A 47,746-nucleotide genomic window follows, 5' to 3' on the forward strand; every position below is an offset into this window, starting at 1 on the left:
TCGGCGCACCATAAAAAAGCACCATCCAAAGGATAGTGCTTTAAAATGATTTTAGTTTTTTGAGACGAAGCTATTTGGCTTTAGTTCAAGAAAGAGGCGCGGAGCATACGAATGTATGTGAGCACCTCTGACACAGAAACTAAGCCAAAGATCGAAGTATCAAAGAGACTAAACGTCTAGGTTTGCTACTTTCAGTGCATTCTCTTCGATGAAGTTACGACGAGGTTCAACTTGGTCACCCATTAGCGTCGTAAACAACAAATCAGCACCAACAGCGTCTTCAATTGTTACTTGCATCATACGGCGAGTTTCAGGATCCATTGTGGTTTCCCAAAGTTGATCCGGGTTCATCTCGCCTAGACCTTTGTATCGCTGTAGGCTTAGACCACGACGAGACTCTTTCACTAACCAGTTCAGAGCATCAACGAAGCTAGAAACTTCTTGAGTACGCTCACCACGCTTAATGTAAGCGCCTTCTTCAATCAAGCCATCAAGAGCTTCAGAAAGATCCGCTAGCTTACCAAACTCTTTAGAGTTAATAAGATCGATGCTTAGTAGGTGTTCATGAGTCACACCATGAGTACGAACCACAATCTTAGGAACGCTTAAGCCTAGCTCTTCGTGTTTTTCAACTTCAAGGCTGTATTGGCTTGCACCTACTTCTTTCGCGTTTAGCTGTTCAACAAGCTGCTTACCCCAAGCTTCAACTGCCGCGTCATCATGACACTGCTCGGCCGTTAGACGAGGAACGTAAATCAGTTCGTGAACCAATGCGCGTGGGTAACGGCGGCTCATACGATCAACAAGCTTGATGCCTGCATTGTATTGCTGAACAAGCTTCTCTAAACCTTCACCTGCAAATGCTGGCGCTTCAGGGTTTACGTGCAGTTCTGCGTTGTCTAAAGCCAAAGATACTTGATACTGGTTCATCGCATCTTCATCTTTAATGTACTGCTCTTGCTTACCTTTCTTCACTTTGTAAAGTGGCGGTTGAGCAATGTAGATGTAGCCACGTTCAATCAGCTCTGGCATTTGACGGTAGAAGAACGTCAGTAGCAGGGTACGGATGTGAGAACCATCGACATCGGCATCGGTCATGATGATGATGTTGTGGTAACGCAGTTTATCTGGGTTGTATTCGTCACGACCAATACCACAACCAAGAGCGGTGATTAGCGTTGCTACTTCTTGAGAAGACAGCATTTTATCGAAACGTGCTTTCTCTACGTTAAGGATTTTACCTTTCAGCGGTAGGATTGCTTGGTTCTTACGGTTACGCCCCTGCTTAGCTGAACCGCCAGCAGAGTCTCCTTCCACAATATATAGTTCAGACAGTGCAGGATCTTTTTCCTGACAGTCAGCAAGCTTACCAGGAAGACCCGCTAAATCTAATGCGCCTTTACGACGAGTCATTTCACGAGCTTTACGCGCTGCATCACGAGCACGTGCTGCATCAATAATTTTAGAACAAACTGTTTTCGCTTCACCTGGGTTCTCAATAAGGAACTCAGACAACTTCTCACCCATTGTAGATTCAACGGCAGACTTCACTTCTGAAGAAACCAGCTTATCTTTAGTTTGGCTTGAGAACTTAGGATCAGGCACTTTAACAGAAACAATCGCCGTCAGACCTTCACGAGCATCATCACCAGAGGTCGCAGTCTTCGCTTTCTTAGAGAAGCCTTCCTTGTCCATGAAGCTGTTCAGAGTACGCGTTAGCGCCGCACGGAAACCTGCTAAGTGAGCACCACCATCGCGTTGAGGGATGTTGTTGGTGAAACAGTAGATGTTTTCTTGGTAGCCGTCATTCCACTGCATCGCAACTTCAACGGTAATACCGTCTTCGCGCTCAGAGTTAAAGTGGAAGATTTTTTGGATGATTGGCGTTTTGTTAGTATTAAGGTGTTCAACAAACGCTTGGATACCGCCTTCGTATTCGAAGTGATCCATTTTGTCTTCTTCGCGCTCGTCAATTAGCTTAATTGATACACCTGAGTTCAAGAATGATAGCTCACGTAGACGCTTAGCTAAAATGTCGTAATGGAACTCGATGTTAGTGAAGGTTTCTTCACTCGGCCAGAAACGAATCTCTGTACCTGTTTTATCCGTGTCACCGATAACTGCTAGTGGCGCTTGAGGCTCACCGTGGCTGTAGGTTTGAGTGTGGATTTTGCCACCGCGGTGGATAGTAAGAGTAACTTGCTTAGAAAGTGCGTTAACTACTGAAACACCAACACCGTGCAGACCACCAGATACCTTGTACGAGTTATCATCGAACTTACCACCAGCGTGAAGAACCGTCATGATTACTTCTGCTGCTGATACGTTTTCTTCTGGGTGCAATTCTGTTGGAATACCACGGCCGTCATCGCTCACAGACACAGAACTATCTTCATGGATAGTTACAATGATGTCATTACAGTGACCAGCTAGCGCTTCATCAATAGAGTTATCTACCACCTCAAAAACCATGTGGTGCAGACCGGTACCATCATCCGTGTCGCCAATGTACATTCCAGGACGCTTACGTACCGCATCCAGACCCTTCAGTACTTTAATACTCGATGAATCGTAATTATCTGACATAGTTACTCTCTGACTAATTATCCTTGCTCTATTTTGCCATGTTCCACATGAAACATCCTGCTATTTTCGTCATGCATATCTGCAATCTGATCAGCGGTAATAGAGCTTACAAAAACTTGAGCCTGGGTCGCCTTTAAACACTCAGCAAGACGTGCTCGGCGTTGGCTATCTAATTCGGAAGCGAAGTCATCTATCAAATAGATGCACTGCTTACCTGTCATTTGAGTGAGGTGTTGCCCTTGTGCTACTCGTAGCGCGCACACCATCAACTTCAATTGACCTCGTGACAAGACATCTTCCACTGGAGTGCCGTTCACTTTTATCTTCAGATCCGCTTTGTTTGGCCCACTAAAGGTGTAACCAAGCTGCTGATCCCTTTCAAAATTCTTTTCTAATATATCGGCGTACGGGGTGTCTTTGTCCCAGCCACGATAGTAGTTAATCTTTATCTCAAACTCAGGAAGGAAGGTCGCACAGATTTCTTCGGCGACTTCTTTGAGCTGATCAACGTAGGTGGCACGCCACTGACTGATGCTTTCTGCTAAACGGGCCAATTCTTGGTCCCAATAGCTCAGCTCTCGATAGTGCGTTGCCGTTTTCAATAAGGCGTTTCGCTGCTTATTGAGGCGCTTTACCCTGCCCCACGCATCATAAAAGCCCGACTCACTGTGGAAGACTCCCCAATCAATGAATGCTCGGCGATGCTTAGGTCCATCGGTTAGTAAATCAAACCCTTCAGGGTGAATCAACTGCAAAGGTAAGACTTGAGCTAACTGAGCCAACTTTTGCCCAGTTTGACCGCTTATTTTAACCTCTGTCGTGCCATCGCGCTGCTTATTAATGCCAATTGGCAGCTCAAATTGATCCGAGGTCATAAAACGGCCATGTACAAACAGCTCACTACACTCGTTTTGTATGATACGACCGGTAAGTGAACTCTTGAATGAGCGACCATGTCCGAGCAGATACACAGCTTCAAGGACACTGGTTTTGCCGCTTCCGTTAGCCCCTATAAGAAAGTTAAAGCCTGATGACGGTTGAATGTCACAGGCTTCAATATTTCTAAACTGCTTAACGATTAAGCGCGATAAAGGCATAACGTCTTCATATTAATCTTCAATCACGACTCGGTAGGTCAACATAGGGCTGCTTATAAGCGAATTGGCATAACAACGTACATCGCGCTGTCATCTTGTGCGTTCTCGATAAGAGCACTCGCATTGGCGTCTGACATTGAGATGCGAACCTGTTCACAACGCAGTGTGTTCAGAACATCCAATACGTAGCTTACGTTGAAGCCAATCTCTAGCGCGTCACCGTCGAAGTTAACATCGAGTACTTCTTCTGCTTCTTCTTGCTCTGGGTTGTTCGCGGTAATGCGCATCTCGCTATCCGCAAGGTTAACGCGAACACCACGGAATTTTTCATTCGATAGAATCGCAGCACGAGAAAATGCTGAACGTAATTCATCACAGCCAGCTTCAAGTGTCTTGGTGGTATTTTGCGGCATTACGCGGCGATAATCAGGGAAACGACCATCAACCAGCTTAGAAGTGAAGACATAGTTGTTCACTTCAGCTCGCACGTTAGAGTTACCAATTTGCAGTGTTACTGGCTGTTCAGGTGCATCCAATAGCTTCACTAGCTCTTGAACACCTTTACGAGGAACAATGATCTGCTTCTGAGCAAAATCCGCACCCAGTTGTGCTTGAGATACTGCCATACGGTGACCATCGGTCGCCACGCTGCGCAGGATAGAGCCTTCAATCTCAAACAACATACCGTTGAGGTAGTAACGAACATCTTGGTTCGCCATTGAGAATTGTGTTTTCTCGATAAGACCGCGAAGTTCAGCTTGTGTCACTGACACTTCAACTTCACTGCTCCAGTCTTCAATATTTGGAAAATCTGCCGCAGGTAATGTTGCTAAAGAGAAGCGGCTACGACCAGAGCGAACCTGAATACGGTCACCATCCAATACCACCGTGATCACTGAGTTATCTGGCAATCCACGGCAGATATCTAGGAATTTACGTGAAGGTACGGTAATGCTACCCGCTTCGAAATCACCTTCAAGCGTTACACGGCTGATCAGTTCAACTTCTAGATCCGTCGCTGTCATCGACAACACGTTATCTTCTACTTTAATCAGTAGGTTTCCTAGAATTGGAAGCGTTGGCCTGCCACCGAGTGCGCCAGATACTTGTTGTAATGGCTTAATCAGGTGACTACGTTCAATGGTAAATTTCATATCTTGCTCTTACGGTCTAAATGGCACTGCGTAATAGTACGTGGCCAAGATTCTGCTTATTAAGGTTAAGAATACTGTGTATTAAGAAGAAAGGGTACGAATCAAGTTCGAATAATCTTCTTTAATGTCGTGGCTCTCTTCACGCAGCTGAGCAATCTTACGACAAGCATGCAGTACCGTCGTGTGGTCACGACCACCGAATGCATCGCCAATCTCAGGCAAGCTGTGGTTTGTTAGCTCTTTCGCCAGTGCCATCGCCAATTGACGTGGACGAGCAACAGAACGAGAACGACGCTTAGACAATAGATCAGCGACTTTGATTTTGTAGTACTCGGCTACTGTCTTTTGAATGTTATCAATAGTGACCAGTTTTTCTTGCAGTGCAAGTAAGTCACGCAGTGCTTCACGCACGAAGTCGATCGTGATCGGGCGGCCAGTGAAGTTTGCATTCGCAATAACACGGTTCAATGCGCCTTCCAGTTCACGAACGTTAGAGCGTAGACGCTTGGCAATAAAGAACGCCACTTCATCCGCAAGGTGAATTTGGTGGTCTTCGGCTTTCTTCATCAAGATCGCAACACGTGTCTCAAGCTCTGGTGGCTCAATCGCTACCGTCAAACCCCAGCCGAAACGAGATTTAAGACGATCTTCTACCCCGTTGATCTCTTTTGGATAACGGTCAGACGTTAGGATGATCTGTTGATTGCCTTCAAGCAGCGCGTTAAAGGTATGGAAGAACTCTTCTTGAGAACGCTCTTTATTAGCAAAGAATTGGATGTCATCGATAAGCAATGCATCAACACTACGGTAGTAGCGCTTAAATTCTTCGATCGCGTTGTTTTGCAGAGCCTTTACCATATCCTGAACAAAACGCTCTGAGTGCATGTAAACCACTTTCGCATTCGGCTTATTATCAACAATGGCGTTACCCACCGCATGCAACAAGTGCGTTTTACCTAAACCAGTGCCGCCGTATAGGAACAACGGGTTGTAGGCTGTACCTGGGTTATCAGAAACCTGACGTGCCGCAGCCAAACCGAGTTGGTTCGACTTACCTTCAACAAAGTTATTGAACTTATGTTTTGGGTTCACGTTTGAGCGGTGATTCAAGTCAACCGCGACAGGCTCTTCATCACGCCAGATATTATGGACAGGTTTGCGAGCTTGTAATTGCGCAGGTGCTGATGACTCAGCGGCCACATCAGCTGCAGTGCGAGTCTGAGTTGGTGTCGGTGTCGCAGGCTTTGGTGCAATCACACGCTTGCTTCCCACTTCAAAATGAAGATGTGGGATATCGTTACCGCAATATTCTTGCAGCAGACGGTTAATGCTATTTAGATACTTATCACGAACCCAATCGAGTACGAAACGGTTCGGTGCAAATAGAGTTAGAGTATTGTCATTGAGTTCCGCTTGTAACGGACGAACCCACATACTGAATTCTGTAGCTGGTAACTCTTCTTGAAGCTGTTGCAAACACTGCAACCAAAGCGAAGATGACACGGTGCCCTCACTCTATTTAAAGTAATATGAAATGACCGCTAATTTTACCTGTTGATAAGTCAGATCACCAGCAATTGATCACAGATCCAGTGAATAAGATCCAAGTTATTCACAATAAATTTGTAATTTATCGGTGGATCCACACATCTTGCCCCTAATTTACTCACACAATGATCCACTTATGCCCGGATCCTTGCTAGTTATCCCCAAATCGGGAATTCAATCTGGTTATGGTTAATAACATCTGGTTATTTATTCTAGTGAGCATTTTCCCAGTAACATCCAAACCCATAAATATAAGGAGTTACCAAATGAATAACTGGATTAAGGCTGCAATTGCGGCTATCGCACTCTCTGCTGCTACTGTTCAAGCTGCGACTGAAGTTAAAGTCGGCATGTCTGGTCGCTATTTCCCGTTTACGTTCGTTAAACAAGACCAGCTACAGGGTTTTGAAGTGGATTTATGGGATGAGATCGGTAAGCGTAACGATTACAAGGTTGAATACGTAACGGCAAACTTCTCTGGTCTGTTTGGTCTTCTTGAAACGGGTCGCATCGATACCATTTCAAACCAAATTACAATGACGGATGCACGTAAAGCGAAATACCTATTCGCAGACCCATACGTAGTAGACGGCGCACAAATTACCGTTCGTAAAGGTAATGACAGCATTAAAGGCATCGAAGACCTTGATGGTAAGACGGTTGCGGTAAACCTAGGCTCAAACTTTGAACAACTGCTTCGCAGCTACGACAAAGATGGCAAGATCAATGTAAAAACCTACGATACAGGTATTGAACATGACGTGGCACTGGGTCGTGCCGATGCATTCGTAATGGATCGCCTATCAGCACTAGAGCTTATCAAGAAGACTGGTCTACCATTACAACTAGCAGGTCAGCCATTCGAAACAATTGAAAACGCTTGGCCTTTCGTCGACAACGATAACGGCAAAAAACTGCAAGCAGAAGTAAATGAAGCATTAGCAGCAATGCGCGCAGATGGTACGCTAGAAAGTATCTCTCAGAAATGGTTTGGTGCGGACATTACTCAGAAGTAATTACTCACTTTCTCCATTCAAGGCCCACTGCTTTATACAGCGGTGGGCTTTTTGCTTTTGTGCACTGATTAAAAAACCTGATACAACAGTACTTACATATAGAACAACACTGCCAATAAAAATACGAGATAGATTATGGGATTTGACTTTAATTACATGCTAGAGCTGTTGCCAATACTACTGAAGTATTTAGGCACCACGATGGAGATGGCGACCTGGGGCTTGTTCTTTGCTCTGATCCTGTCTCTGATACTGGCGAATATTCGTGTATTCAAAATCCCAGTGCTCGACCAACTGAGCCAGCTGTACATTAGCTTCTTCCGAGGCACACCACTGTTGGTGCAGCTGTTCCTCCTTTATTACGGCTTACCACAAGTCTTCCCGTGGATGGTTGGGTTGGATGCCTTCAGCGCCGCTGTGATTGGCTTAACCCTGCACTTTGCCGCGTATATGGCAGAAAGTATTCGTGCCGCGATTATCGGTATTGATCGCAGCCAGATGGAAGCCAGCCTTTCGGTCGGTATGACAACCAGCCAAGCGATGCGCCGAGTGATCTTACCGCAAGCAACTCGCGTGGCACTGCCGTCGTTGATGAACTACTTCATCGATATGATCAAGTCGACTTCACTTGCCTTCACCCTAGGTGTCGCCGAAATCATGGCTAAAGCTCAGATGGAGGCTTCTTCAAGTTTCCGCTTCTTCGAGGCTTTCTTAGCAGTCGCACTGATTTACTGGGGCGTGGTGGTTATCCTCACTCGTATTCAAATTTGGGCCGAAGTGAAACTGAATAAGGCGTATGTACGATGATCAAATTACAAAGTATCCACAAGCAGTTTGGTGACACCGAAGTTTTGAAAGGGATCGACCTAGAAATCAAACAAGGTGAGATAATTGTCATCATAGGTTCAAGTGGTACGGGTAAATCTACCCTACTGCGTTGTGTGAATTTTCTAGAGCAAGCCGATCAAGGCACGATTTCGATTGATGATATCAAGGTTGATACTCAGAAACACACTAAGGCAGAGGTGCTTGCACTGCGTCGTAAGACCGGTTTTGTGTTCCAAAACTATGCACTGTTCGCTCACCAAACCGCGAGACAGAATATTGCTGAAGGTTTAATTACCGTTCGTGGTTGGAAAAAACAGCAAGCCCATGAAAAAGCACAACAAATACTTGATGATATTGGCTTAGGTGACAAAGGTGATAGCTACCCAGCCGCGCTCTCTGGTGGCCAGCAACAACGGGTGGGTATTGGCCGTGCAATGGCACTACAACCCGAGCTTTTACTGTTTGATGAGCCGACTTCAGCGCTCGATCCTGAGTGGGTTGGCGAAGTGCTTAACCTAATGAAAAAACTGGCAAATCAGCATCAAACCATGCTGGTGGTTACCCATGAAATGCAGTTCGCGAGAGAGGTCGCAGACCGAGTGATCTTCATGGCTGACGGTCATATTATCGAGCAGGGATCTCCACAGGATATTTTTGGTAATCCACAGGATCCTAAATTAAAAAAATTCTTAAATAAGGTTGGGATCGACTAAGGATCCTTGTGATTTTAGTTATTCTACGTATAATCCCCCGACCGGAATTTTAGTTAACCCAATCATTGACACTTTTTGTGACAGTGATTACAATTCCGCCTCTTTGTTGAGAGGCGTCGGTTTTCCTTTCTTATATAAAGAAGAGAAAAAATGCCCACGCCGGGTTTAACAAAAACCTAAAACTACTGATCAGTAAGGTAATTACAATGAAACGCACTTTTCAACCTACAGTTCTAAAGCGTAAGCGCACTCACGGTTTCCGTGCTCGCATGGCTACTAAGAACGGTCGCGCAACAATCAATGCACGTCGTGCAAAAGGCCGTAAGCGTCTTTCTAAGTAATCTTTGATTATTTTGAATAAGCTAGCCTTCGGTCGGGAGTTACGCTTGTTAACTCCCGAACATTATCAAAATGTCTTCAAGCAAGCTCATCGAGCTGGCTCCCCTCATTTCACCATCATTGCCCGAAATAACTCTCTTTCAAATCCTCGTCTTGGATTAGCCGTTCCGAAAAAGCAGATTAAAACCGCCGTGGGTCGTAACCGATTCAAGCGTCTTACTCGTGAAAGCTTTCGTAACACTCAACACAAACTTCCTAACAAAGATTTTGTTGTAATCGCTAAGAAGAGCGCGCAAGATTTAAGCAATGAAGAAATGTTCAAGCTACTCGACAAATTATGGCTTCGCCTGTCTCGCCCTTCGCGTGGATAGCGCTAATACCCATCTATTTTTATAGATGGTTTATTAGTCCACTCATCGGCCCACGCTGCCGATTTACTCCAACCTGCTCTTTATATGCGATAGAAGCGTTGAAAGCTCACGGTTTTGTAAAAGGGTGTTGGTTATCAGGCAAACGTCTATTAAAATGCCATCCTTTGAACGAAGGGGGCTTTGACCCCGTTCCACCAGTCCAAAAACAAGACAGAGATAAATAACGATGGATTCTCAACGTAATATCCTGTTAATCGCATTGGCTTTGGTTTCTTTCCTACTGTTCCAACAATGGAACGTAGCTCAGAATCCAGCACCACAAGCGGTTGAGCAGGCACAATCTGGCAGCACCCTACCAGCGCCATCTTATGCAGATGATCTAGACCCGGCTCCTGGTCAAGTTGCTTCTTCTGCTAAAACTATCACAGTAACAACTGATGTACTGACTCTGTCAATTGATACGGTTGGTGGTGATGTCGTTAAAGCAAACCTAAACGATTACTCTGCTGAGTTCGATTCTGAAGATACGTTTGTTCTTCTTAAAAACGAACCCGGTCACCAATTTATCGCACAAAGCGGTCTAGTGGGTCCTCAAGGTATCGATTTAAGCAGCACAAACCGCCCAAGCTACACAGTTTCAGCAGACAGCTTCACGCTTGCTGATGGTCAGGATGAACTACGCATCCCGATGACTTACCAAGCGAACGGCCTTGATTACACGAAAACATTCATCCTTAAGCGTGGCAGCTACGCAATGGATGTTGAATACGATGTAGTCAACAACTCTGGTAACAACGCGACATTCGGCATGTACGCTCACCTGCGTCAGAACGTAATGGATGACGGCGGTAGCCTAACAATGCCAACTTACCGTGGTGGTGCTTACTCTACGGAAGATACGCGTTACAAAAAATACAGCTTCGACGACATGCAAGATCGCAACCTGTCTCTTAACCTAGCAAACGGTCAAGGTTGGGCAGCGATGATTCAGCACTACTTTGCAAGTGCATGGATCCCACGCGACGAAGCAGGCAGCAACCTTTACACTCGTGTAATTGGTAACCTTGGCGACATCGGTGTTCGCATGCCGAACAAAACCATCGCTACTGGCGACGAAGCAAACTTCAAAGCAACGCTTTGGGTTGGTCCTAAACTTCAAGACCAAATGGCTGCTGTTGCACCTAACCTAGACCTAGTAGTTGACTACGGTTGGTTATGGTTCATTGCTAAACCACTTCATACTCTGCTTTCGTTCATTCAAGGCATCGTTGTGAACTGGGGTCTGGCAATCATCTGTCTAACTTTCATCGTTCGTGGTGCTATGTACCCACTAACGAAAGCTCAGTACACGTCTATGGCGAAAATGCGTATGCTTCAGCCTAAGCTGACTGCAATGCGTGAGCGTATCGGCGACGACCGTCAACGCATGAGCCAAGAAATGATGGAGCTTTACAAGAAAGAGAAAGTAAACCCACTAGGTGGCTGTTTACCTATCCTTCTGCAAATGCCTATCTTCATTTCGCTATACTGGGCACTAATGGAGTCTGTTGAACTGCGTCACTCACCGTTCTTCGGTTGGATTACTGACCTTTCAGCACAAGACCCATACTACATCTTGCCACTTCTGATGGGTGCTTCAATGTTCCTAATCCAGAAGATGAGCCCGACAACTGTAACGGATCCAATGCAGCAGAAGATCATGACCTTTATGCCGGTTATGTTCACATTCTTCTTCCTGTTCTTCCCTTCAGGTCTGGTTCTATACTGGCTAGTATCGAACATCGTAACTCTGATTCAGCAAACGCTTATCTACCGCGCGCTGGAAAAGAAAGGCTTACATTCTAAGTAAGTTCGATAATAGAAAGAGACAAAGAAAGGCGACCAAAAGGTCGCCTTTTTGTTTTTAGCTGATTACAATTCAGCTAATTGATTAATCGTGAGCGCCCCTTTTTGGCTTTCACATGCTAGCAGGCACAACTATGACTACAGATACGATTGTTGCTCAAGCGACTGCACCCGGCCGTGGCGGCGTCGGTATTATTCGCGTTTCAGGCCCACAAGCAGCCCAAGTTGCGCTTGAAGTTACCGGCAAAGTACTGAAACCACGTTACGCTGAGTACACCCCTTTTAAATCTCACGATGGTTTAGAGCTAGACCAAGGCATCGCGCTTTACTTTCCTAACCCGCACTCGTTTACCGGTGAAGACGTATTAGAGCTACAAGGCCACGGTGGCCCTGTGGTAATGGATATGCTCATCAAGCGCATCCTCGCGATTCCAGGGCTACGCGCAGCACGCCCTGGTGAGTTCTCGGAGCGTGCCTTCTTGAACGACAAGATGGATTTAACCCAAGCAGAAGCGATTGCTGACCTCATTGATGCCAGTTCAGAAGAAGCGGCGAAATCAGCTCTGCAATCGTTGCAAGGTGAGTTCTCGAAACGCATTAATACGCTGGTGGACTCTCTGATTCACTTACGCATCTATGTTGAAGCCGCTATCGACTTCCCAGAAGAAGAGATTGATTTCCTTGCTGACGGTAAAGTAAGTGCTGACTTACAAGCTATCATCGACAACCTCGAAGCGGTTCGCCAAGAAGCCAATCAAGGTGCCATCATGCGTGAAGGTATGAAGGTGGTGATTGCAGGTCGTCCTAATGCCGGTAAGTCGAGCTTACTGAATGCATTATCGGGTAAAGACTCCGCGATTGTGACTGATATTGCAGGTACAACCCGTGATGTACTTCGTGAACATATCCATATTGATGGTATGCCACTGCACATTATTGATACCGCAGGCCTGCGTGAAGCCTCGGATGAAGTCGAAAAAATCGGTATTGAACGCGCTTGGGAAGAAATTGCTCAAGCCGATCGCGTTTTATTTATGGTCGATGGCACCACTACCGATGCAACCGACCCGAAAGATATCTGGCCAGATTTCGTTGATCGTCTGCCGAATAACATCGGAATGACCGTGATTCGTAACAAAGCCGATCAAACCGGTGAAGATCTCGGGATTTGCCATGTTAATGATCCAACTCTGATTCGACTATCAGCAAAGACGGGACAAGGCGTTGATGCACTACGTAATCACTTAAAAGATTGCATGGGCTTTGCTGGTGGCAATGAAGGTGGCTTCATGGCACGTCGTCGCCACTTAGATGCCCTAGAACGCGCATCTGAGCATCTAGATATTGGCCAGCAACAGCTCGAAGGCTATATGGCAGGGGAAATCTTGGCAGAAGAACTGCGTATAACGCAGCAACACCTTAACGAGATTACTGGTGAATTCAGTTCCGATGACCTACTCGGCCGTATCTTCACCTCTTTCTGTATTGGTAAATAACCTTTAAAGGCCGGCTCATGCTGGCCTTTTTCTTTAGTAAGGACAGCTTAATGATCCACATTATTACAGGCAGCACCTTAGGTGGTGCAGAGTACGTTGGCGATCACCTTAATGATCTTCTTGAAGAGCAAGGCCACGAGATCACCCTTCATAATCAGCCTGAATTCGATGATATTCCCCAACAAGGCTTTTGGTTGCTGGTGACTTCAACTCATGGTGCGGGTGAATTTCCAGATAATATTAAGCCGTTTATCGACGCATTGACCCAGCAATCTCCAAATTTAAGCCCGGTTCGCTTTGCTGTCGTGGCGCTTGGTGATTCGAGTTACGATACCTTCTGTTTGGCGGGAAAATCAGTCCACAGCCAGATGAAAGAGCTCGGTGCTCAGCCTATTTCTGACTGTTTTACCATCGATGTATTGGAAACTCCGGTACCAGAAGACGCAGCAGAAGCTTGGTTCAACGATCATAGCGACCAGTTTTAACCTCTCTCATCTCTCAAAAAGCGGCTTATGCCGCTTTTTTTGTCTCTGAACATCGTGATTGTGAATAACTTTTTTTCAAAAACATCGAAAATTAGCGATCTATTTTCAATTTCTGCTGTGGATAAGATCATACATATACGGTGATTAACCTATAGTTATCCAAATAACAAGTTTTAGGCTAATTTCCTCCTGTGAATAAGTAGCCATTTTGATCCCAGCTAATCCTCATCCTGATCAAAGTTAGATCACATCATTTGATCCAAAAAAGATCCATGATCTCGTTGATCATTTCCGACTTATCCACAGATACCCTCGATCCTAATAATAGATCTAATAAAAGATCTCCTTAAAGATCTTATCTATATTAATTAAAAACAGCTTTTTCGAAAAATCCCAAAAACGTTTTCTCAGGCTATGAAAACAGGTAGAATATCGCTCCTTTTTATCAATCTAGAAAACGTTTGAATACCTGAGGTCGGTTCATGCTTTATCACGAAAAATTTGACGTCATCGTTGTTGGTGGTGGCCATGCAGGAACGGAAGCCGCACTCGCATCTGCACGTACTGGTCAAAGTACGTTATTACTTACTCATAATATCGATACACTAGGACAAATGTCTTGTAACCCAGCCATTGGCGGGATCGGTAAGGGCCACTTGGTAAAAGAGGTCGATGCAATGGGTGGATTAATGGCGCAAGCTATTGATCATGCAGGTATTCAGTTCAGAACATTGAACGCATCAAAAGGCCCTGCGGTTCGTGCTACTCGTGCACAAGCTGACCGCGCACTGTACAAAGCCTTTGTTCGTAACGTTCTTGAAAACACGCCAAACCTGACTTTGTTCCAACAGTCGGTTGATGACTTGATCGTTGAACAGGATCAAGTGGTAGGTGTGGTAACGCAGATGGGCCTTAAGTTCCGCGCAAGCGCTGTGGTTCTGACTGTGGGCACATTCCTAGGCGGCAAGATCCATATTGGTATGGAAAGTTCTTCAGGTGGCCGTGCTGGTGATCCACCATCGATCGCACTGGCTGACCGTCTTCGTGATCTTCCATTCCGAGTTGATCGCCTGAAAACAGGTACTCCTCCTCGTATCGATGCGCGTAGCGTTGATTTTTCTGAGCTTGAGGTTCAGCACGGTGATAACCCGACGCCTGTTTTCTCGTTCATGGGCAGCCGAGCTCAACAACCTCGTCAAATTCCATGTTACATCACGCATACCAATGAAAATACGCATGACGTAATTCGTGCCAACCTTGATCGCAGCCCTATGTACGCGGGTGTGATTGAAGGCATTGGCCCTCGTTACTGCCCTTCGATTGAAGACAAAGTAATGCGTTTTGCTGACAAGAACAGTCACCAAATTTTTATTGAGCCAGAAGGTCTAACGACTCACGAGCTATACCCGAATGGTATCTCTACCAGTCTGCCGTTTGATGTACAGGTTCAAATTGTTCGTTCGATGAAGGGCTTTGAAAATGCTCATATCGTTCGCCCTGGCTATGCGATTGAGTACGATTTCTTTGATCCTCGCGACCTTAAGCTGACTTACGAAACTAAGTTTATCAAAGGTCTATTCTTTGCGGGTCAAATCAACGGTACCACTGGCTATGAAGAAGCGGCTGCACAAGGCTTGATGGCCGGTCTGAATGCAAGTTTGTTTACTCAAGGCAAAGAAGGCTGGAGTCCACGTCGTGACCAAGCTTACATGGGCGTGCTTATCGACGACCTATCTACCATGGGTACCAAAGAACCTTACCGCATGTTTACGTCTCGCGCGGAATACCGTCTGCTGCTTCGTGAAGACAACGCCGATATCCGCTTGACTGAAAAGTCGCGTGAACTTGGCCTTGTTGATGACGCTCGTTGGGCTCGTTTCAACGAGAAGATGGAAAACATGGAGAAGGAGCGTCAACGTCTGAAAGAGACTTGGATTAATCCAAAATCTGAAGATATTGATCAACTGAACCAAATTCTGAAAACACCAATGTCTCGTGAAGCGAGCGGTGAAGATCTTCTTCGTCGCCCTGAAATGACTTATTCACAGTTAACCGCATTGGATCGTTTTGGTCCTGCACTGGAAGATCAACAAGCGTCTGAGCAAGTTGAGATCCAAGTGAAGTACGATGGTTACATTCAGCGTCAACAAGACGAAATTGAAAAATCACTGCGTCATGAAAACACCAAACTGCCTGCTGATATCGATTACAGCAAGGTAAAAGGACTTTCTAACGAAGTGGTTCTTAAACTAACGACAGCTAAGCCTGACTCAATTGGTATTGCTTCGCGAATTTCAGGTATCACACCTGCAGCAATCTCAATTCTGTTGGTTTACTTGAAAAAACACGGCCTGTTGAAAAAAGGTGAGGAAGCATAATGAGCGCTTTACGCGAAAAACTGGATCACCTTATTGGCCAGACTGAACTTGAAGTATCTGAAAAACAACGTGGCCAGTTGGTTGGCTACGTTGAGTTACTGAACAAGTGGAACAAAGCTTATAACCTAACATCAGTTCGTGACCCACAAGAAATGATGGTGAAACATATCTTAGATAGCATCATTGTTAGCACTCACTTACAAGGTAAGCGCTTTATCGATGTGGGTACGGGACCTGGTCTTCCTGGGATTCCGCTCTCAATCATGAATCCAGACTGCGAGTTTTACTTGCTAGACAGCCTAGGTAAGCGTATTCGTTTTATCAAACAGGTGATTCATGAGCTGGGTATCGACAACGTGGTACCGGTTCAAAGTCGCGTTGAAGAATTTCAACCAGAAGAAAAGTTTGATGCAGTGCTCAGTCGTGCATTTGCGTCAATGACAGACATGGTAGAGTGGTGTCACCATTTACCTAAAGAGCAATCCGGTGTATTTTTGGCTCTTAAGGGACAACATCCTAGAGACGAAATCGACCTGTTACCTGAATGGTGTTCAGTGACAGACATTAAAGCTTTGCAAGTGCCAGAGCTTGATGGAGAGCGTCATCTAGTTACTTTATCGCGTCAGGGATAATCAGCGAGGCCATAGTGGGTAGAATCGTAGCAATTGCCAACCAGAAGGGTGGCGTAGGAAAAACAACAACTTGCATTAATTTAGCAGCATCAATGGCGGCAACAAAACGCAAGATATTGGTTGTTGACCTCGATCCTCAAGGTAATGCCACTATGGCGAGCGGTGTCGACAAGTATCAAGTTGAAGCAACAGCTTACGATTTGTTGGTTGAAGACACCCCATTTGATGAGGTGGTTTGCCGGAGTACATCTGGCAATTATGACCTCATCGCCGCGAACGGTGATGTTACTGCGGCAGAAATCAAGCTGATGGAAGTGTTTGCTCGTGAAGTTCGTTTAAAAAACGCACTCGAACCCATTCGCAGTAACTATGATTTCATCTTTATTGATTGCCCGCCCTCATTAAACCTTCTTACAATCAACGCGATGGCTGCGGCCGACTCCGTATTGGTTCCTATGCAATGTGAATACTTTGCTTTGGAAGGTTTGACTGCATTGATGGATACCATCAGTAAGCTAGCGGCTGTTGTAAACGAGAACCTGAAGATCGAAGGTCTTCTGCGTACTATGTACGATCCTCGCAACCGCTTATCGAACGAAGTATCTGATCAACTCAAAAAACACTTTGGTAGCAAAGTCTACCGAACTGTGATCCCTAGAAATGTGCGTCTGGCAGAAGCCCCGAGTCACGGCAAGCCAGCAATGTACTACGACAAATATTCCGCAGGAGCTAAGGCTTACCTTGCTCTTGCTGGCGAAATGTTGCGTCGTGAAGAAGTCCCAGTATAGGTCCAACCAAAGGAATTCGCTCAATGTCTAAGCGTGGTTTAGGAAAAGGGCTAGATGCATTGCTTGCAACTAGCTCATTGGCTCGTGAAAAACAGCAAGTTGCTTCTCATAGTCAGGCGTTGTCGGCTGATGGTGAGCTTATTGAACTGGCTGTTGGTTGCTTGAAGCCTGGTGTATATCAACCGCGTAAGGATATTGCGCCTGAAGCGCTAGAAGAGCTGGCAGCATCAATTCAATCTCAAGGCATTATCCAACCGATCGTAGTTCGCCCATTGGCGCACGACCAGTTCGAGATTATTGCTGGTGAACGTCGTTGGAGAGCGGCTCGTCAAGCTGGCCTTAAACAAGTGCCATGTTTGGTCAAGAGAGTCGAAGACAAAGCCGCTATCGCGATGGCGTTGATTGAGAATATTCAGCGTGAAGATCTGAATGTTATCGAAGAAGCACAAGCGCTAGAGCGACTACAGAACGAATTTGAGCTGACACACCAACAAGTCGCTGATGTAATCGGTAAATCGAGAGCTACGGTGAGTAACTTATTACGTCTAAATCAGCTCGAAAATGAAGTAAAAGGTTTAGTTTCCAATAAACAACTGGAAATGGGGCATGCTCGAGCACTGCTTGCGCTTGAAGGTGATACCCAGGTTGAAGCAGCAAACACTGCGGCAACCAAAAAAATGACCGTGCGTCAAACTGAGCAACTTGTCAAAAAGTGCTTAAAACCAGACGTTGAAGGTGAATCGAAGCCTGAAGACACAGAAGCTATCGAACTTTCACGAAGACTCACGGAAAAATTGCAAGCAAACGTTTCAGTTACTCGTTCTGTTAGCGGTAAGTCAAAAGTGACAATTACTCTTGATGAGCCTCACAAATTAGAGCAACTTATTGCTAAACTAGAGTACTAAATGAGATAATTGATTTAGGTCAATTATGTAATAAACAAGTGATTTCGTACAAAAGTTGTAGGTTTGTATGCAAAAATGTAAATGATTGCTGCATTGTTATTGCAATCAATTTGGCTGAACGTATAATTTTCGCCAATTTCTCAGCACGCTTTTAAGCGAGTAGTAAAGAAGGCTTAAAAGAGGAACGAATACATGGTAACGGCGTTAGCAAGACCAGGACGAGTGCTTGCAAAGCAAATGTTATTGATCGAGCTTAGCGCGGTTATATTAGTGGCGATAGGGTTAGGTTTAGCTGTTAATCCTGATTGGGGTTTTGCTGCATTAATCGGTGGCGGTATTTTTGTCATCGCAAATGCAGTTTTTTGTGTGTGTGCTTTCCTATTTAGTGGAGCTCGCGCAACTAAGTTAGTTGCGGCGTCGTTCTATGCAGGCGAAGCGCTAAAAATCCTTATCACAGTTCTACTATTCTCTATTGTCTACATGTATATGCAGGTGGAATTAGTTCCCCTCAAACTGACCTATTTACTGGTTCTAGGTATTAATATCTTTGCGCCAGTGCTTTTCATTAACAATAAAAAATAGGATGAGTTATGGCTGCGCCAACAGCATCCGGATACATTGAGCACCACTTACAAAACCTTTCTTTAGCTAAGTTTGGTCTTGTAGAGGAGACAAGTTTCTGGAACGTACATATAGACAGTCTGTTTTTTTCGGTGTTGACAGGGATGTTATTCCTTTGGGTTTTTCGCTCAGTCGCTAAGAAAGCAACAGTAGGTGTACCTGGTAAGCTTCAGTGTTTTGTTGAAATGGTAGTTGAATTCGTTGATGGCAACGTTAAAGACACTTTCCATGGCCGCAACCCTCTGATTGCTCCATTAGCACTGACTATATTCTGCTGGATTATTTTAATGAACTTGATGGACTTAGTGCCTATCGATTTCTTACCATATCCTGCGGAGCATTGGCTAGGTATCCCTTATTTGAAAGTGGTTCCTTCAGCTGATGTTAATATAACCATGTCAATGGCCTTAGGTGTTTTTGCTCTGATGATCTACTACAGCATCAAAGTAAAAGGCTTAGGTGGATTCGCCAAAGAACTTGCTTTACATCCATTTAATCACCCAATCATGATCCCGTTTAACCTACTGATTGAAGTGGTATCGCTACTCGCGAAGCCTCTATCACTTGGTATGCGTCTATTCGGTAACATGTTCGCAGGTGAGGTTGTATTCATTCTTTGTGCGGCAATGCTACCGTGGTATTTACAATGGGTAGGCTCTCTACCTTGGGCTATCTTCCATATCTTGGTTATTTTGATTCAAGCATTTGTTTTCATGATGTTAACAATTGTTTATTTATCAATGGCCCATGAAGATGGCGATCACTAAAAATTTTTAAGTTTTATTCTAACTATTAATGTTAATCGGAGAACGTAAATGGAAACTGTACTAAGTTTTTCAGCAATCGCTGTTGCTATTATTGTTGGTCTTTGTGCCGTAGGTACTGCAATTGGTTTTGCTATTCTTGGTGGTAAATTCCTAGAAGGCGCTGCGCGTCAACCTGAAATGGCTCCAATGCTACAAGTTAAGATGTTCATCATCGCTGGTCTACTGGATGCTGTTCCAATGATCGGTATCGTAATCGCACTACTATTCACGTTTGCTAACCCATTTGTTGGTCAACTAGCAGGCTAATTAACTGTTAATTAGTTAATTAAATTTTTGTAGTTGATTCTTAACGAGGGGTAGCTGTTGTGAATATGAACGCAACTCTGTTAGGTCAAGCAATTGCTTTTTCTATGTTTGTTTGGTTCTGCATGAAATATGTATGGCCACCAATCATGCAAGCAATTGAAGAGCGTCAGAAAAAAATTGCTGACGGTCTTGTAGCCGCTGAACGCGCTGCTAAAAACTTGGATCTAGCACAAGCCAACGCTTCTGACCAATTGAAAGAAGCGAAGCGCACCGCAACTGAGGTTATTGAACAGGCAAATAAACGCAAGGCTCAAATTATTGATGAAGCTCGCGAAGAGGCTCAGGCAGAACGCCAGAAAATCTTAGCGCAAGCGGAAGCCGAAATTGAAGCTGAGCGCACACGTGCCCGTGATGACCTGCGCAAACAAGTCGCAACTCTGGCAATTGCTGGTGCTGAGAAAATCCTTGAGCGTACAATCGATAAAGATGTACACGATGATCTTCTTAACAACATTACTGCAAAACTTTAAAGCAAGGGGCTGTATATGTCTGATTTGACTACAATCGCACGCCCCTATGCTAAAGCAGCGTTTGACTTTGCGGTAGAGAAAGGTGAGCTAGACCAATGGGGTCAGATGCTTACTTTTGCTGCCGAAGTGGCACAAAATGATGATGTTCACAATTTCTTAAGCAGCTCTCAAACTGCTGAAAAATTAGCTGAAGTATTCATTGTAATTTGTGGCGAACAATTTGATGAATTCGGCCAGAACTTGATAAAAGTAATGGCAGAGAATGGCCGCTTAATGGCTTTTCCTGATGTTTGCAAAGAGTTCTTATTGCTCAAACAAGAGCACGAGAAAGAGATCGACGTTGAAGTCACTTCAGCGGTTGAACTTTCTAAAGAACAACGCGCAGAGATCAGCAGCAAATTGGAACAGCGCTTAGCGCGCAAAGTTCAGCTGAATTGCAGTATAGATGAGACTCTACTTAGTGGAGTTATTATTCGAGCCGGAGACCTAGTCATCGATAACTCAGCGCGCAGTCGTTTAGACCGCCTGAGCGATGCATTGCAGTCTTAATGGGGATTGGAGCATGCAACTTAATTCCACTGAAATTAGCGATCTAATTAAACAACGTATTGAATCTTTCGACGTTGTTAGTGAAGCTCGCAATGAAGGTACTATCGTTTCGGTAAGCGATGGCATCCTTAGCATTCACGGCCTAGCGGACGTGATGCAAGGTGAAATGATTGAACTACCGGGTGGCCGTTACGCGCTAGCACTTAACTTGAACCGTGATTCGGTTGGTGCTGTTGTAATGGGCCCATATGCTGACCTACAGGAAGGCATGAAAGTTACAGGTACGGGTCGTATTCTCGAAGTACCAGTAGGTCCTGAAATGCTTGGTCGTGTGGTAAACACGCTAGGTGAGCCAATTGATGGTAAAGGTCCTATTGATGCGAAATTGACTTCGCCTGTAGAAATTATCGCACCAGGTGTAATCGACCGTAAATCGGTAGATCAACCTGTTCAAACTGGTTACAAGTCAGTTGACTCAATGATCCCTATCGGTCGTGGTCAGCGTGAACTTATTATCGGTGACCGTCAGACTGGTAAAACAGCGATGGCGATCGATGCGATTATTAACCAAAAAAATTCTGGTATTTTCTCTATCTACGTTGCAATCGGCCAAAAAGCGTCGACTATCGCTAACGTAGTTCGCAAACTAGAAGAGCACGGCGCACTAGCAAACACTGTTGTTGTTGTTGCATCGGCTTCTGAATCTGCAGCGCTGCAATACCTTGCACCGTATGCTGGTTGTGCGATGGGTGAATACTTCCGTGATCGCGGTGAAGATGCACTGATTGTTTATGATGATCTATCTAAGCAAGCTGTCGCTTACCGTCAGATCTCACTACTGCTTAAGCGTCCACCAGGTCGTGAAGCGTTCCCTGGTGATGTTTTCTACCTTCACTCTCGTCTACTAGAGCGTGCTGCTCGTGTAAGCGAACACTACGTAGAAGAATTCACTAAAGGCGAAGTGAAAGGCAAGACGGGTTCTTTAACTGCTCTTCCTATCATCGAAACGCAAGCTGGTGACGTATCTGCATTCGTACCGACGAACGTAATCTCGATTACCGATGGTCAGATCTTCCTACAAACTGAGCTATTCAACGCGGGCGTACGTCCAGCTGTTGACCCTGGTATCTCAGTTTCTCGTGTAGGTGGTTCGGCGCAGACTAAAATCATCAAGAAGCTATCTGGCGGTATCCGTACTGCTCTAGCTCAATACCGTGAACTTGCAGCATTTGCTCAGTTCTCTTCGGATCTTGATGAAGCGACTAAGAAGCAGCTAGACCATGGTCAAAAAGTTACAGAACTGATGAAGCAGAAGCAATACGCTCCTATGTCTGTATTTGACCAAGCTCTAGTAATCTTCGCTGCAGAGCGTGGATACCTTCAAGACGTTGAACTTTCTAAAGTTCTAGACTTTGAAGCTGCTTTACTGTCGTTTGCTCGTGGTCAATATGCCGATCTAGCAACACAGATCGACACAACGGGTGCTTTCAATAAAGAAATCGAAGCTGAGCTGAAGAAGCTTGTTGACGATTTCAAGGCAACCCAGACCTGGTAATTGGTAGGTGGTCTTAGGGCCACCTCATACCATTAACGGAGAGTAACGATGGCCGGCGCAAAAGAGATACGTAATAAAATCGGTAGTGTTAAAAGCACACAGAAGATTACGAAAGCAATGGAAATGGTAGCAGCTTCAAAAATGCGTCGTTCTCAAGACGCAATGGAAGCTACTCGTCCATATGCAGAAACAATGCGTAAAGTGATCGGTCATTTGGCTAATGGTAGCCTCGAGTATAAGCATCCTTATCTTGAGGAACGTGAAGCCAAACGTGTTGGTTACATCATCGTTTCTACAGACCGTGGTCTTTGTGGTGGTTTGAACATTAACTTGTTCAAAAAAGCCATGAACGACATGAAAGATTGGTCTGAGAAAGGTGCTGACGTTGAACTTGCAATTGTAGGTTCAAAAGCGACAGCATTTTTCAACAACAGCGGCGCGAAAGTAGCAGCTCAAGTTTCTGGTCTGGGCGATCGCCCAAGCCTTGAAGACTTGATTGGCTCTGTAAGCGTTATGCTGAAGAAATATGATGAAGGCGAATTGGATCGCCTGTTCGTAGTGTTCAACAAGTTTGAAAACACTATGGTACAAGAACCAACGATCGATCAATTACTTCCTTTGCCTAAATCAGACAGCGAAGACATGAAACGCGATCATGCTTGGGACTACATTTATGAGCCTGAGCCAAAACCACTACTAGATGCACTACTGGTTCGCTACGTCGAATCTCAAGTATATCAAGGTGTGGTCGAGAACCTTGCTTGTGAGCAAGCGGCTCGAATGATTGCTATGAAATCAGCAACAGATAACGCTGGTGACATTATTGATGACTTAGAACTTGTGTACAACAAAGCGCGTCAAGCGGCAATTACACAAGAACTTTCTGAGATCGTTTCAGGCGCAGCTGCGGTTTAAGCTTAGGTAAAACTAAATAGTTAGAGGATTAACGATGGCTACAGGTAAGATCGTACAGATCATCGGTGCGGTAGTCGACGTAGAGTTCCCACAGGGTGAAGTACCTCGTGTATACGACGCTCTGAATGTTAATGAAGTACAAGAACGTCTAGTTCTTGAAGTTCAGCAACAACTTGGCGGTGGCGTAGTTCGCGCAATCGTAATGGGTAGCTCTGATGGTTTACGTCGTGGTTTGACAGTTGAAAATACTGGCGCTCCAATCTCAGTACCAGTAGGTACTAAGACATTGGGTCGTATCATGAATGTCCTAGGTGACGCGATTGATGAGTGTGGCGAGATTGGTGCTGAAGAGCATTACGCCATTCACCGTGAAGCTCCAAGCTACGAAGAGCAGTCTAACGAGACAGCTCTTCTAGAAACTGGTGTTAAAGTAATCGACTTGATTTGTCCATTCGCTAAGGGTGGTAAAATCGGTCTATTCGGTGGTGCTGGTGTAGGTAAGACCGTTAACATGATGGAACTTATCAACAACATCGCACTTCAACACTCAGGCCTATCTGTATTTGCAGGTGTAGGTGAGCGTACTCGTGAAGGTAACGATTTCTACTTTGAGATGCAGGAAGCAGGTGTTGTAAACATCGAAAAACCTGAAGAATCAAAAGTAGCGATGGTTTACGGTCAGATGAACGAGCCACCAGGTAACCGTCTACGTGTTGCCCTGACTGGCCTAACAATGGCAGAGCGCTTCCGTGACGAAGGTCGTGACGTTCTACTGTTCGTTGATAACATCTACCGTTACACACTAGCAGGTACTGAAGTATCAGCACTTCTAGGTCGTATGCCTTCTGCGGTAGGTTACCAACCTACACTGGCTGAAGAAATGGGTGTTCTACAAGAGCGTATCACGTCAACTAAAGCTGGTTCTATCACGTCTGTACAGGCGGTATACGTACCTGCGGATGACTTGACTGACCCGTCTCCAGCAACAACGTTCGCTCACTTGGATGCAACGGTTGTACTTAACCGTAACATCGCATCTATGGGTCTATACCCTGCGATCGACCCGCTAGATTCTACTTCACGTCAACTGGATCCATTGGTAGTTGGACAAGAGCACTACGACATCGCTCGTGGCGTTCAGTCTACTCTTCAGCGCTATAAAGAGCTGAAAGATATCATTGCTATCCTAGGTATGGACGAGCTATCTGAAGAAGATAAGCAAGTTGTATCTCGTGCTCGTAAGATTGAGAAGTTCCTAACTCAGCCTTACCACGTAGCGGAAGTATTTACAGGTGACCCAGGCATTTACGTACCTCTTAAAGAGACTCTACGTGGCTTCCAAGGTCTTCTATCTGGTGAATACGATGACATTCCAGAGCAAGCGTTCATGTACTGTGGTGCAATTGACGAAGCTATCGAGAATGCTAAGAAGCTATAAGGCTAACTAGGAGGCGATATGGCAGCAATAACCTTTCACCTAGACGTTGTAAGTGCAGAGAAACAAATTTTCTCAGGCCTTGTTGAGACGTTTCAGGTGACCGGTAGTGAGGGTGAACTTGGTATTTTCCATGGTCACTGTCCACTGCTGACCGCTATCAAGCCTGGCATGGTGCGTATTGTTAAGCAGCACGGCCACGAAGAAATCATTTATGTTTCTGGTGGTATGGTAGAAGTTCAGCCTGGTACAGCAACTGTACTGGCTGATACAGCTATCCGTGGTGAAGAGCTAGACGCAGCAAAGGCGGAAGAAGCTAAGCGCAAGGCTGTGGAGAATATCCAAAATCAGCATGGCGACATAGACTTCGCACAAGCGGCCGGTGAACTGGCTAAAGCCATTGCTCAGTTACGAGTTATCGAACTGACAAAACAGCGTCGTTAATCTTTTTAAGATTACAGACTCTGAGATAAAGGCGACCTAAGGGTCGCCTTTTTGCATTTTTAGATTCTCAAAAATGCTTCTTTTACGTATCACTACTGGTTAAATGGTTATTGCGATTTAATTTTTTGCCCAAAAACGGTTACAATATCGGCTTAATAAAAATAACGTTGGATAGGTTTACAATGAAGTTTAGCGCGGTAATTCTCGCGGCGGGCAAAGGCACTCGCATGTATTCAAACACACCAAAGGTTCTGCACACACTTGCGGGTAAGCCAATGGTGAAGCATGTTATCGATACATGTAATGGTCTAGGCGCTCAAAACATCAACCTGGTTTACGGCCACGGTGGTGATCAGATGAAGGCTACCTTAGCTGAAGAATCTGTAAACTGGGCACTGCAAGCTGAACAGCTCGGCACAGGTCACGCTGTGGATCAAGCATCTACACACTTTGCTGATGATGAAAAAGTATTGGTGCTATACGGTGATGTTCCACTGATCTCACCTGAAACCATTGAAAACCTATTAGACGCTCAACCAAACGGTGGCATCGCGCTACTTACTGTCGTGTTAGACAACCCAATGGGTTACGGACGTATTATTCGTCGTAATGGCCCTGTTGTGGCTATCGTTGAACAGAAAGATGCAACGGATGAGCAGAAGCTTATCAAAGAGATCAACACTGGCGTTATGGTGGCGACTGGTGGCGATCTCAAGCGCTGGTTGTCTGGCCTAAGTAACGACAACGCACAGGGTGAATATTACCTGACTGACGTTATCGCAGCGGCTCACGACGAAGGTCGTGCAGTTGAAGCGGTACACCCAGTAAGCCCAATTGAAGTGGAAGGCGTAAACGACCGCTCTCAACTGGCTCGTCTAGAGCGCGCTTACCAAGCTGAGCAAGCAGACAAACTATTGAAGCAAGGCGTAATGCTACGCGACCCAAGCCGCTTTGATCTGCGTGGTGAACTGCAGTGCGGTATGGACGTTGAGATTGATACTAACGTTATCATCGAAGGCAGCGTAAGCATTGGCGATAACGTGGTTATCGGCACTGGCTGCGTGCTGAAAGACTGTGAGATCGATGACAACACAGTTATTCGTCCATACAGCGTAATCGAAGGAGCGACTGTTGGTGAAGACTGTACGGTTGGTCCATTTACTCGCTTACGCCCTGGTGCAGACATGCGTAACGATTCGCACGTTGGTAACTTTGTTGAAGTGAAGAACACTCGCCTTGGTGAAGGTTCTAAAGCGAATCACCTAACGTACTTGGGCGATGCTGAAATTGGTCAGCGTGTAAACGTAGGGGCGGGTGCAATTACTTGTAATTATGATGGTGCGAATAAGTTTAAGACCATCATTGGCGACGACGTATTCGTTGGTTCAGACAGCCAATTAATCGCGCCTGTTACGATTGGTAATGGTGCTACCGTTGGAGCTGGCTCTACCGTAACACGCGATGTTTCTGAAAATGAGCTAGTTATCAGCCGTGCGAAAGAACGTAAGATTGCTGACTGGCAGCGTCCGACTAAGAAAAAGTAGTCTCTTAACAAATAAGATGATTTAAATGAAAGTCAGTAGTACCGCTACTGGCTTTTTCTTATTTATCTAGATATAAAAAAAGAGCGAGTAATCTCGCTCTTTTTTGTTTTCGTTAACTTAGAAACTAGTCTTGTTTCTCGTCAGCGACTACTCGAGAGTTGTCAGGTGTCGCGAAGTGTTCAGAAAGCTCTTTGTTCGAAACAATATAGCCAACCCACAACGCACCCAAACAGATCACAACGGCAATACCCGTCGCGCTTAGTGCTTGGCTAGCCATTGCCGCGACCAATGCACTTGATAGGCCACTGATACTGATTTGCAGGCTGTTTTGTAGACCAGCAGCTGTTGCTGGGCTTTGTTTAGCGCTTGATAGAGCACGGTTTACTACGATTGGGTAAAGTGCGCCGTTTGCGACAGCAATCAAACAGAAAGGCGCAAGTAGAGGCCAGATTGACGTCAGTTCCCACTGTGATGCGATAAAGATAAGCATCGCCGCTACACTGAACAAACCGATAAGGTTTCTTAGTACAACGCCATCGCCATATTTCTTCACTGCTTGCTTACCGAAGTAACCACCCGCCATGAACGCGATTGTTTGTGGGATAAAGCTCAAACCGATGTCTTTTGCTTCATAACCTAGTTGAGCCATGATCTCTGGCATACCCGTTAGGTAAGCGAAGAACGCTGCAGATGCTGAAGCAAACATTAAGACATTACCCATGTAAGGCTTTGATTTAAGCAACATCTTGATGTCTGTCTTAATCGATGTCTGTTTTACTTCAGGCGCTTCTTTTGGTTGAGCCATTGTTGTCGCCACTAGCAGTGCACCCATCAAGGTTAATGTGATGAAGATGCTGTGCCAGCCAAAGCTATCCGCCAGTAACACACCTAGCTGAGGTGCTAATGCAGGAGATAGCGCAACCAAAGGCATGATGGTTGCAAAAATTTGTTGGCTACTGCTTTGTGAGTAACGCTTGATAACCATTGCTTGCCAGATTACCGCAGGAGCACATACGCCGATCGCTTGAATGAAGCGCAGTGTCAGTAGATGCCATACCTCGGTGCTGAATGCTAAGCCGAATGAAGCTGCAGTAAAGATAACAAGACCAACCGCCAGCGTATTACGGTGACCATACTTGTCACTCGCCAGACCCCAAAGAAGCTGACCCATTGCCATACCGCCAAGGAATACCGTTAAAGACAGGGCAATCTGCTCTGGGCCGGTTGCGAAATCAACTTCCATTGCCTTAAATGCAGGAAGGTACATATCGGTCGCAATAAAGCCAAGCATTGAAAGAACTGCAAGGTAGACCAATTGAAATTTAGAAATATTCATAAGATGCCATTAAGCTAAAGGTAATGATGTTTTTATCATCAAAAAAATTGTTTGATATACAGAAGTGAAAGCCCCTGTTTATTTATGCTGACATTCTATTTTTCAGACCTGATAAAATAAAACGCTAAAATATGTGGTTATCAATCAAAAAATTTGAAGGCTTATGTTCTCTAAATCCTCTTTAGAAATGCTCGATACGGTAGCGCGCTTGGGCAGTTTTACCGCGGCGGCTGAGCAGTTGCACAAAGTGCCCTCGGCGATCAGTTATGGTGTCAGACAGGTCGAACAAGAACTGGATGTGCTGCTTTTCAGGCGTTTACCGAGAAAGGTTGAGCTCACTCCGGCAGGTGAACTGTTCATTGAAGAGGCGCGTGCACTACTGAGGCAAATGGAAGAGGTCAGTGCCCAGACTCGTCGAGCAGCTCGAGGTTGGAAGAAAACCTTGCGTCTGACGCTCGATAATGTGGTGAAGCTCGACAAGATGAAGCCGATGATTGAAGAGTTCTATCAAACCTTTGAGTTTGCCGAACTTCAGATCAACATGGAGGTATTCAACGGCTCATGGGAAGCGATTGCACAGGGCAGGGCGGATATCGTGATTGGCGCAACCTCTGCGATTCCGGTTGGTGGCGACTTTGAGGTTAAAGATATGGGACGGTTAGATTGGGCGTTTGTAATGTCGCCAAGTCATCCGTGTGTGCGAGAGCAAAACCTCAATGAAGAGTTTGTTAGCCAATATCCCGCGATATGTTTGGACGATACCTCTAGTGTGCTCCCTAAGCGACACACTGGCCACTACTCAAATCAAAGACGCCTGTTGTTACCCAACTGGTATAGTGCGATTGAATGTCTTAAAAATGGAGTAGGGGTGGGTTATATGCCAAGACACATTGCTGCACCTATTATCGAGCAAGGCTTGCTGGTGGAGAAAATACTGCCTGAACCGAGCCCGCAGAGTCATTGTTGTTTAGTGTGGCGAAAAGACGATAACCATAAGCTGATCGAATGGATGGTCAAGTACCTAGGATCGAGTGAACAACTTCATCAAGATTGGCTGGATCATCGCAAGGCGATCTAATGATCTTAGCGAGAAGATCCTTTTCAAGTTTGAGCTGAATCTTCACCCACAAAAAGAGCGAGTAAATACTCGCTCTTTTTGATTCGGTCGTTAACTCTTAAGACAAGAAGAACTTGTAGGAAGGGTTATCGGTTTCATCTTTACACTGATAGCCAAGCTCTCGTAGATGTGTTGAGAACTGAGCTAAATCATCATCACCAAGTTCGAAGCCACACAATACGCGACCGTAATCGGCACCGTGGTTACGATAGTTGAACAGGCTGATATTCCAGTGAGTACCTAAGGTATCAAGGAATTTAATCAATGCACCTGGGTATTCTGGAAACTCGAAGCTGTACAGACGTTCTTTCAGTGGTTTCGATGGTTTACCGCCAATCATGTAGCGAATGTGCAGTTTTGCCATCTCATCATCAGACAGATCGACAACCGGGTAGCCACCGTCACGTAGGTCATTGATGATGTGCTCGAGTTCTTCTTGTCCACCTTGTAGACGTACACCAACGAAGATATTCGCTAGGCTTTCGTCGTTTTGGCGGTAGTTAAACTCAGTCACCGCTCGACCACCAATAATATTACAGAACTCTAGGAATGCCCCTTGTCGCTCAGGGATAGTGACCGCAAGTAGGCCTTCGCGCTTCTCACCCAACTCACAACGTTCAGACACATACCGCAGGCCATGGAAGTTGGTGTTAGCACCAGAAAGTACAGTTGCCAGTTGTTTGCCTTGCAGTTGGTTCTGCTCTGCAAACTTCTTTAAACCAGCCAGAGCAAGCGCTCCTGAAGGTTCAGCAATCGCACGAGTGTCTTCAAAGATGTCTTTGACCGCAGAGCATATCTCATCGCTAGATACTGCAATGTGACCGTCAATGTACTGTTGGCAAAGACGGAATGTCTCTTCACCAATGCGTTTAACCGCAACACCATCAGCAAACATACTGACCTGATCCAGTACCACAGGTTCACCGGCATCGAGGGCCGCTTTTAAGCAAGACGAATCTTCTGGTTCTACTGCAATGACTTTAATCTCTGGCATCAGCTGTTTTACTAATACAGCAACACCCGCAGCTAAGCCACCACCACCAACCGGCACAAAGATGTAATCCATGTGACCATTTTGCTGAAGCATTTCCATACCCATGGTGCCCTGTCCGGCGATCACCAATGGGTGATCGAATGGAGGCACAAAGGTGTAGCCATGTTCAGCGGAAAGGCGTTCTGCTTCAGCTTTAGCTTCATCAAAGTTGCTGCCGTGTAGAACTACGTTACCGCCAAAGCCACGTACCGCATCAACCTTGATGTCTGGTGTGGTTTTTGGCATCACAATCGTGGTTTGAATACCAAGCTTAGAACCGGACAGCGCCATACCTTGAGCATGGTTACCTGCCGATGCTGCAATCACACCTGCGGCTTTCTGTTGCTCTGAAAGGCTTGATACCATGTTGTAGGCACCACGTAGCTTGAACGAGTGGACCGGCTGACGGTCTTCACGCTTTAGCTGAACCTGATTACCAATGCGAGCACTTAAGCGAGGCATCTCTTGCAGAGGTGTCACGATTGCGGCTTCGTAAACTGGCGCTCTCAGGATCTGACGCAGATAATCTGCGCCAGTTTGTTTTTGGGGACTGACCGTGTCATCACTCATAGACTAGCCCTCTAGCTTAGACTTATCACGCACGGCACCTTTGTCGGCACTGGTCGCCATGCTTGCGTAAGCTTTCAGTGCGAAAGACACTTCACGCTGACGGTTTTCTGGTTTCCAGCCTAGTGCGTCTTGCTTAACACGACGCGCTTCTAGTTCAGCTTCAGGCACATCAAGTGTGATCGAACGGCTAGGGATGTCGATAGTGATGATATCGCCAGTGTTTACTAGACCAATCACACCGCCACTTGCTGCTTCTGGAGAAGCGTGACCGATAGACAGACCCGATGTACCACCCGAGAAACGACCATCTGTCAATAGAGCACAAGACTTGCCTAGACCCATAGATTTTAGGTAAGTGGTTGGGTAAAGCATTTCTTGCATGCCCGGACCACCTTTAGGACCTTCGTAACGAATAACAACCACTTCGCCCGCTTTCACTTTGCCACCTAAGATGCCATCAACAGCACTATCTTGGCTTTCAAATACGATAGCAGGACCTTGGAATTTCAGGTTCTCTTCATCAACACCTGCTGTCTTAACGATACAACCGTCAACGGCGATGTTGCCTGAAAGTACGGCTAGGCCACCTTCTTGGCTGAATGCATTCTCTTTAGTACGGATACAACCTTCTTTACGGTCGTCATCAAGACGATCCCAACGGCAATCTTGTGAGAAGGCTTTGGTGGTACGAATACCTGCTGGGCCCGCGCGGAAGAACTTAAGTACCGCTTCGTCTTCTGTCTGCATGATGTCGTATTGAGCTAGCTGCTCTTGCATGCTTAGACCAAGCACTGTGCGAGTCTGGTTGTTCAGTAGGCCAGCACGATCTAATTCACCTAGGATAGCCATTACACCACCAGCGCGGTGAACGTCTTCCATGTGGTATTTAGGCGTTGAAGGTGCAACCTTACATAGGTGTGGAACGCGGCGAGACATCTCGTCGATATCGCCCATATCAAAATCAATCTCACCTTCTTGAGCAGAAGCCAATAGGTGAAGAACGGTGTTACTAGAACCGCCCATTGCGATATCCAGTGCCATCGCGTTTTCAAATGCTGCGCGGTTTGCGATGTTACGAGGCAGTGCTGATTCGTCATCTTGCTCGTAGTAACGCTTGGTTAGGTCAACGATGCGCTTACCAGCATTGATGAATAGCTCTTCACGGTCTGCGTGCGTTGCTAGCATAGAACCGTTACCAGGCTGAGATAGGCCTAGCGCTTCAGTTAGACAGTTCATTGAGTTCGCTGTGAACATACCTGAACATGAACCACATGTCGGACATGCAGAACGCTCTACTTGCTCACTTTGCTCATCAGAAATGGTTGGATCGGCACCTTGGATCATTGCGTCAACAAGGTCTAGCTTGATGATTTGATCAGAAAGCTTAGTTTTACCCGCTTCCATTGGGCCGCCTGATACAAAGATCACTGGGATGTTAAGGCGCATTGCTGCCATCATCATTCCCGGAGTGATTTTGTCACAGTTAGAGATACACACCATCGCATCCGCACAGTGTGCATTGACCATGTATTCTACTGAATCCGCGATAAGCTCACGTGATGGCAGTGAGTACAGCATGCCGCCGTGGCCCATTGCGATACCATCATCGACTGCGATGGTGTTGAATTCTTTAGCGATACCGCCCGCTTTCTCGATTTCACCCGCAACCAGTTGACCCATATCTTTAAGGTGAACGTGGCCTGGTACGAATTGAGTGAACGAGTTTACAACTGCGATGATTGGCTTACCGAAGTCATCATCTTTAACGCCAGTTGCACGCCATAAAGCGCGCGCACCAGCCATGTTGCGTCCGTGGGTAGTCGTTGCTGAACGATAGATTGGCATTGCTTAAATCCTTATAAAATATTTGGCTGTTGCTTACTTAGTTGTTTGCGTTTGGTTTTCTGAAGTTTGGCCTGCTGGATAAACGTAGTCTAACCAGCCCCACTTATCTTCAGTGGTGCCATTGAATAGACCAAAGTAAGCCGCTTGAACTTTTTCAGTGATAGGACCGCGTTTGCCTTCACCTACTGTAATTTTGTCTACGCTACGAACCGGAACGATTTCCGCCGCTGTGCCTGTCATGAATACTTCATCAGCAAGGTATAGCGCTTCACGAGCAATGTTCTCTTCACGGATCTCATAACCCATGTCTTTTGCTAGTGTCATGATCGAATCACGCGTGATACCCGGCAGAATCGCACTGGTCGCTGGTGGTGTGGATAGCACGCCGTTACGTACCACAAAGATGTTCTCACCAGCCCCTTCAGAAAGGTAACCATCAACACTCAGTGCGATGCCTTCATCGTAACCATGACGGCGAGCTTCGCCACCAACTAATAGTGAAGATAGGTAGTTACCACCGGCTTTTGCTGCGGTTGGGATCGTGTTTGGAGCGGCACGGTTCCAGCTAGAAATCATTGCATCAACGCCGTTTTCTAGTGCTTCTTCGCCTAGGTAAGACCCCCAAGGGAAAGCAGCGATGATCAGTTCCATCTCAGTATTTTCTGGCGGGCAGACACCCAAACCAACGTTACCTACGAAACCTAGAGGGCGGATGTACGCTGACTCTAGCTTATTTTGGCGTAGCGTTTCGCGAGTCGCTTTCATAATTTCTTCCTCAGTGTAAGGAATAGGGAAGCGATAGATTTTTGCTGAGTCTTTTAGGCGCTTAGCATGTTCAGGGTGACGGAAGATAACCGGCCCTTTTGGTGTGTTGTAACAACGAACACCTTCAAACACAGAAGTACCGTAGTGCATTGCGTGAGTCAGGACGTGAACGTTCGCCTCTGCCCAAGGAACCATCTCACCGTTAAACCAAATATAGTCTGCTGTTTTAGCTGTCATGTTTGCGGTTCCTTATGCGTTTATCTTTTGTTGTAAGTTGTTGTTTGGCAGTTCATTACGGCTGATCGAGATAACGTCAACGGTACGTACATCCCACAGCTTTTCGATTTGGTTTACCAAGAACGAGATCGGACGGTCACTGTCTACGATGATCTCAACACTCGCCACTTTGCTTTCGTGGTTTTGAGTGCCCGCAACTTGCTTAACAATGAAGCCACGGTGGCGGATAACACGAAGAACACGCTCTAGTAGTACAGGCTTATCATCGGCTTTGATGTCTAATAGGTATCTTTTCATGTTATGTGTTCTCCAACATCTCACTGTTTGAAGCACCTGGCGGTACTAGTGGCCATACGTTTTCTTCTTCATCGATAAGAACATGAAGTAGGTAAGCGGTTTTGCTCTCTAGCATCTCTTTCAATGCTGGTTCTACTTCTTCTTTACGAGTGATGGTTTTGCCCGGGATATCGAACGCTTTCGCGAGCATCACGAAATCAGGGTTGTCATCTAAGATAGTTTCACTGTGGCGGCCATCAAAGAACAGCGATTGCCATTGGCGAACCATGCCCAAACGAGAGTTATTAAGCAGTACCATCTTCACTGGGATCTGACGACGCTTCAATGTGCCAAGCTCTTGAATGTTCATCATGAACGAGCCGTCACCAGAGATAAGTATAGATTGGTCGTCAGGACGCCCAACCGATGCACCCATTGCAGCTGGCAAGCCAAAGCCCATGGTGCCTAAACCGGCAGAGGTAATGAAGTTCTGTGGATCGCGAGGCTGAATGTGCTGAGCTGCCCACATTTGGTGTTGGCCCACATCAGTCGATACGATAGAGCTTGCTGGCATCATGTCTGACAGTTGCTTCAACAGCAGTGGAGCAAAAATCAGATCACCAGGGTGGTCGTAACGCCATTTGAATGAGCTACGAAGACCTTCAGAGTGATGAACCCAAGAGGAGATGTCTTGGCTTAGCTCTAGTTGAGGCATGATCTTGTTGATGTCACCGCGGATTGGCGCATTGGCAAGACGCAGTTTGCTGAACTCAGCGGCATCGATATCGATATGGATAACCTTAGCATGCGGCGCAAAGGTATCGAGTTTGCCAGTTACTCGGTCATCAAAACGAGCACCGACAACAATCAACAGGTCACTCTCTTGAACCACAAGGTTAGCGGCTTTAGTGCCGTGCATACCCAGCATGCCAAGGTAGTGTGGGTCGTCACGTTCGATAGTGCCCAAGCCTTTCAGTGTGCTTACTGCTGGCATTGGGTTTAGGCGTAAAAACTCACGAACCGCATCGGTTGCTTTAGCAAGTTGAACACCACCACCTACGTATAAAACAGGACGGGTCGCTTGAGACAAAAAGTACTGTGCCTGTTCAATGGCATCAGTTGTCGCAACAGGAATTGCGGGTGGAGTAAATTCAGGAAGAGCGTTAACAGGTGCTTCTGCTAGTTGAACGTCTTTAGCGATATCGACGATAACCGGGCCAGGGCGGCCAGACTTTGCTACCACAAACGCTTCAGCGAGGGTTGGAGCTAGCTCTTCAATATCAGTTACTAGGTAGCTGTGTTTAGTACATGACAGAGACATACCAATCACATCCATTTCTTGGAATGCATCGGTACCAATGTGGGAACTTGCAACCTGACCTGTGATAGCAACCAATGGGATTGAATCCATAAAGGCATCAGCAAGGCCAGTGACTAGGTTGGTTGCACCTGGTCCCGAGGTTGCCATACAAACAGCGACATCTTGTGTTGCTCTAGCCATGCCGATCGCGGCCATAGCGGCGCCTTGCTCATGGCGACATAGGATATGTTCAACCCCGCCGTCATAGAGTGCATCGTAGATTGGCATGATGGCACCACCGGGGTAACCAAATACGGTCTCAATTCCTTGTTGCTTGAGTGCGGATACGACTAGTTCTGCGCCTTTCATCGGAATTCTCCCGTATTACCTTTATTTTGGTAACTGTTTCCTTTGTCTCTGCACATCTTGTGCTCCCATTCTTCCTGTAAATCGGCAAAGCCGAAAATGCTCAAAAATATAAAAATCGAATGTTTAAATTAGAAAAAACCCCCGGACTTGTCAGTGCGGGGGTTTTTTCTAATTCGTGGTTACTTTCTTCCCACTCGCCCCCGCGCAGTCTTAATAATGACTACGATAATCAGGTTAATCAGTGCGTAAATGCGAGCGTTAAAAATCATAATATTCGAGTTTTCTCGTTTATTGTCTTCAGTAAATGTCTACATCTCTAGTGTTATCACACAAATCTGCCGCATGACAAGGGAAATGTCATTCTTTTTTCACATTAAAATACCATTCCACCAAGCTATATAACAACCTTATCGCTTTGGTGAGCAACGAATATCCAGAGCGAATACTTTTAAATCAAAGACAAAGGAAAGTTATGGGACTCGCGATAATTCATAGCCGAGCTAGTGTGGGTGTAGAGGCGCCAGAAGTGACCGTTGAGGTGCATATAAGCAACGGAATGCCTGGCTTCACGCTGGTGGGTCTACCTGAAACAACGGTCAAGGAATCTAAAGACCGAGTGAGAAGCGCGATCATCAATTCTCGCTTTGAGTTTCCATCGAAAAGAATCACGGTCAATCTCGCCCCAGCCGATTTGCCCAAAGAAGGTGGCCGTTTTGACCTGCCCATCGCGCTTGGGATTTTGGTGGCGTCAGATCAGCTTCCGACATCAAAAATAGCTCAACATGAATTTATCGGTGAGTTGGCATTGTCAGGAGAACTTCGCTCGGTAAAGGGCGTTTTGCCTGCGACGTTAGCCGCCGACAGTGTAGAGCGATGCTTAGTTGTCCCACATCATAACGGTGATCAGGCTGCGCTGGTGGGCAAGGGAGCGCATAAATCTGCACAAACCTTGTTGGAGGTTTGTGCTGACATGTGTGGACAGGCTCAGCTTGGGCTATATAGAACGGAACATCATCAGGCTGATGTTTCAGTGCTTCGCGACCTACAAGATATTATCGGCCAACAACAAGGAAAGCGAGCTCTAGAGATAGCCGCTGCTGGGAATCATAACTTATTGTTTCTTGGCCCACCCGGAACCGGAAAAACTATGCTCGCTTCTCGACTGCGTGACCTATTACCTGAAATGAGTGATGACGAAGCGATGGAAACCGCGTCGGTGGCCTCGTTAACGCAACAAGAAATCAATCAATACAACTGGAAGCAACGACCTTTTCGCTCTCCTCACCATTCCAGTTCAATGGCGGCATTAGTGGGTGGTGGTTCGGTGCCTCGCCCCGGAGAGATCTCTTTAGCGCATAATGGCTTATTGTTCTTAGATGTTTCCCCATTAACTACAAAGTAAGCGATATTTTGTCATATAACGATGTAAATTTGGTAGCCTCTTCTTCTTGTAAGTGGAAACAGGGTTATTTTATGTGGGGTACAAACTTTATAAAAATTATGCAGTAATTTAACTACTTTAGCCGGTATTACCATATACGAGAGTACATAATTGGTGCATAAGTATTGAATAAAATATCAGTGAAGTAGTCATGTACTGCCATAGTTCAAGATTACTAATCCCCCATTCTTTCGAACTAGCATCTTTTTGATAACTCAAACAATCAGGCTTTACATGAGCGGGTATTCTTTATCTAGTTATTTTTTATTTGTTCTCGCCAGATGCTTTTCAACTTTAGTAAAGCTATCGCTGCATTCAATGCAAATATCTTCGAAATCAAAGTATGAAGGAGCACTTACAAACTGTTTCCAGTTATCTACAGCTCTACCTCTATCTGACCTTCCCAATTCAAGCATTGCTTCACTACAACATCAATAATATGAAAGCGAGTTTGAGATTCGTTGAAGTCAGCGTTTTGTTCTTTTAGTTTGTCAATCAAAGACTTTAAGAGGTCTCGTGCTTCATGAAGAGAGTTTTTTATCATAATAAAACCATTACCCGTTGAGATTACCCTAGTTACTATACGAAGTTGCGATGGCAACAACTAAGTTCAACAATAATATTTTATCAATCAAAATGTAATATGAATAGATATGTATACAGAGTGTGTTCAATAAATGGGATCGAATCTTGTATTTTCCCTCGTGGTATCTCAATACCTTAAATTCCTTGTATTCATTAATCTAGTGAAGCGGATAACCATTTTTGTATTCGTTCTTCATTGGAATTCATTTTGGTTTAATGAATTCATTAAACCAAAATGAATTCCAATGAATTAGTGATAAAGGTTACAAATTTACCTAGTTCACTTCCCAAAGGTAACTAATGGAAAGTTATCGAAGGTAGTTTTACCTCAGTACTAAGTCGCATGTTTTTTTTGTAACTATCTGATTTTAATTTGTTTATTTTTATAGTTTTTTGTTTTGTAAACTTTATAGTTTATTTATTATCTAGGATTTAGGGGCTAAATGCTTTAGTCCTCACTTCCGGCAATTGCACTAGTATTGAGACAAGATATTTTTATTCACATGAAAAAACCAAGTTTGTTTTCGAAGAAGAGCAAGGGATAACTTACTTTACAACAGCATGTTGATACTCTTGAGACTGTTACATCGGAGGGGAATTGGACTTGAGTCTTCTAAAGTGATTGCGAACGGTATTGGAGAGGCTCGAACTTTTGCTTGGTGTCATCGAACTAGGCACTATGAAGATTATGAGCTTTAAAACTCAGATCTTACTAGATAAGTTTATTTACTGGGGACAGTATTATTTCTCCAAACTATGGAAATATTGATGTAAAAAAAAGACTGGTATCCAAATTTATGCTCAAATACCAGTAGTTTAACGAATTCTGGATTAAGCAATGCTATTATTAGAAACGGAACGATTCATTCTTGAGACAACCTTTGCATTAAACCCATATCCGGTTGATGCGCCAATCATGACACTTGAGCAATGTTTACCGTATTTAAAGCTGATGATTGAAAATGATAAAGCTGTTTACACCATGCGAAGGGATACTGCTCAGCTTCGAATATCCGACTTTTCTTATTCGGACTATGAGGAAGAAGGGAAGGGAAAAGGGGCTATTACTCTTCTTCTCCAATATACAGACTCAAGAGCTTCTAATCCGTCATTCGGGCATATGGAAACAGGCTTGACACGCACAGTGGTAAAAGAAGATGGTGAAGGGCTATCAGTAACAGCTCACTTTACTATTGAAATCAACCCTATTAACGAGGCCATGCCAACTGTTCATAATGCTGTTCTTGAGGAAGTTGGGGGAATAACCAAAACGGTGATTAATAGTGCCCTTACTTCGATGTTAAGAGAGTGCACAAACTTTGAGTTTAGAGATGAAAATACTGGGCGTACGAAAAAGTGTCGTCCACAAGTAAAAATTGATACTAATGCTGGGCAAAAACTCGAAGATATCATGAAGAAAGGAAAGATTTCTGGCTTCAGTGCCGTAAAGTATAAAGCAGAAAACAAGATGGACGAAGAAGGTGAGTTAGAGATACAACAAGAAGCTATCATCATCAAGTCCCCCCGAAAGCGTGGGCAACCAGCTATTGATTTGATTAAGAAGGTTGCAAAATTAACTAATGCCCAGAACTACTCCCGCTTGATGGTTCGTTATCAAGATGCAAATAATAAGCAAAAGTCTCTAAACATAAGTACTCGTGAGGAAGACTTTGCCGATGGACTCTTCGGGAAGTCGGAGAGAATTATCCTAGGCGATAACATTCAGCAATGTGAGCCAGAAATCCACGAAGAACTCCGTGGGAAGATGGTTAACTACTTAATGAAGATGTAAGAATGAGCAAATGATAGTATTCGATAAGCTGTTCAAACCACTGGATTATATCCGTATCAATCACGCTGAAAAGTTGTGGTTTGATGTGGTACTTCCTGCCATATTGGCAATCGTGTGCGCAGCTTGTTTGTATGTTCTTCCTAAACCAGTGGCTTTGATAGGTAAAGATGGCATCATCTCACTCGTTAACGGGATTCTCCAAATATTGTCGGGTTTTTACATAGCTTCGATGGCTGCTGTTGCCACATTCCAGAAAGAAGGAATGGATGAGCAGATGGAGGGCATTCCACCAAAAATTAGAGTGAAAAAACGTGGTAAGACTGTCGACAAGCTTTTGTCCCGAAGAGAGTTTTTGACATACCTGTTTGGTTACTTAGCTTTCATGAGTATTTTTATGTATTTCGTAGGTGGTTTTGTCCAGTTAACAAGCGGAAACATTGCGATATTAACTTCTGAAATGGCAGATTGGTTTAAATACATTCTTGTTGCCTTGTATATGTTCGTTGTATTTAACATTTTGTGTACTACTATTTTGGGGATGCACTTTATGATTGATAAAATCCATAGGCCGAAGTCAAAGTTAATCGACAAAAATGAAGAATAATGAGAGGTCTCAGTGAGGCTTGTTCTCTGTGTAGTCTAAGATAATCTATCAGGCTTACTGTCTTTTACATCAATATTTGCCCTCACCATACTTAATTTAATTCGCATTTTTCTACTTTAACTAATGTTCAATGTGGAGTTGTTAATATCTTTTTCAAAAGCATTCAATATGTTGTCAAACCTAAGAATCCCTTCTGATAGCGTTATTTCTTTGTCTTTTAGTTGTTTCTTTACTTGGTAGACTTGTCTCTGGATCAACTTCACTGAGTCCTTAAGTTGAACTTGGTTATAGGCTTCGGTATAGCCATTAATGTCGGCGAAAGCGAGATCAATATAGGTATCTATAGAAGAGAGGTGTGTATGACCTGTCCATTGTTGCAATTGCATTTTAAATTTTTGAGTATTAAGTAAATTCTCCCTAAATTTATCAGCTGAGTTTATTTCTTTATGCTGCAATATAATCTCAATCAATTTATTGGTGATGAACGCATGGCGGTATAGGTGGGCGTGAAGTTCACCTTCAATGTTCAACTCTCTCTTCCATTGATTCATTTGATTGATAAATGTGTCACTAGAGATTTTTTGCCCTGTAGTCAATGATACAAATAAATAGCCATGATCACTTTTTTTTCCAATGGTACGCTTTATCACCTTTTTTCTTACTTTGTTAATGTATTCCTTGATTGTGGCCAGTAGTGCGTGAGTGACGGGAATGCTGCGAGCTTTGTTGCCTTGCTTCTTTAATGTAGTTAACCTCAGCTGCGGGTTGCTATCTGATACAGTGGCACGCTTAACATCGTCAATGGTTATATATAAGATTTCGTTGATACGAGCCCCGAGCTGCTCTAGGCACTGGTAAAACGCAATATCGCGAAGGCGCTTTTCTCTATTTTCTTGATTTATTATATGTTCCCATACCTTTAGAGCTGCTGCTTCACTAACGGGGAAGCGCTTTTTAACTGCATCTTTAGATGGTATGCAGCTATGAGTTGTGACCTTCTTTTCAATTTTACGTTTATGTCCTTCAATCGGTATTTTGTGCGACTTTATTTGTACTGTAATGGCGTCCTCTTTCCGTATACCAATGAAATTATCAAGATCATGGCAGTGTTGCACGAACTGTAAAAAGTCGAGACAGCGATGTGCGATATCACGTACTCGATTATTGCTGCGTTTTAGTTCACCAATATTATCACGCTCACTTTGCAGCCCCTGAACGAATAATCTAAAGGTTGAATCTGTTAATTGACTGAATTGAAGTTGGTTTTTAAAGCAAAAATGAACCAAGTGAATGATTTGATTTGCAAAAGCTTTCAATGTCCCACCACCAAGCTTTCGGGACTTCCCTTCTCTTAATTGCTTGTGCATGTACATATTTGCTTCGAAGCATGGCATACCATTATCGTAGGTAATAAACGGTGTGTCGTTGGCATCTACAACTTTCAGCTTATTATCGAGTGGTGAGTAGTAATCCCAACATTCAAAGCTCTTCAATAGTGATACTGGCATTTATAGACCTTACTTTTGTAAAGCTGAGCTTTGCTTCAACAACTTTATTTACATGTGTGAACTTTTCCTGTCGTTGCTGAACGGTGTCTGTTGAGTGTGCTATTTCTTTGAGTTCTCCGCGTAGTTCATTTATCAGCATACTCAGAAGGAAGTTCGTTTCTTTTAAGGTATCTCTCTCAGCCTTTAATACATCTATGTTATGACGTAATCTAGCCTTTGTATCCTTTAGTGACTTACTCCCCATGATAGCGCCTTCTATCGCATCTTTGGCATTGATACGAAGTTCATCAATCTCAGTAAAGCCACGGTCTAGTAATGACTCAGAATTGGCTTTAAATGTGTTAAGTGAACATAAGCTGATATGGCGCTCGTTATTTTCATACTTTGCTAATTTAGCTTGAGTCTTTAATGCTGTTGCTAGATTAGCGTCATCTTTAAATGAAGTAGGATATTTAATCACCTCAAGCAATAGAGCTTTTGTTTCGATAACTTTTTGTTGGTTTTTTTGTAATGCCATGACACTGCCTTTAATCCAATTCCTTGATTTGTAGGGTCAATGAGAAGTCGTTTATTTTCCTATCACCTTGATAAACTGAAAAAAACTCAGGCTCTAAACTGATTACATGATCATTGAGTAATTCTAAAATATAGGACTCTAGCTGCTCTTGCTCTTGTAATATCTCAATTTTAGGGAGGGTTTGGTAATCATCTTCGTCACCATAAATAGTAACTGCGTCCTTTATGCTGTTTAACGAGATATCAGAGGCGTTAACTCCGTAACGTGTTGCTATCAACTTACGTAAGCAGTCTATATTTTCTAGCTTGTTACTTTCCATTGCATCTCGTAAATAGCTCGCTTTTACACCATTTAATACTGCTCCCGATTCATTTTCAGTAATATAATGGTGCAAGTGTTCTATATCCGTATGCCCCAACATCCACCTTAAGGAGTCAAGCCCATCGAAGCCTTTTGACCAAAAAAATACCATTGCAAAAAATCGTCTTAATTGGTGCTGACGTACGTAATATCGACGTATATCCCCTCCGCCAAAATTAACTAATGGCGTTTCAAAAAAATCGCAGACAGTATCTAAATGTATGTTGTAGCTATTTTCATTACATTGCTCAATCATCATGGTGTGAGTGTGTATAAAGTTAAATAACGCCAATGGGCTGCGATTGCATTTTTCCTTTGTTATGGCTTGATTAAATTGCTCTAGTTTCCATATTAAGATAGCAAAAGACCGAGGAATAGGGCGCTTGATAGTGGCATTACGTTCTAATTTACCGCCATCACCAGACTTTTTTAATTTCGCTTTGAGGAAAAATTCGTTCTGTTGACCTTTTATGCTAGCGGGATCAACATTTGGTTCGAGGTTGCCGTGACTTTTCAGGCTTACCAATTCATTTTGACGTTTTGCCATAATGATGCCTGTTAATACCTGAATACAACCTATGAGCACACTATAGAGGTTGAGTAAGCTTGGATTTTTACGACGCAGTGTGAATACATTATCCGTAGTGGAGCTTGGGAAGTTAATTTCCTTCACGTTTGATACATTCAACTCTGGTGCTATTAACTCAAGAGCTTGTGTTCGTAAGTATTCTTGTCGCTCACTTGAGCTGACTATAGAGGGCTGTCCTTTATATTGAGAATGGATGTAATTGGGGTTGGAGTAAGGTTTGGTACTTTTCGTTTGTAGCTCTTTAACTACTGACAAAACGGAGTTGAGGATAAGGTCTTGATTATCCTTCGTAAACTCATACGTTTGTCTGGTGAGATCAAAGACCATTTTTACTGGTAATGTTTTGAATCTACCTGCGTTTTTTATAGTAGCATGTTGCTGGATGCGTTTAAGGTTGACGTCTTTTAGGGCATGGACTGGACATTGGCTCACCCCTTCTTTATCCCGAAAACTATGCAACAAAGGTAACTCTTTAAGTAGCTGAAGTAATCGGGCTTCACTAACTCCTTTTGAGGTGTCGGAGTGAGGTACTGCATTGTATTCAGTATTGGTATTTTCGGGTTGGAGTCTAAGCTCATTAATAACTGGGAATAGCATTGGTAAAGGAAGGATTTTACCGTCATAGAGGTACGGTGAAAGTGAAGCTTGATTTCCTGAAGTGTTAGATATTTTGAATTCACCATTCTTATTTTGATAATAACCAATACGGTGAAGCCAACAGCATGCTTTAATACGCTCGGAGAGTGACAAGCCAAGGGTCTGTTCATCAGGGGTTAAATGACGGGTGATGTAAGGGTACTTCGCAGCAAAGTATTTAGCATTGTTATTACTGACGCTGGGAATATGCTCGCGTAATAATGCCGTTACACGCTTATTATGTTCATACAATCCATCGACGATGCTTCCTACCCTAGCTAGCTTAACAAATACATCTAATAGAAATTCTTGAGTCAATCCAGATAAATGCAGCTCTGATAGTTTTAGATGTGTGCTATGTAGTAATAGTGTATTTATCAGTGCTCTGACACTACTTATTTTTGTATATAACGTACTTCCTTTAACTCGTTTTCCACCATTGTAGCGAGGGTTATCGACGGCAGTCATCCAGTACTTAAATGCTAACAGTAAAGGTGAATGGCTTGGGTCTGTTAAGGGGTAGCCATCATCTAGCACAACAGCTTGCCAATCGAAAGTGAGATAAAATGGTTTTTTTCCTTCACCTCTATTGATTACAATTTGCCAGACAGGGGCTTTGAAATCAGAGCATAACCAGTATGGTTTATGGTCATCGTAATCATACAGTCCGGTAAATTCATTTGTCGTAATGCGTAATGCCCTAAAGTCGCCTCTAGCAATAGAGGTATGATGCATCTCAATTAACTCTTCTTTAGTCATTTTTGACAAGGCTTTATCACCATTAGCAATGGCATCAATTAATTTTAGCGACATAATAAGCTCTCCTTAAAAAGAGCAAGCGGCAGAGGGTTCGCCAATGCATTGCTATATAACGCTTCACATTCTTTATCACCGTTATAGAGTTTTCTATTGTCTCCTGTGGTCGAAAATTGACAGAGGATAAATTCAGCGACCTCAATCCATTTTTCTACCTCAGGTTTAAAAGTATCATCAATATGAGCATTAGTAGTTACTTGCTGTAACGCAATCAACACTTGAAATAATGGTGTTGAAAGCGTGAACACAAGCTCATTAATTTTATCTGTAGTGGTGAGACATGCCTGCTCTTTTGCTTCGATTAAATGATCATGCAAGATGCCTAATCCATGGTTATCTAGAAATTCAGCTAGCTTGCGTTCATCAAAATCAAGGGCATCAAACAAGTATGGTGAGTCTTTCAATGCTTCATAGATTATTGCATTCTGGAACTGGCGAACCCATCGGGTATTGAAAAAATCCATAAGTGGGGCGGGAAGGTACTTACCTAACAGTTTAGTGTCTACATTGGCATGCCCTAGCGCCTCAGAAACTGCCCGTAAAGAGCGGGTCTCAAGGTAAATCTGTAATCCTCGGCTTTTTCTAATTGCGCGAGGGGTGACTATTTGCGCTAAGGCGTGAGCCTCGCTCTGTATCAGTAAGCGATTAATAACAGTGGGATGAATTCGGGTTATTTGTGAGAATTCTTTGAGGCTCTGTGTGAAAGGCAATCGTGGGGGGGTAGGGTCAAAAGATGCTAAGGCTAATTTTTGGTGGTAACGTCTATTTTCGGTTAATGAATCACCAAGCCTTTCATAAAGTCTTGGTTCTTTGGTCGCACTAGAGCATGACAGCAACATGAAGTGGTAGTCATTATTCCCCCATTTTTTCAATGTCTCTCTTGAGAAAGCTGTATGTTCAATCAATGCTTCGACTAGGGATTTAGAGTAAGAGTTTAAAATTATCTCTTGCTGCGCCAATAATGCCCCTTTCCTGTTTTTTAATGATTGAATGAGCCACTGTTTACCGCTTTGAAAAAAGCCAACTTGATTGCCGTGCTTATCGAATAACCTCCATTGGTCTAACCAAGCAGGGGTGATCTTAGGGTGTTCCAATATCAACAATGCAACAAACGCATTCAATGTTTCCAGTGTCGGGAGGTTGAGCTCCTCTGCTAGCGTTGCACTCTGTCCATAGTAGCCTAAAAAATATAGGTAATTACTCGTTGCGTGAACCCCATGATGATAAAAAGTTGCTACCGTATTCGTGAGGTGGCGAGCTCCTATAGGAAAACCTTTCGGGAGCGTTCCTTTTTTGGGGAGAGGTTTAACTCTTCCGTTCTTTATGTAATTTACATTTCGTTGATGACGTTGCTTAACACACTCGACTATTGAATGGCTTTTAATTCGAATATGTTTGAGGTCTTGGTTTAACCGATGATGGATGACTTCAAGTGCTTGGTCATCTTTTATTGTGAGCGGTATATTGACTAACCAGCGTTGTATTTCGGCCTCGGACATCCCACCACCAACACTAATACTATGTTGGTTATTTTTCGGTTCTCGCCATTCAGGAATAATAAATTCGGTGTAAGGGGGAGGGAATACACCAGATTCAATAAAGCATTGAGTAAAGGTGGTTATCATTTTCCGCCACTGTATTATCGAAATTTTAGCATCATTATTTTTGATCTGCTGTGCCATAAGATAATTGAGCATCACCTCTTCCATTAATCTTACAGAGTAATGCGGCTTTAATTGATGTTCTAATTGAGCTGGGGTTGAGCAATGCATTGGTAGTAAGTTAAGTAGAGTGAACAATTGGGTCGAGGTGTTTTGTAACCTTGTGGCTTTTTGTGTTTTGGCATAGTTACAAATTGTCTTGTGGATGATATTCGTCATTTCAGCACCAAAGCCGTCTCGAAATGGTGCAAGGTGTAAGTTAAACTGTTTACCCTCCTTGCTTTGGCATGTCCACCCGCTGTAGTAGTCTAAAATTGCTTCATCGATAGGTTGGGTATTAAAACGTTGCTTACAATGCAACATGTCGCCAGTTGGTTTACTTAGAGATATTGAAATTGGTGTTATGGTCAATGAGCTTTTTTTTGCTAGTGCGGTAAAGCATTTCTTAAACCCCCTTATTTTCTGGTATTGGGCTGCCTTGCCTAGCTCGATGATGTCAGAACAGATAAAGCCTGTAAGCGACTGTAGTTGGTTATTTAGCTTTTCTTCACTATTTAAAATGTCTAAGCCTGTATAATTTGATTCGCATTCCGTGAGAGTGATGAATAGCGAATAAATATTCAAGTAGGAGTGGAATTTGTTTGGTACTACTTCATGAAGTATCTGCTTGAGTTCATTTCTAAATGATGGCGAAAGCACTGCTTCAAGTTTTGGGTATTTCTCTAGTTGCTTTACATTCACTACTAAACTCCAGTGACAGTTGTAGTCTTTATTAATTTTTGACCATGATCAGTTGTCTTTCAAGGCGGTTTGTTTTTAATTTTTTTTTATTAACAATTGCTTAATTTGTTTTGACGAATTTCTTCTTTTGGGGAAAGTTGTGAGATGCCGGAGTTTGAGCGCAAGGTGCTTGATTCATTACGAGAGCCACTAGAGTCGGGCGAGATCATTATCTCCCGTGCTGCGGGCAAGACTCGTTTTCCTGCGCGTTTTCAATTGGTCGGTGCACTTAACCCAAGTCCAACGGGTTATTACGAAGGTAACCAGGCGCGCGCCAACCCACAGATCATCCTGCGTTACCTCAATCGCTTATCTGGGCCCTTGCTGGATAGGTTCGATATGTCATTGGAGATACCTCTGTTGCCAAAAGGAATGTTGGCCGAAGGCGGTGATCGCGGTGAAACCACTCAAGTAGTTAAGCAAAGGGTTAGGCAGGCGCGAGAGTTAATGCTATCTCGCAACCATAAATCGAATGCACTGTTAGGTAGCCGAGAAATTGAGAAGTATTGCCCACTGCGACGCGAAGATGCTGAGTTTCTTGAGACAGCACTACATCGCTTGGGTTTATCGATTCGTGCTTATCATCGAATTATTAAGGTGGCACGAACCATTGCCGACCTTGACGGTAACGAGCAGATCGAAAAGAAACATCTATCAGAAGCGCTAGGCTATCGCGCGATGGATCGCTTGCTGAAACAACTCACGGCTCAAGCTGTCTAGCAAGCAGAAAAAGCCTGCTTAGATGAAGTGACCCCGTAAAGT

40 protein-coding genes and 2 pseudogenes are annotated in these 47,746 nt (G+C 44.4%); 28 read left to right on the forward strand and 14 right to left on the reverse strand.

The features are described 5' to 3' along the window. Positions 1–168: 168 nt before the first annotated feature. The 4 genes from gyrB to dnaA all read right to left on the reverse strand — a co-directional run bounded on the left by gyrB (position 169) and on the right by dnaA (position 6,340). Positions 169–2,586, reverse strand: coding sequence for a DNA topoisomerase (ATP-hydrolyzing) subunit B (gene gyrB, locus AB4161_RS05525; RefSeq protein WP_017058811.1), 2,418 nt, complete (start codon positions 2,584–2,586; stop codon positions 169–171). A 17-nt stretch (positions 2,587–2,603) separates the two neighbouring features. Further along, positions 2,604–3,683 (reverse strand): DNA replication/repair protein RecF, encoded by a 1,080-nt coding sequence (gene recF, locus AB4161_RS05530; RefSeq protein ID WP_017058810.1) that lies wholly within the window; start codon positions 3,681–3,683, stop codon positions 2,604–2,606. A 53-nt stretch (positions 3,684–3,736) separates the two neighbouring features. After that, complete coding sequence (gene dnaN / locus AB4161_RS05535; protein ID WP_017058809.1) at positions 3,737–4,837, reverse strand: DNA polymerase III subunit beta; 1,101 nt, start codon at positions 4,835–4,837, stop codon at positions 3,737–3,739. An 81-nt stretch (positions 4,838–4,918) separates the two neighbouring features. Further along, the gene (gene dnaA / locus AB4161_RS05540) at positions 4,919–6,340 is read right to left on the reverse strand and encodes a chromosomal replication initiator protein DnaA (protein ID WP_017058808.1); all 1,422 of its coding nucleotides are present in this window, start codon (positions 6,338–6,340) and stop codon (positions 4,919–4,921) included. A gap of 311 nt (positions 6,341–6,651) precedes the next feature. On the opposite strand from dnaA, the gene AB4161_RS05545 reads away from it, so the two are divergent. From AB4161_RS05545 to glmU, 23 genes are all read left to right on the forward strand, one after another. After that, positions 6,652–7,401 carry an amino acid ABC transporter substrate-binding protein gene (locus AB4161_RS05545; RefSeq protein ID WP_009848135.1) on the forward strand — a complete coding sequence of 250 codons (750 nt, stop codon included), beginning with the start codon at positions 6,652–6,654 and terminating at the stop codon, positions 7,399–7,401. A 135-nt stretch (positions 7,402–7,536) separates the two neighbouring features. Further along, positions 7,537–8,208, forward strand: coding sequence for an amino acid ABC transporter permease (locus tag AB4161_RS05550; protein ID WP_009848134.1), 672 nt, complete (start codon positions 7,537–7,539; stop codon positions 8,206–8,208). Then, entirely contained in the window at positions 8,205–8,942 is a 738-nt protein-coding gene (locus tag AB4161_RS05555; RefSeq protein ID WP_017063027.1) for an amino acid ABC transporter ATP-binding protein, read from the forward strand. Before AB4161_RS05550 ends, AB4161_RS05555 begins: the two co-directional genes overlap by 4 nt. 206 nt (positions 8,943–9,148) lie before the next feature. After that, entirely contained in the window at positions 9,149–9,283 is a 135-nt protein-coding gene (gene rpmH / locus AB4161_RS05560) for a 50S ribosomal protein L34 (RefSeq protein ID WP_004735800.1), read from the forward strand. Between the two features lie 45 nt (positions 9,284–9,328). Next, positions 9,329–9,652, forward strand: a complete 324-nt coding sequence (gene rnpA, locus AB4161_RS05565; protein WP_017055478.1) for a ribonuclease P protein component — start codon at positions 9,329–9,331, stop codon at positions 9,650–9,652. Further along, positions 9,619–9,876: a membrane protein insertion efficiency factor YidD gene (yidD, locus tag AB4161_RS05570; protein ID WP_004735802.1), complete on the forward strand. Its 258-nt coding sequence runs from the start codon at positions 9,619–9,621 to the stop codon at positions 9,874–9,876. The genes rnpA and yidD overlap by 34 nt, the downstream gene beginning before the upstream one ends. Positions 9,877–9,878: 2 nt before the next feature. Further along, complete coding sequence (gene yidC, locus AB4161_RS05575; protein ID WP_017058806.1) at positions 9,879–11,501, forward strand: membrane protein insertase YidC; 1,623 nt, start codon at positions 9,879–9,881, stop codon at positions 11,499–11,501. A 130-nt stretch (positions 11,502–11,631) separates the two neighbouring features. Next, positions 11,632–12,993, forward strand: a complete 1,362-nt coding sequence (mnmE, locus tag AB4161_RS05580; RefSeq protein WP_029235098.1) for a tRNA uridine-5-carboxymethylaminomethyl(34) synthesis GTPase MnmE — start codon at positions 11,632–11,634, stop codon at positions 12,991–12,993. A gap of 50 nt (positions 12,994–13,043) precedes the next feature. After that, on the forward strand, positions 13,044–13,478 hold the full coding sequence (mioC, locus tag AB4161_RS05585) for an FMN-binding protein MioC (protein WP_372082980.1): 435 nt from the start codon (positions 13,044–13,046) through the stop codon (positions 13,476–13,478). A gap of 482 nt (positions 13,479–13,960) precedes the next feature. Next, complete coding sequence (gene mnmG / locus AB4161_RS05590) at positions 13,961–15,856, forward strand: tRNA uridine-5-carboxymethylaminomethyl(34) synthesis enzyme MnmG (RefSeq protein WP_017058802.1); 1,896 nt, start codon at positions 13,961–13,963, stop codon at positions 15,854–15,856. Next, a complete protein-coding gene (gene rsmG / locus AB4161_RS05595) occupies positions 15,856–16,488 on the forward strand; it encodes a 16S rRNA (guanine(527)-N(7))-methyltransferase RsmG (protein ID WP_017058801.1) in 633 nt (210 codons plus the stop codon). The genes mnmG and rsmG overlap by 1 nt, the downstream gene beginning before the upstream one ends. 14 nt (positions 16,489–16,502) lie before the next feature. Continuing rightward, the gene (locus tag AB4161_RS05600) at positions 16,503–17,276 is read left to right on the forward strand and encodes a ParA family protein (protein WP_372082981.1); all 774 of its coding nucleotides are present in this window, start codon (positions 16,503–16,505) and stop codon (positions 17,274–17,276) included. A 23-nt stretch (positions 17,277–17,299) separates the two neighbouring features. Further along, positions 17,300–18,181, forward strand: a complete 882-nt coding sequence (locus tag AB4161_RS05605) for a ParB/RepB/Spo0J family partition protein (protein WP_017058799.1) — start codon at positions 17,300–17,302, stop codon at positions 18,179–18,181. 192 nt (positions 18,182–18,373) lie between these two features. Next, on the forward strand, positions 18,374–18,763 hold the full coding sequence (locus tag AB4161_RS05610; RefSeq protein WP_372082982.1) for a F0F1 ATP synthase subunit I: 390 nt from the start codon (positions 18,374–18,376) through the stop codon (positions 18,761–18,763). Positions 18,764–18,771: 8 nt separating this feature from the next. Then, complete coding sequence (gene atpB / locus AB4161_RS05615; RefSeq protein ID WP_017058797.1) at positions 18,772–19,569, forward strand: F0F1 ATP synthase subunit A; 798 nt, start codon at positions 18,772–18,774, stop codon at positions 19,567–19,569. 48 nt (positions 19,570–19,617) lie between these two features. Continuing rightward, positions 19,618–19,875 carry a F0F1 ATP synthase subunit C gene (gene atpE, locus AB4161_RS05620; protein WP_004411110.1) on the forward strand — a complete coding sequence of 86 codons (258 nt, stop codon included), beginning with the start codon at positions 19,618–19,620 and terminating at the stop codon, positions 19,873–19,875. A gap of 59 nt (positions 19,876–19,934) precedes the next feature. Further along, positions 19,935–20,405, forward strand: coding sequence for a F0F1 ATP synthase subunit B (gene atpF, locus AB4161_RS05625; RefSeq protein ID WP_032545592.1), 471 nt, complete (start codon positions 19,935–19,937; stop codon positions 20,403–20,405). A gap of 15 nt (positions 20,406–20,420) precedes the next feature. Beyond that, entirely contained in the window at positions 20,421–20,954 is a 534-nt protein-coding gene (gene atpH, locus AB4161_RS05630) for a F0F1 ATP synthase subunit delta (RefSeq protein WP_017058795.1), read from the forward strand. 13 nt (positions 20,955–20,967) lie between these two features. After that, positions 20,968–22,509, forward strand: coding sequence for a F0F1 ATP synthase subunit alpha (gene atpA / locus AB4161_RS05635; protein ID WP_102321083.1), 1,542 nt, complete (start codon positions 20,968–20,970; stop codon positions 22,507–22,509). Between the two features lie 48 nt (positions 22,510–22,557). Further along, positions 22,558–23,424 carry a F0F1 ATP synthase subunit gamma gene (gene atpG / locus AB4161_RS05640; protein WP_017058793.1) on the forward strand — a complete coding sequence of 289 codons (867 nt, stop codon included), beginning with the start codon at positions 22,558–22,560 and terminating at the stop codon, positions 23,422–23,424. A gap of 34 nt (positions 23,425–23,458) precedes the next feature. Beyond that, complete coding sequence (gene atpD, locus AB4161_RS05645; protein WP_017058792.1) at positions 23,459–24,862, forward strand: F0F1 ATP synthase subunit beta; 1,404 nt, start codon at positions 23,459–23,461, stop codon at positions 24,860–24,862. Positions 24,863–24,880: 18 nt separating this feature from the next. Next, positions 24,881–25,303, forward strand: coding sequence for a F0F1 ATP synthase subunit epsilon (locus AB4161_RS05650; protein ID WP_017058791.1), 423 nt, complete (start codon positions 24,881–24,883; stop codon positions 25,301–25,303). A 182-nt stretch (positions 25,304–25,485) separates the two neighbouring features. Next, a complete protein-coding gene (glmU, locus tag AB4161_RS05655) occupies positions 25,486–26,847 on the forward strand; it encodes a bifunctional UDP-N-acetylglucosamine diphosphorylase/glucosamine-1-phosphate N-acetyltransferase GlmU (protein WP_372082983.1) in 1,362 nt (453 codons plus the stop codon). A 124-nt stretch (positions 26,848–26,971) separates the two neighbouring features. Here glmU and punC read toward each other — a convergent pair whose 3' ends face one another. Continuing rightward, on the reverse strand, positions 26,972–28,183 hold the full coding sequence (punC, locus tag AB4161_RS05660) for a purine nucleoside transporter PunC (RefSeq protein ID WP_017063021.1): 1,212 nt from the start codon (positions 28,181–28,183) through the stop codon (positions 26,972–26,974). 163 nt (positions 28,184–28,346) lie between these two features. Between punC and punR the strand changes: the two genes are divergently transcribed. Then, positions 28,347–29,261 (forward strand): DNA-binding transcriptional activator PunR, encoded by a 915-nt coding sequence (punR, locus tag AB4161_RS05665; protein WP_017058788.1) that lies wholly within the window; start codon positions 28,347–28,349, stop codon positions 29,259–29,261. 97 nt (positions 29,262–29,358) lie between these two features. On the opposite strand, the gene ilvA is transcribed toward punR, so the two are convergent. Genes ilvA through ilvG form a run of 5 tightly spaced genes read right to left on the reverse strand, consistent with a single transcriptional unit; the run spans position 29,359 to position 35,695 of the window. After that, positions 29,359–30,903, reverse strand: coding sequence for a threonine ammonia-lyase, biosynthetic (ilvA, locus tag AB4161_RS05670; protein ID WP_372082984.1), 1,545 nt, complete (start codon positions 30,901–30,903; stop codon positions 29,359–29,361). A 3-nt stretch (positions 30,904–30,906) separates the two neighbouring features. Then, the gene (ilvD, locus tag AB4161_RS05675) at positions 30,907–32,748 is read right to left on the reverse strand and encodes a dihydroxy-acid dehydratase (RefSeq protein WP_017066753.1); all 1,842 of its coding nucleotides are present in this window, start codon (positions 32,746–32,748) and stop codon (positions 30,907–30,909) included. A gap of 33 nt (positions 32,749–32,781) precedes the next feature. Continuing rightward, positions 32,782–33,750, reverse strand: coding sequence for a branched-chain amino acid transaminase (locus AB4161_RS05680; protein ID WP_372082985.1), 969 nt, complete (start codon positions 33,748–33,750; stop codon positions 32,782–32,784). Positions 33,751–33,762: 12 nt separating this feature from the next. Beyond that, the gene (gene ilvM / locus AB4161_RS05685) at positions 33,763–34,047 is read right to left on the reverse strand and encodes an acetolactate synthase 2 small subunit (RefSeq protein ID WP_017055442.1); all 285 of its coding nucleotides are present in this window, start codon (positions 34,045–34,047) and stop codon (positions 33,763–33,765) included. A gap of 1 nt (position 34,048) precedes the next feature. Further along, a complete protein-coding gene (gene ilvG, locus AB4161_RS05690; protein WP_102321080.1) occupies positions 34,049–35,695 on the reverse strand; it encodes an acetolactate synthase 2 catalytic subunit in 1,647 nt (548 codons plus the stop codon). Between the two features lie 472 nt (positions 35,696–36,167). Here ilvG and AB4161_RS05695 point away from each other — a divergent pair. The 3 genes and pseudogenes from AB4161_RS05695 to AB4161_RS05705 form a co-directional block, all read left to right on the forward strand. Next, positions 36,168–37,082: pseudogene (locus tag AB4161_RS05695) on the forward strand (YifB family Mg chelatase-like AAA ATPase); the annotation flags it as partial. 1,477 nt (positions 37,083–38,559) lie between these two features. Continuing rightward, a complete protein-coding gene (locus AB4161_RS05700; RefSeq protein ID WP_372082986.1) occupies positions 38,560–39,513 on the forward strand; it encodes a hypothetical protein in 954 nt (317 codons plus the stop codon). Positions 39,514–39,523: 10 nt separating this feature from the next. Next, entirely contained in the window at positions 39,524–40,117 is a 594-nt protein-coding gene (locus AB4161_RS05705; RefSeq protein WP_141925939.1) for a hypothetical protein, read from the forward strand. 116 nt (positions 40,118–40,233) lie between these two features. On the opposite strand, the gene AB4161_RS05710 is transcribed toward AB4161_RS05705, so the two are convergent. From AB4161_RS05710 to AB4161_RS05725, 4 genes are read right to left on the reverse strand one after another with little or no spacing between them, the layout of a single operon-like run. After that, positions 40,234–41,625, reverse strand: coding sequence for a site-specific integrase (locus tag AB4161_RS05710; protein ID WP_141925941.1), 1,392 nt, complete (start codon positions 41,623–41,625; stop codon positions 40,234–40,236). Further along, a complete protein-coding gene (locus AB4161_RS05715; RefSeq protein WP_141925943.1) occupies positions 41,597–42,142 on the reverse strand; it encodes a hypothetical protein in 546 nt (181 codons plus the stop codon). The genes AB4161_RS05710 and AB4161_RS05715 overlap by 29 nt, the downstream gene beginning before the upstream one ends. A gap of 10 nt (positions 42,143–42,152) precedes the next feature. Further along, on the reverse strand, positions 42,153–44,540 hold the full coding sequence (locus AB4161_RS05720) for an integrase (RefSeq protein ID WP_372082987.1): 2,388 nt from the start codon (positions 44,538–44,540) through the stop codon (positions 42,153–42,155). Continuing rightward, the gene (locus AB4161_RS05725; protein WP_141925947.1) at positions 44,531–46,945 is read right to left on the reverse strand and encodes a hypothetical protein; all 2,415 of its coding nucleotides are present in this window, start codon (positions 46,943–46,945) and stop codon (positions 44,531–44,533) included. Before AB4161_RS05725 ends, AB4161_RS05720 begins: the two co-directional genes overlap by 10 nt. A 141-nt stretch (positions 46,946–47,086) precedes the next feature. Between AB4161_RS05725 and AB4161_RS05730 the strand changes: the two are divergent. Beyond that, positions 47,087–47,704: pseudogene (locus AB4161_RS05730) on the forward strand (ATP-binding protein); the annotation flags it as partial. Positions 47,705–47,746: the final 42 nt, after the last annotated feature.

This window comes from Vibrio sp. 10N.286.51.E5, assembly GCF_041469125.1.
Taxonomy (GTDB): Bacteria; Pseudomonadota; Gammaproteobacteria; order Enterobacterales; family Vibrionaceae; genus Vibrio; species Vibrio crassostreae_C.

Coding starts and splice junctions, on each gene's coding strand:
- gyrB (WP_017058811.1), bottom strand. CDS start 2,586: ATGTCAGATAATTACGATTCATCGAGTATTAAAGTACTGAAGGGTCTG.
- recF (WP_017058810.1), bottom strand. CDS start 3,683: ATGCCTTTATCGCGCTTAATCGTTAAGCAGTTTAGAAATATTGAAGCC.
- dnaN (WP_017058809.1), bottom strand. CDS start 4,837: ATGAAATTTACCATTGAACGTAGTCACCTGATTAAGCCATTACAACAA.
- AB4161_RS05545 (WP_009848135.1), top strand. CDS start 6,652: ATGAATAACTGGATTAAGGCTGCAATTGCGGCTATCGCACTCTCTGCT.
- AB4161_RS05550 (WP_009848134.1), top strand. CDS start 7,537: ATGGGATTTGACTTTAATTACATGCTAGAGCTGTTGCCAATACTACTG.
- AB4161_RS05555 (WP_017063027.1), top strand. CDS start 8,205: ATGATCAAATTACAAAGTATCCACAAGCAGTTTGGTGACACCGAAGTT.
- rpmH (WP_004735800.1), top strand. CDS start 9,149: ATGAAACGCACTTTTCAACCTACAGTTCTAAAGCGTAAGCGCACTCAC.
- yidD (WP_004735802.1), top strand. CDS start 9,619: ATGGCTTCGCCTGTCTCGCCCTTCGCGTGGATAGCGCTAATACCCATC.
- yidC (WP_017058806.1), top strand. CDS start 9,879: ATGGATTCTCAACGTAATATCCTGTTAATCGCATTGGCTTTGGTTTCT.
- mnmE (WP_029235098.1), top strand. CDS start 11,632: ATGACTACAGATACGATTGTTGCTCAAGCGACTGCACCCGGCCGTGGC.
- mioC (WP_372082980.1), top strand. CDS start 13,044: ATGATCCACATTATTACAGGCAGCACCTTAGGTGGTGCAGAGTACGTT.
- mnmG (WP_017058802.1), top strand. CDS start 13,961: ATGCTTTATCACGAAAAATTTGACGTCATCGTTGTTGGTGGTGGCCAT.
- rsmG (WP_017058801.1), top strand. CDS start 15,856: ATGAGCGCTTTACGCGAAAAACTGGATCACCTTATTGGCCAGACTGAA.
- AB4161_RS05605 (WP_017058799.1), top strand. CDS start 17,300: ATGTCTAAGCGTGGTTTAGGAAAAGGGCTAGATGCATTGCTTGCAACT.
- AB4161_RS05610 (WP_372082982.1), top strand. CDS start 18,374: ATGGTAACGGCGTTAGCAAGACCAGGACGAGTGCTTGCAAAGCAAATG.
- atpB (WP_017058797.1), top strand. CDS start 18,772: ATGGCTGCGCCAACAGCATCCGGATACATTGAGCACCACTTACAAAAC.
- atpE (WP_004411110.1), top strand. CDS start 19,618: ATGGAAACTGTACTAAGTTTTTCAGCAATCGCTGTTGCTATTATTGTT.
- atpH (WP_017058795.1), top strand. CDS start 20,421: ATGTCTGATTTGACTACAATCGCACGCCCCTATGCTAAAGCAGCGTTT.
- atpA (WP_102321083.1), top strand. CDS start 20,968: ATGCAACTTAATTCCACTGAAATTAGCGATCTAATTAAACAACGTATT.
- atpG (WP_017058793.1), top strand. CDS start 22,558: ATGGCCGGCGCAAAAGAGATACGTAATAAAATCGGTAGTGTTAAAAGC.
- atpD (WP_017058792.1), top strand. CDS start 23,459: ATGGCTACAGGTAAGATCGTACAGATCATCGGTGCGGTAGTCGACGTA.
- AB4161_RS05650 (WP_017058791.1), top strand. CDS start 24,881: ATGGCAGCAATAACCTTTCACCTAGACGTTGTAAGTGCAGAGAAACAA.
- glmU (WP_372082983.1), top strand. CDS start 25,486: ATGAAGTTTAGCGCGGTAATTCTCGCGGCGGGCAAAGGCACTCGCATG.
- punC (WP_017063021.1), bottom strand. CDS start 28,183: ATGAATATTTCTAAATTTCAATTGGTCTACCTTGCAGTTCTTTCAATG.
- punR (WP_017058788.1), top strand. CDS start 28,347: ATGTTCTCTAAATCCTCTTTAGAAATGCTCGATACGGTAGCGCGCTTG.
- ilvA (WP_372082984.1), bottom strand. CDS start 30,903: ATGAGTGATGACACGGTCAGTCCCCAAAAACAAACTGGCGCAGATTAT.
- ilvD (WP_017066753.1), bottom strand. CDS start 32,748: ATGCCAATCTATCGTTCAGCAACGACTACCCACGGACGCAACATGGCT.
- AB4161_RS05680 (WP_372082985.1), bottom strand. CDS start 33,750: ATGACAGCTAAAACAGCAGACTATATTTGGTTTAACGGTGAGATGGTT.
- ilvM (WP_017055442.1), bottom strand. CDS start 34,047: ATGAAAAGATACCTATTAGACATCAAAGCCGATGATAAGCCTGTACTA.
- ilvG (WP_102321080.1), bottom strand. CDS start 35,695: ATGAAAGGCGCAGAACTAGTCGTATCCGCACTCAAGCAACAAGGAATT.
- AB4161_RS05700 (WP_372082986.1), top strand. CDS start 38,560: ATGCTATTATTAGAAACGGAACGATTCATTCTTGAGACAACCTTTGCA.
- AB4161_RS05705 (WP_141925939.1), top strand. CDS start 39,524: ATGATAGTATTCGATAAGCTGTTCAAACCACTGGATTATATCCGTATC.
- AB4161_RS05710 (WP_141925941.1), bottom strand. CDS start 41,625: ATGCCAGTATCACTATTGAAGAGCTTTGAATGTTGGGATTACTACTCA.
- AB4161_RS05715 (WP_141925943.1), bottom strand. CDS start 42,142: ATGGCATTACAAAAAAACCAACAAAAAGTTATCGAAACAAAAGCTCTA.
- AB4161_RS05720 (WP_372082987.1), bottom strand. CDS start 44,540: ATGTCGCTAAAATTAATTGATGCCATTGCTAATGGTGATAAAGCCTTG.